We start from the raw sequence: 54,083 nt of genomic DNA, 5'->3' as shown, positions 1-54,083 counted from the left end.
AAAAACAAAATGAATAAGTAGGGTATTTTTAATGCAAAAGAAATTTAAAGTTGCGTGTTATTTGATGATGTTTACAGGCTTTGCTTTTCTTGCAGGATGCAGTAGCTCAGTAGATAAACCTAATACCGCGGTACATACTATAAGTAAAAGCAGAACCATTCCAACAACAAGTATTGATATTCCATTAAATGAATCAGCTAAAGCGACTTGTGTATTCTCTGGTGGTATACCTTCTTTAAACTATGAATTACATGGTGGGCAAACACCTGTTTGTCAATTCGCCAATGGTAAGCGTTGTAGCGAACAAGCCTTAATTGATGGTGTTTGTATTCCTGGTTAATGAAATATTTTTATTAGTTGAATTATTGATGAATAAAAAAAAGCGCCTCAGTATAAAACTAAAGGCGCTTTTTTATTTTCTATTTAATAAAAACAATCGCTATTTAGATGAGATAATGAAATATCATCAAATTAGTATTAATCGTCTTTTGATGTTGTTACTTGGCTTATTAATACTAATAAACCGACTGCAAAATAAGCAGAAAAAATAAATAACATCCACTGTGGCATTTCTAGGGATAAAAATTGCCATTGGCTAACTGAACAATCACCCGTTGCTTGGAATACGGCGGGGAACCAATCTTGTAATGCAAACCAAGAGGGTAAAGTAACGAAAAAGTCGCAGGTAGCAAAAGGTGATGGATTAAGAATAAGTTGAGTATGCTCCCAAGCTAACGCAATACCTCGATATGCAGAGTAAATCCATAAGAATCCACCTGCGATGCGCATTAATGCAAGCTTAGGATTTGCTATACCAATAAATGCAGCAGCAACGATACCTAAGACCGCAATACGTTGGTAAACGCACATAACACAAGGCATTAATTCCATTCCGTATTGAAAATACAATGCTGTAGCTTCAAGACCAATTGCTGTTAATGCCAGTAGTAGCCAAGAGAAGCGGCTTTGTGACCAGTGACGAAGAGACGCCAGCATAATAATATCCATTTAAATATTGAGATAGTTCTATTTTGCCTAAAACGTAACGGTAAAAAAAGATGAAACTTCTTATTTCACAAATATTTACATTGGAACCTGTTTTAATAAAAAAAATAGGGCTTTTATAAAATAAAAGCCCTATTAATGTAGTGATTATGTATATTCTTTGTTACGGGATCGCAATCAAACCTAGTTCATAAAGCCAGTGGGTTGTAGGAACCAGCCAGAATTCAACCGCGAGCAAACCTAGTAGCGTCATCACAATCGTATATGGCAGGGCCATAATAACCATTCGTCCATAAGATAAGCGAATGAGTGGTGATAAAGCCGAGGTTAATAAGAACAAGAATGCCGCTTGGCCATTAGGCGTTGCAACCGAAGGTAAATTGGTCCCAGTATTGATAGCAACGCCAATATGTTCATATTGTGTTTGGCTAATCAATCCATTTTGTAACGCGGTTAACGCTTCACTAATGTAAACCGTTCCTACAAATACGTTATCTGAAATGGCAGAAAGTAAACCATTAAACAAATAGAACAGTGATAACTGTGATGATTCAGAGGCCTGTAGAACGAATTGAATAATAGGCCCAAAGAGTTGTTGATCAATAATAACCGCAACAATAGAGAAAAAGACGGTTAATAAGGCAGTAAAGGGCAGTGCCTCTTCAAACGCTTTACCTAATGCATGTTCTTCTGTAACACCACAAAATGCGGTCGCTAGAATAATTACGGATAAACCGATAATACCAACTTCAGCTAAATGTAATGCTAGCGCTACAATTAACCAAACACCAATCAGTGCTTGAATAATCAGCTGCGCTTTTTCTTGAGAAGTGCGTTTTTCACTGTTTTTCTTATCATATTCAGTGAGAACTTTACGAACTAAATCGGGTAATTCAGCGCCATAACCAAATAGTTTAAAGCGCTCAACGAAATAACAAACGGCTAAACCCGCAAAAAAGACAGGAATAGTAACGGGTGACATTCTAATAAAAAATGTTACAAAGTCCCATTCTAGATGTTTTGCGATAATTAGGTTTTGTGGCTCACCAACCATTGTCATTACGCCACCTAATGCAGTACCTATCCCAGCATGCATCATTAAGCTGCGTAAGAACGCACGGAATTGTTCTAAAGTCTGTTTTTTTTCTGTGGTATCAATAAAACCATCATTATTAAGATCAGCACCAGACTGGTTTGATGCAAAATTATGATAAATAGAGTAGAACCCTAAAGAAACACTGATAACAACAGCGATGACAGTTAAGGCATCTAAGAAGGCAGATAAAAATGCACTTGCAAAGCAAAAGGCGATAGAGAGTAATCGCTTAGAGCGAATAGATAATAGCAATTTAGTAAAAGCAAAAAGCAATAATTGCTTCATAAAATAAATACCAGCAACCATAAAGACAAGTAATAAAATAACTTCAAGGTTATTGGCAATCTCATGACCAATTTGTTTTGGGCTAGTCATACCAATAATGACAGCCTCAATTGCAAGTAATCCCCCAGGTTGTAGTGGATAGCATTTTAAGGCCATGGCAAGGGTGAAGATGAATTCAATCACCAGTAGCCAGCCTGCAACAAAGGGGTCTACAAAGAAAAAGAGAAGTGGATTAATAATTAAAAAAGTAATAATAGCAAGCTTATACCAATCGGGAGAGCTACCCATAAAATTCTTTAGTAATGCCTGTCTTATACTCATATCCATTATGTTTTTTATCCTCCAAATAGAGATTTTAAGCACTAGTTTTGTGCAATCGAACCATAATACGCGTTAAGTGCTGTGAAATTAAGCGCATTTGTAATAATAAATTGATAGAACAACATCATGTTTTATGATGCCACTCACTATTTAATGATGGTTGAGCTATATCAAAATTACGCATTCTGATATTATATTTTTCATTATTAGCAGAAAAAACGCGTCGGAAGAAATAAAAATATGGTTATTAAGGCCCAAAGCCCCGCAGGTTTCGCGGAAGAATATATAGTTGAAAGCATTTGGAACAATCGTTTTCCACCCGGATCTATTCTACCAGCAGAACGCGAACTTTCCGAACTCATCGGCGTGACAAGAACGACTCTTAGAGAAGTTTTACAGCGTCTTGCTCGTGATGGTTGGTTAACTATTCAGCATGGTAAGCCTACGAAAGTAAACAACTTCTGGGAAACGTCAGGACTTAATATTCTTGAAACTGTTGCTCGCCTTGATCACGATAGAGTACCGCAACTTATTGATAATTTACTTGCTGTAAGGACGAATATTTCAGCTATTTTTATTCGTACAGCATTTAAAAATAATCCTGAAAAATGTGTTGAAGTATTAACTCATGAGCTGTCAATTGAAAACAGTGCTGATGAGTTCAGTGAATTAGATTACAACATTTTTCGTGGTTTAGCTTTTGCGTCAGGAAATCCAATCTATGGCCTGATCCTAAATGGATTAAAAGGGCTTTATACTCGAGTTGGGCGCTATTATTTTTCCAATATTCAAGCTAAAGAGCTGACATTGTCGTTTTATAAAAAACTAGCGCTATTATGCACTCAAAAAGATGTTGAGCATGTAATGGATTGTGTTCGCCAATACGGTAAAGACAGCGGAATTATCTGGCAAAGTTTGCAATCACCAGAGCCAAGTGATTTGGCAGAAATAAAACGTTAATTTATTTTTCTAAGTAAATATCTAAGTAAATAATTATTTATAAAAACTAGTTATAAAAACCAGCTAACATATCAGATGATTGTGCTGGTTTTTTTTATTTCTTTTTGCCCGATTTACTCTCCTCATTTTTGTTGTCTCTTTTTAGACTGTTCTTCTTATTGATTTTTTTTAGCAAAAAAAATAGCAAAACAGCTCTTGTTTTGAAGTTATATATCAAATTTTGTCAATTTATTAGTTTTTTATAAAAGCCTATCTTAATGTATAATTACATTTTATTGTATTTATTGCTGATAATAAAAATTGTTAGATTTATCTTGTGAATTCTTTTTTTTGTATCTATTTGATTTTTAACTGATATTAATAAGTTGAGAATTTAACTTTCTTTGCTAATGCTTATTAAATGTGATTTAACTCTAAAATTTACGTTTTTCTTGCTCTAGATGATTATTCTATGCTGGCTTTTTGTGTATAGAATATTATTCTTATGTTATATCAATGTAAATTATTGGAGTCTTGCCATGAAAGTGCTTATCTTAGGTGGCGGCGTTATCGGTGTAACCAGTGCGTGGTATCTTGTACAACAAGGTCACGAAGTTATTGTTATTGATAGACAAAATAATGTTGCAGAAGAAACGAGTGCTGGCAATGCAGGACAAATTTCACCAGGCTATGCAACGCCTTGGGGAGCGCCGGGTATTCCCCTGAAAGCGGTAAAATGGATGTTTCAAAAACATGCACCTTTAGCCATTAGACCAGATGGTTCGCTTTTTCAACTGCGTTGGATGTGGCAAATGTTGCGTAATTGTGATGCTTCACATTATGTAATGAATAAAAGCCGCATGGTGAGAATTGCTGAATATAGCCGTGATTGCATTCGCCAATTACGTCAAGATACAGGCATTAAATATGAAGGGCGGCAAGGTGGGACGCTGCAACTTTTTCGTACTCAGCAACAATTTGATAATGCAGCCAATGATATCGCGGTATTAAAACAAGAAGGTGTTGCCTATGAGTTGTTAACCTCAGAACAACTTAAATTAGCTGAACCTGCTCTTGAACATGTCAGTTACAAATTAACCGGTGGTTTGCGTTTACCTAATGATGAAACAGGGGATTGTCAAATATTCACCAAAAAATTAGCTCAAATGGCACAAGATGCGGGTGTCACTTTTTTATTTAATAAACAAATTAAACATTTACTGTTTGATGGTGATAAAGTATCGGGTGTTCAATGTCATGATGGTTTGCTAACTGCCGATCACTATGTGGTTGCAATGGGATCTTATTCAACTGAACTTCTAAAAGATAAAGTCTCTATTCCTGTTTATCCCCTTAAAGGTTATTCACTGACGATGCCGATAATTGATGCTTCCAGAGCACCAATGTCCACTATTTTAGATGAAACTTATAAAATCGCAGTGACACGTTTTGATGATCGCATTCGCGTTGGTGGCATGGCTGAAGTGGTCGGTTTTAATTTAAATGTTTTAAAATCACGCTGTGAAACGCTGAAAATGGTGGTGCAAGATTTGTATGAGGGGGGTGGTGATATTGAGCAAGCCTCGTTTTGGACAGGATTAAGACCCATGACACCGGATGGTACGCCGATAGTTGGCCCTACAGCGTATCGCAATTTATCGTTAAATACGGGGCATGGCACATTGGGGTGGACAATGGCATGTGGTTCAGGACAACTGTTAGCCGATTTAATTTCAGGAAATAAACCTGCAATTGCAGCTGATGACTTATCTGTTTTCCGTTATACCGATGGTTTTAATACCAAATTGCTTCGTCCAGGGCAAAAGCTTGACGCTGCTTATTAATTGAGGAAATTCCATGTCTAGACCCGCAAAAGTCACCATTAACCTAGATGCACTGAGCCATAACCTTGCTGTTATTAAAGCAAGGGCAACAGGCAGTAAAGTTTGGTCTGTGGTAAAAGCAGATGCTTATGGACATGGTTTATCTTGTGTATGGCCAGCGCTTAGTCATACCGATGGTTTTGCATTAATTGAATTAGACAAAGCCATTATGTTAAGAGAACAAGGTTGGGTTGGCCCCATTTTATTGTTAGAGGGGTTTTTTAAGCCTGAAGATGTCTATTTACTTGAACGTTATTCTCTTACAACCGCCGTGCATTCTGATTGGCAATTCGATGCTATTGAAAAAGCGCAGTTAGATAGACCTATCAATATCTATCTTAAGCTTAATAGTGGAATGAATAGACTGGGATATCGCCCTGAGTACTATCCGCAAGCATTGGCGCGTGCTAAAAACATAAATAATATTGGCACTGTTATTCAAATGTCACATTTTGCGAATGCTGATACAGGGCTGAATATGGATGCGCAAAAAACGGTAATCAACCAAACGATGGTAAATAGTTTACCGCGTTGTTTAGCCAATTCAGCGGCCACGTTATTTAACCCAGAAACACATCAAGATTGGATCCGTCCTGGTATTATTCTTTATGGGGTGTCACCTTCCGGTGTTTGGCAAGATATTGCCGATTTTGATTTACAACCTGTAATGACCTTTAATAGCGAAATATTAGCGGTACAAAATGTTAAACAGGGTGAGCAAATTGGATATGGTAGCCGATTTACTGCAACGCGCGATATGCGAGTAGGTGTGGTCGCATGTGGTTATGCTGATGGTTATCCAAGACATGCACCTGATGGCACCCCCATTATGGTAAATGGTCATAAAACACAATTAGTAGGGCGTATATCAATGGATATGTTAACTATTGATGTAACCGATTACCCTGATGTTGTTTACGGAAGTCAAGTAGAGCTGTGGGGGGAGCAATTACCTGTTGATGAAGTCGCAACGGCCTGCGGGACTATTGGCTACGAATTATTGTGTGCAATTGCACCAAGAGTCGCTGTTGAAGTCATGATTAATTTACCTAATTCCACTTTTTCTGATCTAAATGAAAGTTGTTGATAATCACTAAACTAGAATAAGATTAAATTTATTTTGATTTGGTGAACCTATGAGTAACGGCATTGCATTACGTGTGAAGGGCAAAGTTCAAGGGGTTGGTTTTCGTCCATTTGTTTGGCAATTAGCTCATCGCTTTGGTTTACTAGGGCAAGTGAGTAACGATAGTTTGGGTGTATTGGTCCATTTAACATTATCACCTCAAACTAAAGCTTTTATTGAAGCGCTTAACGCAGAATGCCCGCCGCTTGCACGTATCGAACGTATAGAGCAAACACCTTATCAATGGGAACAACAGCCTACCGACTTTATTATTGTAAAAAGTGGTGGGGGAGAGATGGATACACAAGTTGTGCCAGATGCAACCACTTGTACGGCGTGTATTGACGAGTTATTCGATCCTGAAAATCGTCGTTTTCACTATCCTTTTATCAACTGCACCCACTGCGGGCCGCGTTTTACTATCATCAAAAAAATGCCTTATGATAGGCCCTTTACTTCAATGTCTGATTTTCCATTTTGTCCTGAATGTAAGCATGAATATGAAGATCCTGCGGATAGACGTTTTCATGCACAGCCTAATGCATGCCCTGTTTGTGGTCCTCATATTTGGTTAACTGATCCCAAAGGGGCAAAATTAGCAATAAAAGAGTCCGCGTTAGTGCAAGCTTGTGAAGCGTTACTTGCTGGAAAAATTGTTGCAGTTAAAGGCATTGGTGGTTTTCATTTGGTTTGTGATGCGCGTAATAATGAAAGCGTTGCATTATTACGAAAACGTAAACATCGACCCGCAAAACCATTAGCAGTGATGATAACGGATATCGAGCAAATTAAAGAAGATAAACAAGATCCGAATTTTCGCTTGGCTGCAATTAAAGCATTACAAAGTACTGCTGCTCCTATTGTGCTTATTCCTAAATCGGTAGCGCCTACTTTAAGTGAATTAATTGCACCGAGATTGACGGAGATTGGTGTCATGCTTGCGGCTAATCCACTGCAACATCTTTTATCGCGTCAGACAAATATACCGCTTGTTATGACATCGGGTAATGCTTCTGGACACACACCCGCGTTATCCAATGAAGATGCGTTATCGCAATTGGGGGATATTGCTGACTTATTTCTAATGCATAACAGAGATATTATACAAAGAGCTGATGATTCATTAGTCCGTATTGAAGATAAGCAGTGTGTGATGATCCGTCGATCACGCGGTTATGTTCCTGATGCGATAGCTTTACCAGAGACCTTTACATCACAACCCTCCATTTTGGCGATGGGTGGGGATCTTAAAAATGTGTTTTGCCTGTTACGACAGCATCAGGCGATTATGGGTCCTCATTTAGGTGATCTAGATGATTTAAGTGTTCGACAACAGTTAATTAAGTCATTGGCACTTTTTCAGCAGATTTATCGTTTTACGCCGAAAGCTATTGCAATTGATGCTCACCCTAGCTATATCAGCCATCAATTGGGTAAGCAATTTGCTCAAGAGCAACATATCCCTGTAATTGAAGTTTCACATCATCATGCACATATTGTTTCTTGTTTGGCTGAGCATGGTCATACACATCAACAAGGTGCTGTTATTGGCATTGCGCTTGATGGTTTAGGATATGGACAAGATAATACATTGTGGGGCGGTGAATGCTTGCTGGTGGATTATCAAAAATCAGAACGCCTTGGTGGTTTACCTGCGGTCGCTATGCCAGGTGGTAATTTGGCATCGACTCAACCTTGGCGAAATTGGTTAGCGCATTTATCTGCGTTTACGCCAGACTGGCAACGCAGTGCAATAACTCAGTTCATTCCACTACAAGAATTACAGTTATTAAATAAAGCGATAATACGAGGGATTAATTCACCAAAAGCATCTTCTTGTGGGCGATTATTTGACGCAGTTTCAGCATCGTTGGGATTATCACCTAAAGTAATTAGTTGGGAAGGAGAGGCCGCGTGTTATTTAGAAACTGCTGCGTTACAGTGTAACGAAAATAAGCATATCGACTTAATTGAAAAATACAGTGATTTAATGCCACTGAAAAACAACGTTGTTGATTTGTCTGTTTTTTGGTCGTCGTGGGAATATTTAGAATTAAATGTAAATGAAAAAGCTTGGTTATTTCATTATTTATTAGCAGAAAGTTTAGGCAATATCGTGTTGCAGGCTGCTGATAAGCATAATATAAATACAGTTGTTCTTTCTGGCGGTGTATTTAATAATCGACTACTTAAACAGATGTTCAAGAAAAAATTAAATAATAAAAATGTATTAACATCTAGACTATTACCTATCGGCGATGGCGGCATCGCATTAGGACAAGCACTAATTGCAACTCATTTAGTTCAGAAATTAGAATAGATACAGGTAGAATATGCCATATCGTAGCTAATGCGCGTTAAAATATGGCTTTGGTTACTACTTTATTAAATACAATATGGAAAATCATCGTGAGTAAGAAGACTATTATTTCTTTAGCCATTATCGCAGGATTAAGTGCACCAACAGCATTTGCTGGTGAGTGGTCTATTGGTGGCTCAGTGTTAGCTCAAGTAACACCTTATAAAGGCGTGAAATCGAAAGATTATTTATTACCTGTCCCAATGGTTAATTATGAATCTGAGAATTTCTATTTCGCTACATTAGCCGCAGGTTACTATTTATGGAATGCACCGAAAGATAAACTTTCTGTCGATCTTCATTATTACCCACAAGCATTCAAACCGGGTGATAGCGATGATGCTCAAATGAAAAAATTAGATCGTCGCCGCGATACGTTGATGGGCGGATTTACCTATAAACATCAAGAAGATTGGGGTAGTTTAAGAGCAATCATTTCTGCCGATTTATTAGGTAAAAGTGACGGTGTTATTGCTGATGCCGCTTATTTGTATCCATTTAAAGCAGGTAATTGGTCATTACAACCAGGTTTGGGTGTTGTTTGGGATAGTAAGAAACAAAATCAATATGCTTATGGTGTCAAGCACAGTGAGTCTCAACGTAGTGGTTTAGCTGAATATAACCCAAGTGACAGCTGGAGACCTTATGTTGAGCTGTCTGCTAACTATAAAATGACTGATAGTTGGAATTTCTTTGCAATGGGACGTGTTGATCATCTATCAAGTGAAGTGAAAGATAGCCCAATGGTAAATAAATCCGTTACCGCGATAGTGTGGACTGGCGTCACTTACAAATTCTAATTGCTATCAATATTACTGTATTGCCTATATTGGTAAAAGCTTCGGATATCTACCGAAGCTTTTTTGTTTTTGATGAATCGTAATATTGATTATTTTTTATTGAATACTTGACTATATTCATATAAAAAATCTTAAATAATTTATTTCTTATATCTATCTATCCATCCTCCGCTTAATTTTGTGTGGACTATTCGTTATCATAAGCATTATTAAACTAATAAGGATGGTGTCGTGAAACAATTGTTTTTAATTTTATTATTGGGAGGGATCCCTTTTACCGTTATATCTGAAGAAAAATTCAGAACAGGATTTGAAATGGTAAATAAAATCAAAGGCAATATATGCCAAGACTCGCGCGATAAAGAACGCTGTGAAAAACGGGTCGTAATTGCAGCAAAGTTAAGCTATATGGAAGGTATAAAAAGTAAATATTGCGCTGTGAATCGCGATACAACAGAAATAAAAGATGATCCTAAGATCATCGAAAATTGTAAAAAAGCCAGTACTTTTATTGAAGATATGGAAAATACATTGAAATAGAGTGTCAAATAGTGATTTGATTTTGCATATTAAAAGCTTCGGGTATCAACCGAAGCTTTAGTTTTTTAATGAATCGTAATATTGATTATTTTTCAGCGATATTTTTACGAACACGTACAACGACAGATAAACGACCAGGGTGAACGTTGTCAGGTTTTAATGGCTGATGAATACGTGCTGTTTCTACACAGGCCATTTTGCGATAACCTCCTGCATTCATATCTTTCATTGAACTTGCTAATTCAGCGCCAGGATTCCAGCAAACAACATCACTATGGTGATAGTGGTGAACTTCAATTGTGCGATCCCAACCATCATCATGAATAAGATTGAAATCTTCAGGCTCTGTGTAAAGCCTGTCAGTGCGTCCGTTAAAGCGAAGTGAGGTTTCATCTGTGTAAACCTCTTTATCGGCAACAGTATCGATATAGTGGCCTCCTAGGCCTGTTACTGAAACATTATCGATGTCACTAACATTAAAATAAGAGTGAAGGGCAGCGGTTGCTTCATAATCACCGTAGGATTCCAACTCGACTTCACAGGTCGCACCTAATTTAAAGCGAGCGATCACTGTAAATTCATGAGGCCAATATTTTTTCGTTTGTTGGCTCTCTTTTAAGGACATGGTAATTAATACGCCATCATCTTGTTCAGAGTGAGCACTAAATTCCCAAGGCAAAATACGCGCAAAACCGTGGCTTGGTGTACCTGCTGAAGCAAACCAAGGCCAACAAATAGGAATACCACCTCGAATTGCGACACCCGGTGTAAATAAGGAATCTTCACTTAACCAAAAAACCGGATGTTCTTGCGCAGGTTGCCATGCAATAAGATGAGCCCCTTGAAGACTAATTGCAGCACGTACTTTCGGATGGGAAATAACAAGGATAGGGAGTTCGTCTAATTGCCGACGACTTAAGTAAGGTGATATCTGTTCAATAATCGGCAAAGAAAAAATTTTCTCATTCATTATCTTATAACCTTATGTCACTGACTATCTCAATACAATAAACTGACTATCTCAATACAATAAACTGACTGGGTAAAAAATAAAAGAGCCACCGAAAAGGTGGCTCTAAGAGATATCTTGACTTTCTTAAGCTCTAATTATTTAGAGATATGAGAAATCAGATCAAGAACTTTGTTTGAATAGCCCGCTTCGTTATCGTACCAAGCAACTAATTTAACAAAGTTGTCGTTCAGTGCGATACCCGCTTTAGCATCAAATACAGAAGTCAGAACTTCACCGTTGAAGTCAGTAGAAACTACTGCATCTTCAGTGTAGCCCAGAACGCCTTTCAGTTCGCCTTCAGCAGCAGCTTTGATTGCGTCACAGATTTGTGCGTAAGTTGCTGGTTTTTCCAGACGTGCTGTTAAGTCAACCACAGAAACGTTAGGAGTAGGAACACGGAAAGACATACCAGTTAGTTTGCCGTTCAGCTCTGGAATTACTTTACCTACTGCTTTAGCAGCACCAGTTGAAGATGGGATGATGTTTTGAGAAGCACCACGACCACCACGCCAGTCTTTAGCAGATGGACCATCAACAGTACGTTGAGTTGCCGTTGTTGCGTGAACTGTTGTCATCAGTGCTTCAACGATACCGAAGTTGTCGTTGATAACTTTAGCTAAAGGCGCTAAGCAGTTAGTAGTACAAGATGCGTTAGAAACGATATCTTGGCCAGCGTATGACTTATGGTTTACGCCCATAACAAACATAGGAGTGTTGTCTTTTGAAGGACCAGTCAGAACAACTTTTTTAGCGCCAGCTTGGATGTGTTTACGAGCGGTTTCGTCAGTTAAGAACAGACCAGTTGCTTCTGCAACAACGTCAGCACCGATTTCGTTCCATTTCAGATTTGCTGGATCTCTTTCTGATGTTACGCGGATGGTTTTACCATTAACAACGAGGTGGCCATCTTTTACTTCAACAGTACCGTTGAAACGACCATGAGTTGAATCGTATTTCAGCATGTATGCCATGTAGTCTGCGTCTAACAGATCGTTAATACCTACGATTTCGATATCTGAACGTTCTTGAGCAGCACGGAAAACGATGCGGCCGATACGACCAAAACCATTAATACCTACTTTGATAGTCATATGTATTCCACCAGCTTTATTAGTGAATTAAAAAGTTGCTTCTAAAGTTACCAAAACCGCGCCAATCGTCAAGCGGAATCGTGTCAATAATTGCAAAAAATCAATTAAAAAAACACTTTTTGCTTAAAGATTGGACGTTTTAGCTAAATGTTACGCTGTGTATTATCGGGAACATCGCCGATAAATGAAGTTACCTTTGCTCCGTTATGTGAAATACATCACATTTCAAAAACTAAAGATTACTAGCATTGATTTTAGACCATATTTTTCAGATTTGTTGTTAAATCTTTGTTATTATTTACTGTTGTTTTAAAAAGCTTTTTTGTGTGCATGAGGTTTTTATGTCAGATAATGAAAAGAAAGTGAATATTTCAAGTAATAACAATCACCTTGATTTATCAATGCTCAATGAAATGCAAAAATATGTTACGCAACAACATGGCACTGAACCTCCGTTTAGTGGCAAGCTGTTACATAATCGTCAAACAGGTATTTATCACTGCTTATGTTGTTCTGCACCCTTGTTTTATTCTGAAACCAAGTTTGATGCAGGATGTGGTTGGCCAAGTTTTTATCAGCCTGTTAGTGATAATGCAATTCGCTATATTGATGATTTTTCACATAATATGAAGCGAACTGAAGTGCGGTGTCAGCAATGCAATGCACACTTGGGGCATGTGTTTGATGATGGTCCAGCGCCAACAGGACAACGTTATTGCATCAATTCTGCTTCACTGGCTTTTATGAACAGTGAAACGCAAGAAGTGCAGAAAGGCTAGTGTTTAACCGTGTTTGTTAACAATGTTGAAACAAAAGAAAAAACGATTCAGCCATTAAAATAAATATTTGACTTATGTGGAGCGATTAATGGAAGTTAATGAGCTAATTTCGATGGTAACACCTGAAATTTATCAACGTCTTTCGACCGCTGTTGAGTTGGGCAAGTGGCCAGACGGTGTCGCATTAACCGATGAGCAGAAAGCGCATTGTATGCAGATAGTTTTATTATGGCAGGCAAAAAATAATCACTCTCCTGAGCATATGACTGTCGGCACTAATGGGCAAATCACGATGAAAAGTAAACAAGAACTTAAAGCCCAATTTCAGTCTGAACGATTAGCAACATTGACGCCAATGGATGATGACTAAGCTATTTTAAAATTAAATTATCTATAAAATTAAATTAGCTATATAAGAGGTGGCAATCTATTAATTATAACGATTAATGGATTGCCCTTTTTTGTATAAGAAATTTAAATCGCTAGCTTATTTATTGATATTATTAAGAAAATTTATTGAATTAATTAATTCAGCCCCTTTGTCCTGCATTTCAGCTAAAGCTTGTTTACTATCATCAGGCTGAATATTCACACCGCGACAGCCATCCGTGATAACCGACACCTGATAACCTAATAATAATGCATCTAATGCTGTAAATTTCACGCAATAGTCTGTAGCAATACCTAAAATATAAAGGTGCTTTATATTCAGAGTTTGCAAAAGAGTATGTAAGCCAGTTTGGTATTCATGGTCATTATCAAAAAAGGCGCTGTAGCTGTCGATTAAACGATTTTGCCCTTTATAAATAATATGATTGATAGCCTCATAATCTAACTCAGGGTGAAATTCTGCACCATGACTTTGCTGTACACAGTGTATAGGCCACCAAACTTGGGGTAATCCATTAAGCTTACCTATTTCGCCAATCACAGTACCTGAGTTCTCAGCGAAGCTTAGGTGATTGGCTGGGTGCCAATCTTTGCTAGCGATAATTGGATTTTTGGTGTGTTTAAAATAAGCGATGAGTTGATTTGCTATTTGAACAACAGCATCGCTCTCGTTGACGGCAAGTGCACCATCAGTGCAAAAATCATTTTGGATATCAACCAGTAACAATGCTGAGTTTTTCACTATCTCACCTTTAATTAATATTAATCGTTATCATCCAGTGTCATTTCACCACGAAGATTTTGCTGCATAAGATGGCAAATTTGACTATAACTATATTGCTGACTCAATAAATAATGCAACTTAGTTAATGTTGCCTCAAAAGTCATATCATAGCCACTTATCACACCCGCCTCAGCCAAGGCTTGCCCTGTTGCATATCCTTCCATATTAACGCGCCCTGAAATACATTGAGTCAGATTAATAACTATAATGCCTCGTTCTGTGGCATTACGTAACGTTGATAGTAACGCGGGATGCGAAGGTGCATTACCTACTCCATAAGATCGAAGGATTAATGCTTTAACGGGCTGCATAAGAATATTATTAACAATCTCATCCGAGAGCCCCGGGTAAATAGTCACAACCCCAATAGGTTGCGGGGTAATACTGTGAGCAATAAATTCGCCTTTTGTTTTGGGAAATGGATTAATTTTAAATGATTTTATATTAATTCCCGCTTCTAGAAGAGGCGCGCTATTGGGGGAAACAAACGCATTAAAGCCATCAGCGTGAGCTTTAATTGTTCTATTGCCGCGATAAAGGGTGTTATTAAAAAAAAGAGCGACTTCGTTAATAGGATGATGTGCAGCTAAATAGAGTGCATTTAGCAAATTAGTTTGCCCATCAGAACGTAGCGCTTCTAATGGGATCTGAGAACCCGTAACGATAATTGGCTTGCTCAGGTTCTCAAACATAAATGAGAGTGCTGAGGCAGTAAATGCCATTGTGTCTGTGCCATGAAGAATAACAAAACCATCATAATTGTTATAGTTTTCGCTAATATCATCAGCAATAGATTGCCAATCTTCCGGCGTAATATTAGAAGAGTCAATAAGCGGTAGATGCTCTTTAATCGTAAAATCAGGCATCTCTTCACGATGGAATTCAGGCATTTTAGCTAGCTGACGTTGTAGATGTCCTGATACAGGAATATAGCCATGATCAGAATGTTGCATACCAATAGTTCCACCAGTATAGACAACGTAGATTGATTTCTTTTGCATCAGTCCAAGTACTCTTATTAAGCTGTGAGAAATAACTGATTATAGGGAGTTTGCAGAATAAAAAAAGGAAAGGGTACTAAAAAATAGAAAATAGAGAATAAGTAATTAATGCTTTAAATCATTGTGTTAAAAAAGTATCAACAAAAATGAGCTTAAAAAGTGTAATAGCAGATAATCTGGTTAAAACTATGGATTATTAGAAGTATGTACCTGTTGTTATTAAATGGTATTCAACAGGTACATACAGAATTAAACGATTACTGAATATCACCGCAAGATAAGCAGTATGAATAACGATTTAGTGGATCATTCATATTGCGATAAAACTCAGTTTGCGCTTTAACTTCTTTGATAACTGGTGCGGGTAAATAAGCTTGTAGTGGATCTGGAATAATCGCTTTTGCGTTGGAAGATAAACTCATTAATATTTGTTCAGATAAACTTAACTCAGGTTTCATCCAATCGATAACAGGCTCTTTAATTTTTGCCATTTTCGCAGCGGCATCAATAGCGTCATCAAAATCACCAAATTCATCAACTAAGCCTACTTTTTTTGCATCAATTCCAACCCAAACTCGGCCTTGTGCAATACGGTCAATTTGTTCTGGCGTTTTTTTACGAGATTCAGCAACTAAATTAAGGAAAGTTTTATAGCCACTTTCAATATTTAGTTGTAATAACTCAGCAAACTCTTCAGGTAACTTATTAGTGACAGATAATCCTGCTAGTGGTGAAGTACTTACGCCATCAGAATAAACACCAATAGATTCTAAGCTATTTTCAAAGGTATTAATCACGCCAAAAATACCAATAGAACCCGTTAACGTCGAAGGACTAGCAATAATCTTATTCGCAGGTGTTGAGATCCAATAACCACCTGAAGCAGCCATTCCTCCCATAGAAACAACTACATGGCGTTTTTGTTGTTTAAATGCCGCTATTTCACTGCGAATTTGTTCTGAAGCGGAAACACTACCACCAGGGCTATTTACGCGTAAAACCAGTGCTCGAATATTAGGATTTAAACGCGCTTCACGAATTTGGCTAGCAATGGTTGTACCACCGGCAGAACCGGGAATACTTTCACCATCAATAATGGCACCTTGAACAATAACAACTGCAATATTACCTTCATCATTTGATGGAATATCAGCAGTTAAATTAGCCGCGTAATCATAAATACTAATATTTTTAAATTGGTTAGTTTCGTTATTCCATTGAAATGTTTCTGTCATATCCATTTCAAATTGGCTATAAGAACTTACAGTATCAACTAATTTACGATTTAAGGCGTAAGTTGCATTATCGCCATCAGCTTTGCGTAATTGCTCGATCATCTCTTTAGCGCCAGGGAAGATATCTTCGGTGGTGACACTTCGATTCTCAGCAACTTGCGTTAAATAAGTAGACCATAACGAATTAACTAAGCGTAAAGATGCTTCTCGGGCCTCTGGTGACATATCGCTACGCATTAATGGTTCAACCGCAGATTTATAAGTACCTACACGGAAAATATGTGTGCTGACTTTTAGTTTTTCTAACAATGTTTTGTAATAAAGATTTTGAAAACCAAAGCCATAAATACCCACAGCACCTTGTGGTGTTAAATAAATTTTGTCCGCATAAGAGGCAAGATAATATTGCGGCTGGCTATAATAACCACTCACTGCGTAAATAAGTTTACCCGTTTTCTTAAATTCAGTTAAGGCTTTACCGATGTAATTTAAAGAGGGTTGGTCTGCGCCCGCAAACTCATCAAGTTTTAATACCATCCCCTTAATCTTAGGATCACTGGCTGCTTCACGAAGTGTATCAACAACTTCAAATAATGAGTTTTCTTGTAACTGGCTGCTTGATACGCCAAGAAGCTCTTTACTCATTTGTCCTAATGGATTTTGATTAGTTGTTTGATCAACAATAACACCTTTAAGATCAACCAGTAATGCCCCTTCATAATTAACCGGTTTTTGTGCTTCATTGGCAACAAGATAGATGCCTATTACAGCAAAAAAAAGGAAGAAGAAAACAATGTTTAGAATTAGCTTCCTGATAAAGTTAATGGCTTGCCAACTAAAACGGAAGATTGCACCTATTAACTCCATAATTTTACTCATATTATCTCCACATCATGTAAAGCTAAAAATTAATTCTAAACAGTCATGCTAGAATTATTTGTGAAAAGGCAGGTTAACGTAAATGGATGGCATACAGATATTGAAGTGAACAATTGCAATAAGAATAGATATTCTGATGCTAAATAGTTTAATGCCATACAGGTGAATAACAATTATTTTAGGCATTTTTCCTACGCTTTATTACTCGCTAATCGTGAATCTGAATAGCTAAATTTCACAGCAATAATCTTATGTCGTTTTATGTTTAATACTAAGCCTTTAAACGACTTGAAAGTGACAATTACGAATATTCTAATATAGGCGCTACCGAATGTCTGTCATTGATTTATAACTAGCCTATTATTGCAGCACACTATTAAGCCAATATTAATAATCTATCTTTAAGTCGATAAGTATCTTAAACGAAAAGAATAGCGTTCATTGCAAAGAATAAAAGAAATAACTTGGTCGTTCTGGCAGAAAACTTATTTTAGTTGTACGAAATGTTGAACCTAGATAACGCAATGTATGACATAAAATAAAAAAGCATTCATTTTATGAGCAAAAAGCGCATTGTGATAGGAAATGAACTGTTTTTTCGTTAAAAATCCCCGCCTTCATTTGCGGATGATGGTAATATAACAGTTTGTTATACTGAGAATTGATAAGAACTGTTCATCCCTAAAAAAGTAGCAATTTGCTAAAATCAAACGCTGACAGGAGAATAAAAAATGGATGCATTAACACTGCTTTTAAATCGTCGCTCAGCTTCTAGACTCACCACTCCCGCCCCTGATAGTAAAGCACTTGATACTATTTTACAGGCGGGGATGCGGGCACCTGATCATGGCGCATTAAAACCTTGGCATTTTGTTGTTATGCAAAATGAAGGTATTGAGCGCTTTAGCCAGCTGCTACATAAAGCCGCAGTTGTGAACAAACTTGGTGCTGATGTTGAAGAAAAAGCAAAGAATGCGCCTTTTCGAGCTCCTTTAATTATTGCTGTTATCGCTAAAGTGAAATCACACCCAAAAGTACCTGAATGGGAGCAAGTTGTTGCCGCTGGTTGTTGTGTTCAGGCTATGCAAATGGCGGCACTTGCTCAAGGATTTGGTGGTATTTGGCGTTCCGGCTCATGGACTCATGATGCAGTGGTAAGAAAGGGTCTTGGTTGTGGTGAGCATGATCAAATTGTGGGTTTTTTATATTTAGGAACGCCGACATTAAAAGCGCCAGCAACCGTATCTCCTGCTGACTTAACTGATTTTGTGACCTATTTTTAATAAAGGATACGTTTTATGTCTGAAGCTATTCGTCTAACACAATATAGTCATGGTGCAGGTTGTGGCTGTAAAATTTCACCAAAGGTACTTGAAACTATTTTACATAGTGAGCAAGCCAAATTTCATGATCCTCATTTATTGGTTGGTAACGAAACCAAAGATGATGCTGCAGTTTATGATTTAGGTAATGGCACCGGTATTATCAGTACTACCGACTTTTTTATGCCTATCGTTGATAATCCTTACGATTTTGGTCGTATTGCCGCGACAAATGCGATCAGTGATATTTTTGCCATGGGGGGAAAACCTATTATGGCGATAGCTATTTTAGGTTGGCCAATTGATAAATTGGCACCTGAAATTGCGCGAGAAGTGATTGAAGGCGGTCGTGCTGCATGCCAAGAGGCGGGGATTTCTCTGGCTGGTGGCCATTCTATTGATGCGCCTGAACCTATTTTTGGTCTTGCGGTAACCGGTGTGGTTCCTGTTAGTAAAGTTAAGAAAAATAGCGCGGCTAAAGCAGGTTGTCAGCTGTTTTTAACTAAACCTTTAGGGATTGGTGTGTTAACTACTGCTGAGAAAAAAGGATTGTTAAAGCCTGAGCATCAGGGTCTAGCAACAGAAATCATGTGTCGTATGAATAAAGCTGGCGCTGATTTTTCTGATATCGAAGGCGTAACGGCAATGACTGACGTTACAGGCTTTGGATTATTAGGGCATTTAAGTGAAATTTGTGAAGGCTCTGATGTACAAGCCACTGTGCATTTCTCACAAGTTCCTAAATTACCAGAAATTGAATCTTATATTGAACAAGGTTGTGTGCCAGGCGGAACGGGACGTAACTTTGAAAGCTATGGCCATTTAATTGGTGAAATTAGCGAAATGCAACGTAAATTATTGTGCGATCCTCAAACTTCGGGTGGTTTATTATTAGCTGTATCACCAGAAGCAATTGAGCAAGTAAAAGAAGTCGCAGCACGTTTTGATATTGAGTTAACTTCTATTGGTGAGTTAACCGCGCCGGTATCAAACAGAGCGTTAATTGAAGTGATAAACTAACGTAATGAGATTATTTATTGCAGAAAAACCCAGCCTTGCTCGAGCTATTGCTGATGTGTTGCCTAAACCTCATAAACGAGGTGATGGATTTATACTTTGTGGTGATAACCAGTATGTGACATGGTGTGTCGGTCACTTACTTGAGCAGGCTGAGCCGGATGCATACGACCCGCGATATGCTCGCTGGTCGTTAGATGATTTGCCGATAATTCCTGAACAATGGCAACTCAAGCCACGAGCTGATGTCAAAAAACAGTTAGAGACAATTAAAACATTACTTAAGCAAGCTGATGAAGTTATTCATGCCGGAGACCCCGACCGTGAAGGTCAGCTATTAGTTGATGAAGTTCTTAACTATCTAAATATTAGCGCAAAGCAAAAAAAAGAAGCCCGCCGTTGTTTAATTAATGATTTAAACCCCGCGGCGGTGACGCGAGCTATTGATAAGTTACGCTACAACCATGAATTTATTCCGCTATGCGTCTCTGCTTTAGCAAGGGCCAGAGCGGATTGGCTTTATGGTATCAATATGACAAGAGCCTATACCTTATTAGGCCAAAGAAATGGTTATCAAGGTGTTTTATCCGTAGGGCGAGTTCAAACACCAGTGCTAGGATTAGTGGTTCGTCGCGATGAAGAAATAGAAAACTTTATTCCTAAGGATTTTTTTGAAGTTAAAGCGCATATCGTTACGCCAGCGGATGAACGCTTTATGGCGACTTGGCAACCAAGTGAGCATTGTGAAGCCTGGCAAGATGAAGAAGGGCGATTATTAAATCGCAAGCTTGCTGAACATGTTGTTGAAAGAATAAAAAATAAACCCGCGAATGTAACGGATTATCAAGATAAGCAAGAATCTGAAATAGCGCCATTGCCTTTTTCATTATCGGCTTTACAGATTGAGGCCGCAAAACGCTTTGGATTAAGTGCGCAACAAGTGCTTGATACATGTCAGCGTTTATATGAAACCCACAAACTTATTACTTATCCTCGTTCTGATAGTCGTTATCTCCCACAAGAACATTTTGCAGGGCGTCACGCGGTTGTTAACGCTATTAGTGTGCACGATAACAGCTTATTACCGCAAGATGCATTAGATATCGATAAAAAGAATCGGTGCTGGGATGATAAAAAAGTTGATGCTCACCATGCAATTATTCCTACAGCCAAAACTGGCAATATTTCGTTAAATGAAAACGAAAAAAATATCTATTATTTAGTGGCTCGCCAATATTTAATGCAATTTATGCCTGATGCGGTGTATCGCAAATGTGTTATTGAACTTGATATCGAAAATGGTAAGTTCATTGCCAAAGCAAGATTTTTAGCACAAGCAGGTTGGCGATTATTATTAGGCAGTAAAGAACAAGATGCTGAAAATGATGGTTTACCTTTGCCTGTGGTAGCAAAAGGCGATGAGTTGCTATGTGAAAAGGGTGAGATTGTTGAAAAACAAACTCAGCCCCCAAGGCCTTTTACTGATGCGACGTTGCTGTCAGCAATGACTGGGATAGCTAGGTTTGTGCAAGATAAAGATCTTAAGAAAATCCTAAGAGCAACAGATGGATTAGGAACGGAAGCAACGCGAGCAGGAATTATTGAATTGCTGTTTAAGCGTGGATTCTTGCAAAAGAAAGGACGAGCAATTACGTCTACACCAGCGGGTAGAGCACTAATTAATGTTTTGCCTGAATTGGCCACATTACCAGATATGACTGCACATTGGGAATCGATATTAACGCAAATAAGTGAAAAGCAATTTAAATATCAAGATTTTATGTTGCCATTGAATAATACGCTTATTGAATTGATAACTCAGGCTAAGCGTCGGCCTAATATTCAGGCCTTTAGAAATTTACCTACGCCGGCAAATTATAAAAAACGCAAATCAGCAACTAAAAAGCAAAGTGAAACGAAAAGTAGCAAGACTAAAAGTGGCGTAAAAAATAAAGACGAAAAAATAGAGCATTAATTAGTGTGTTTTAATTATCCCCTGTATTTTTCAGGGGATATAATTTCAATATATTCTTAAACCGTCATTACAGTTTAAATTCAGCCCAAACAGGGGCATGATCAGATGGCTTTTCCATTCCACGAATATCATAATCAATACCCGTTGCAATACAATTATCGGCTAAACAGCGGCTTGCTAATAATAAATCGATACGTAAGCCTCTGTTATCATCAAACCCTTTAGAGCGATAATCAAACCACGAAAATTTATCTTCAATTTCAGGATGTTTTTCACGAAATGTATCGGTCAAACCCCAGCCCATTAATGTAGCGAGCCATTCACGTTCTTCAGGCAAAAATGAACATTTTCCTGTTTTTAGCCAACGCTTCATATTATTTTCGCCAATACCAATATCTTTATCGGTTGGGCTAATATTTAAATCCCCCATAATCAGTACTGGAGATGTAGGTTTTAGGTTTGTCGTAAGATAATTTTGCAGATCAGCATAGAACTTTTCTTTGGCTGGGAATTTAGTTTCATGATCACGGCTTTCACCTTGTGGGAAATAACCATTCATTACAGTAAGTAATCCTGCTGGTGTTTCGATATCAGCCATAATCATACGACGCTGGGCGTCATCATCGTCACCAGGAAAGCCTTTACGTACAGCAACAGGTTTTGCTTTAGTTAATAAGGCAACGCCATAATGACCTTTCTGTCCATGATAAAAAACGTGATAGCCCAAAGATCCGACTGATTCTAATGGAAACATATCATCATGAACTTTTGTTTCTTGGAGTCCGATAACATCGGGTTGGTGTTTTTCTATAATAGCTTCAAGTTGGTGAGGGCGAGCACGTAGGCCATTAATATTGAAAGAGACAAATTTCATGTGAATGTTAACCATTTATAAATTGAATAATAGAATTACTTATACTAACAGGAAGCTAGCGCTAATGTAAGTAAATATGATGCCAATAACAGGACTTATCAATGATTAAATAAGAGCAATTTATAGAATATTAAATAACAAATAAAATAATGATGTGATAATTTAATAAAAACAAGCATTCATGTAACAAAAAATATTAACTGAATAAAGTAGAAACATAAACTAATCTTTGATAGAAGAATGTAAGTATTGTCATTCTTTATATATAAAGAAATGTGAAAGAATGAATATAAACTTTCAAGTAATGATCATTTTTATTAGGGGGTGAAAATAAAAAGAATAAATTAACATTCATTTTTTATAAGAATATTTTTTTAAATTAATTAATTGGATTGTTTTCTTCAATATAGCAAAGGAATGGTGAAATATGTTTTTCTCTCGTAAATTAGAAGCCTTTATGGCAGTAGTAGAAAATGGATCTTTAAGCAAAGCAGCTCGTGTGATGAATCGTACTACACCGCCTGTTGCTAAGTCTATCAAGGACTTTGAAGCAGTACTGGGTAAGCGCCTATTTAAACGTGAAAAATTTGGTATGAGCTTAACTCAGGATGGGCTAGAGCTATACAATGATCTTAAATCACTTTATTTACAGGAAAAAGAGATTACTAAAAAACATACATTAGGGGTTATTAATAATAGTATTCATGTGTATTACGATTGGGGGAAAAGTTGTTATTTAACGGAGTTATATAAAGCGGCTAATAAAAATCAATCACATATAAATATAATGAGATTTTCAAAGGAAAATTTTGATGAAATATCTGATTATGATGGTAATACATTAATATTAAGTTCAGATAAAATTATTAGTGAAAAATTTAGTATGGTACATAAGATAGAAAATAAATATTTAGGTATCTGTTGTCGCCAAGATATGGCTTCAAAATTTGAAGGAAATATAAATAGCTTATTGAGTGATAATATTTGGTTATGTGATCCTGCTCTTTATAAAACATCAAAAATAAAAAATTTGGAGAATGAAATTGCACAAAAAACTAAAGCGGTCAGTATTAGGATGATGGATGATTTAAATTGCTGTTTAAATTTTATACAAACACACGATTCTATTTTATTAACAGATGAAAATCCGCTTAAGTATGATAATGATCAGTCACTGTGCTTTTTGGCGTTAACTCAAACAGAATTACGATACAGTTGTTACATTTATAAATCTAAATATCATTCAAGTGTACTAAATAGGTTTGTTGATTTAATTAAAAATATGCAGTGATAAGAGGTAAAACGTGGAGAAGAGATGGTGGTGGGAGAAGGATTCGAACCTTCGAAGTCTGTGACGGCAGATTTACAGTCTGCTCCCTTTGGCCGCTTGGGTATCCCACCAACATTTAATTTTGCTGCTGTCCGTGACAGCGGGCGCAATAATACCAAATACCGGAGATGTGTAAAGCGCTATTTTATCAAAAATAGATCAATCGCTGTAAAAATGTTCGCTTTGTTTAAGTTTCGTTCGCTATTGTGTTGATTTTAGACTAAATATTTAAATAGCAAAGTAATTAAATCAGTCTTAGATAAAAATAAAAAGCGGTATAACATTATACCGCTTATCTTTATTACCTAATCAAGGTGTTTAGATTAATTACCTAATCAAGGTGTTTAGATTATAAAATGATGGTTCTGTTGCCATAAACAAAAACGCGCTGTGATAAAACCCAATACAGCGCATGGCTTAATACATTTTTTTCAACATCACGGCCGGCTCTCATCATATCTTCAGCAGAGAATGTGTGGTCAACATTAATGACATTCTGAGTGATGATAGGGCCTTCATCTAAGTTATCATTCACATAGTGCGCTGTTGCACCAATAATTTTCACTCCACGCTCATAAGCTTGGTGATAAGGACGAGCACCAATAAATGCAGGTAAAAAAGAATGGTGAATATTGATAATTTGATTAGGATAGTTTTGAACAAATGCGGGGGTTAAAACACGCATGTATTTTGCTAATACAACATAATCAGGTTTGTATTGGTTAATTTGAGTTATCAGCTTCTCATCGTGTTGATCACGGGTTAGTCCTTCATGACTAACCAAATGAAAAGGAATACCGAATTGTTCTACGAGATGTTTTAATGTGTCGTGATTACCAATCACTGCGGCAATTTCAACATCCAAATCACCAAACGCGCTTTTCATGAGTAAATCACCCAAACAGTGCGCTTCTTTTGTCACCATAACAACAATGCGGCGGCGACCTGATGTATTAAGCTCACGCTGAGAGCCTTGTGGTAGTGCATCGTCTAAATCAGCAAGGAATGTCTCATCATTAAAGATACCTTCAAGTTCTGTACGCATAAAAAAGCGCCCAGTGCGGTGATCGACAAATTCACTATTTTGCACGATATTTAATTGATGTTTGTAGCAAATATTCGTGATTTTTGCGATAAGTCCTTTCGCATCAGGACAAATAGTTCTTAGTATTTTCTTTTGTGTATTTTGGTGTTGCATGTACGGATAAATCCTTTAATGATGTCTGTTTGCAATTATTTGTTGTTATTGTTCACAACATTTTTTGTATTTACGTCCTGAGCCACAAGGGCATGGATCGTTTCGACCTACTTTAGGTTTTACACCATCGATATAAAACCAACTATCATCTATTTTTGTAAAACGAGAACGCTCGTGTAGATATTGTTTATCATCGGTATTTATTTCAATAAAGCAAGCCGAGAATTCGACATAAGCTTCATTGTCTTTAGGGGATCCTTGTGAGGAAATAACATTTAGCCCTAGCCATTGTGTATTTGGAAATCCTGCAATTAACTCGTCGCGTAATGATTCTACACGACAAGAAGGGTGCCATGTTTTTATTAGGTAATCCGCATTATGAAAGACAAAAGCACAATAACGTGAACGCATTAATGCTTGTGCCGTGGGGGCGTTTTTATTGCCGAGCAGATAAGGTTCGCAGCATTCACTATAAGGTAACTGACTATTACAGGGGCATAGAATTGACAAAATGGTGTCCTAAATCACGTTTCACTTGACGAAATTCCGACGAAAGAGAAAAAAGTAACCTTTGGGAATAATTAACGTCGATGTTGAACTAAACTGATACTAATAATGTAACGCTAATTACACAGCAAGTGAAATGTTAGTTGCGGGAGCCGCCGATGAACAAGGCATTAGTGGGCAAAAAGATCTTAATAATTGATGATGAAGTTGTTTTTCGCACAATGCTGACGGAATACTTCTCACATGAAAAAGCCTGTGTTTATATGACTGATAATGGTAGTCAGGCACTCTCTTTGCTGGATGAAGGTTTAAAACCTGATCTTATTTTATGTGATATTAAAATGCCGATTATGGATGGCCCCACTTTTTTAACTCAGCTTGAACAACGTAAATGGTCTTTTCCGGTTATCGCTATTTCGTGTACTGATAATATGGCTGAAATTGATGAAATGTTGCGTTTAGGAGCTCAAGAAATATTTCTTAAGCCAGTAACAAATTTAAATAAGCTTAGGCAAAAAGTAATCGAAGTATTGTGTCCCGGTTTTTTTGAATCTGTATTAATTGAAGGCGTTCACTTAGCGCCACTTTGGAATAGCTTACGCCAAGATACTCATTATATTCAGTCATTCGTCAAACAGATGCAGCCCCAAGTAAAGCAAGTGGTCGCCGGTTATAGCGTTAATTATCGGCAATTAAATGATGCGCAACGAATGGGTTTATTATTTGATATTGCGCCACTCTCTAATAATCAAATTGTTTTTTATTGTGTTGATATTTCTCATGATGATGAACATGGGTTACTTGTCGCATTACTCTTACGAGTTGTATTTAATGATATATTAAAATCATCAGAAAAACATCGCACATTACCAAGCATGTATAATATGCTGAATAAACTCAATAAAATGCTACACGAGATAGGAGTGAAAGGGCCATTTCCCATTATGTTAGGTTATTATCATACTGAGAAAAAAAATATATTATTGGCATCTGCGGGATTACGAGCTGAAAATAAACGACTAGAGTTAAATAGTGGAATGCCATTAGGGACATTACAAGTTTTGTATATTAATCAAATAAAAAGTGAAGGAACAAATTGGCAATGCCGTGTTTGGGATAGCAAAAATCAGATTAAGTTAATGTTTTCTCCTATTCGTGAAAGTTAAATTTAGATTAAATAAAATGGTTTATTGCGCATATATTAAACATATATGAAGAACTATCTCAATTAAGTGTGAGGGCTCTGTTTATCCACAGATATTAACTGATATACTCTGGCGATTATTTTAAAAATGGCGTCATATCATAACAGAAAATATTTATGGCGCTTAACAGTAAGCTGTAGGAGAGTGTAATGTCATCAACTGTACGTAAAGTCAGAAAAGCGGTGATCCCTGTTGCTGGATTAGGAACAAGAATGTTACCCGCAACCAAGGCTATCCCGAAAGAGATGCTGCCAGTGGTTGACAAACCCCTTATCCAATATGTTGTTAATGAATGTATTGCTGCAGGTATTAATGAAATTGTACTTGTTACTCATTCATCTAAAAATTCAATTGAAAACCACTTTGATACTAGTTTTGAACTTGAAGCTATTCTAGAAAAAAGGGTTAAACGTCAATTGTTGGAAGAAGTACAAGGGATTTGTCCTAGTCACGTAACGATAATGCAAACTCGTCAGGGAATAGCAAAAGGATTAGGCCATGCTATTTTGTGTGCCAAACCTTTAGTCGGCGATGAACCTTTCGCTGTTATCCTGCCAGATGTTATTTTAGATAGATACAGTGCTGATTTATCCAAGGTTAATTTAAAAGAGATGCTTTCTCATTTTGAACAAACCGGTGCTAGTCAAATTCTTGTAGAGCCAGTGCCAGAAGATGAAGTCTCTAATTACGGTATCGTAGATTGCATGGGTGCTACATTACAACCAGGCGATAGTAAACCTATTACTCGCGTTGTAGAAAAACCAAAGAAAGAAGAAGCACCTTCTAACTTATCTATAGTTGGGCGTTATGTGTTATCTGAAAATATTTGGCCTTTATTAGCCAAAACGGCACCAGGTGCAGGTGATGAAATCCAGCTAACAGATGCAATTGCTATGCTAATAGAGAAAGAGCCTGTAGAAGCCTATCATTTACAAGGCAAAAGCCATGATTGTGGTAATAAATTAGGCTATATGAAAGCGTTTGTTGAATACGGTGTACAGCATGAAGAGTTTGGTGAAGACTTTGCTCAATGGATCAAATCATTGAAGATATAAGGTTTCCTGCTGTTCTAGAGATACACTCAAGCAGATAAATTTTATCGCATCATAATTTTCGTAGATAATTGATGCGATAATTTTTTATTTTTGCTAGAACTCTGGAAAATTAACGTGCGAGCGATTAAGGTATTGACCGCATTCTCTTTGATGTGCGTTAAGCGTTATGATGTTTATGAAGATGATATTAAACATGATAACGTTGAACGTATGAAAATCATTAATCAGGTTCTTTGAGTGGTAATATGAAAATATTGGTAACAGGTGCCGCTGGTTTTATCGGCTCTCATTTAAGTCAGCGATTGGTAAATATGGGTTATCATGTCGTTGGGATAGATAATCTAAATGATTATTATGATGTTCGATTAAAAGAAGCGCGTTTAGCTAAATTGAATGCTCTTGAAAACTTTCAATTTGAGAAAGTTGACCTTGTAGATTCACAAGAAATAGCACAATTATTTGCGGCATATAAATTTGATCGCGTTATTCATCTCGCCGCTCAGCCTGGTGTTCGTTATTCTATTGAGAATCCGATGGCATATATTGATGCTAATATTATCGGGCACATTAATATATTAGAAGGGTGTCGTCATAGTAAAGTTGAGCATCTTATTTACTCATCTTCCAGTTCTGTATATGGCTTAAATCAAAAACAACCATTTTCAACTGAAGATTCTGTTGATCATCCAGTTTCATTATATGCGGCAACTAAAAAAGCTAATGAGTTAATGTCTCATAGCTATTCACACCTTTATCAATTACCTACAACGGGATTACGTTTTTTCACTGTTTATGGTCCGTGGGGTCGCCCTGATATGGCATTATTTAAGTTTACAAAAGCGATGATCGCGGGTGAACCTATTGATGTTTATAACGGTGGAAATATGACGCGAGATTTTACTTACGTTGATGATATTGTCGAATCAGTTGTTCGTCTTATTAATATTATTCCGCAAAAAGACGATAAGTGGACAGTTGAAAAAGGGGAAACATCCTCAAGTTCTGCACCTTATAAAATATATAATGTTGGGAATGGTCAGCCAACTAAGTTAATGGATTTTATTAAGGCGATAGAGAAATCATTAGGTATTAAAGCCAAATTAAATTTAATGCCAATGCAAGATGGTGATGTACTTTCTACTTGTGCTGATTGCGAAGATTTATCTAATAAAACGGGTTTTTCTCCTAATACATCTGTTGAATACGGTGTGAGTCAGTTCGTTGATTGGTATCTAAGTTATTATCATAACAAAAACTAATATACTTTTTGTTATATAAAATAAAAAGGAGCTTTAAAAGCTCCTTTTTCATTATAGATAAATATTTATAACGCATTCATCTATTCTCTATTTTCCTGACTATATCTATTAAGAAATAACATCAGCACATATTAAAATTAAACACTTGTTTAATAGGAAATAGCCAACAATAAAATACCCTTTTAAATTTTTAAAAGGGTATTTCAAATAGAGAATTGACTTAAATTAGATAAGGAAATCGTCTAATGATTTGCCTTCTTCATCAATAGCACGTTTGATTACAGCTGGTGTACGACCTTGGCCAGTCCAAGTTTTAGTTTCACCATTTTCATCAACGTAAGAATATTTAGCAGGGCGAGCAGCGCGTTTAGCACGGCCAGTCTTATTAACTGCATTTGCTTCTAAAAGATCAGTTGGATCAATTCCAGCTTCTTCTAACATTTCACGGTATTTTTGTAATTTCTGTACGCGCTCTTCTTCAGCTGCTTTTTCTAATGAGAATTCTTCACGACGCTCATTAACGACAACTTCGAGTTTTTCCAGCATTTCTTCTAAAGTTTCTAAAGAAGTTTCTCTTGCCTGTGCGCGGAGAGTACGGATGTTATTTAATATTTTTAAAGATTCGCTCATTTTCCTGGTCTCAAATAAATGTTGTTGGCTGATGTAATACTAATAATAGATTGCTATTTAAATTTCTGCAATAGCTAAATACAAACCTAACGTAAAATTTCTTTTTTCTAAAGTAATATCTTTACAAAAAAAATATTAAAAGTTGAGGCATCTTTAGTCAATAAAGGAAATATTAGTAAGGAAATGCATCTTTTAACTGATGATAACGCTAATGTAAAAGAATAGAAAGCTTTGTTCATTTTTTTATAATAATGGACTTTTTTCTATAAATGCATTAAGACTAACTTTCATACTTTAATAAGCGTATATCAAGGATTGTTTTAATATGTTAAGTACTTATTAAGGCTATTTATTTTTTATACAAAGATTAGGGCTATCTACTATCTACATCTTTTTAAGGTATATTGAAAATACAAATAAAGGTAATAAATAGTTGTTATTGAAAATTTGCAGTTTGTTTATGTTAAACTGTCGCTCGCCATAATAAACACTATTTAGGGAGAGAGCTGATGGCTCAGCTTTACTTTTATTATTCAGCTATGAATGCTGGAAAATCAACATCTTTATTGCAATCTTCTTATAACTATAATGAACGAGGAATGCGGACACTGATTTTCACAGCAGCTATTGATACACGCTTTGCAAAGGGAAAAATCAGCTCAAGAATAGGATTAAGTGCGGATGCACGGCTATTTAGCGATGATATGAATATTAGGGATGTTATTGTTGCGGAGAATAACAAAGAGGCTATTCATTGTGTATTGATTGATGAATGCCAATTCTTAAGTAAGGCACACGTAGAACAGCTTTGTGAAATAACAGATAGCTATGATATTCCTGTGCTCACTTATGGCTTAAGAACTGATTTCAGAGGTGAGCTTTTCACAGGAAGTGCTTATTTATTAGCATGGGCTGATAAGCTTGTAGAACTAAAAACAGTCTGCTATTGCGGGCGAAAAGCAAATAAAGTATTGCGTTTAGATAATGAAGGGAATGTACTTTCAGATGGTGACCAAGTTGAAATTGGTGGAAATGAAAAATATGTTTCAGTATGTCGTAAACATTATACGCAAGCAACGCTAAAGGGGAGCATCGAACAAGAGTAGCCTACTTATTTCCCCCTCTTTTGCTAAATAATAATGACACGAGAGGGGAATAAAAATAACTAATAACTAATAAATAAAAATCTTACTTTATCAGAGCTAAAAATAGTTTATCTATTACTTTATTTTAGTTGTTTTATTGCTTCTTTTTATATCAAGTTTATTCAGCAATAATTTCTGGGTGTAAAAAAATGTTAGTTTTTACCTAGAAATGTTTATTTGCTTAAGAAATTTCATTATCTTTAATCAAGAAAAAGATAATCAAATCGATTTATGCTGTTTGTTTTGTGATGCTGATATTGTTTTTTACAAATGATACTAATGATATACATTTGATGTATTCATATTATTCATAGTTTAATGAAATTGGATAAAGATAACTATATACACAAATTTCTTGTTTTTCCCTTACGCTTAATGGTGTGAAATTTTTATATCATTACCTACGTATTCGTTAAATGAATTATTTGAAATGATCAGTTTTTAAATAAATTTACAAATGTGATAAACATATCTGCTCAAACGCCGCTATCTCCACTACTACTAAAGTAGTATTTAGTGGTAAGGATTGAACAAATAACCTTGTATATTGGTGATGATAAACTTTAAATATAGAGAGAAATTTTTTCGCTAATATATTATTGAAATGTTGTTATTGATGAGAATATGCCACAGCTCATTCCTGAAATTTTTTCGTTAAATTTATTGTTTACTTTATTTGATTGTACATGCTCGTTTTAAAAGATCTTTTTTTGGTGCTAACGTCCTTTTTCGTGGTTTTAGTGTCGATATTGCCATAAGTCAAATATTAAGCCTTATATTGCATGGGTTATGCTCTTGGCTTTATTTTTATAGATAAAATAGGGAATGAATTTGATGAAACAAGAAAGTAACAAATAAGTATGGCCATAAAATTAAGACCGCAAGTTGATAGCTTAAAGAACTAATCACCGTTAACACATTTTTCATCTGACAGGGTATAAACAAGTATTATAAAAATAACGGCTATCTAATTACGATGTAAAAAGAATAAAAATTGAATAGTAAATGCAAAATACGACGAGCGAGGAAAGGCAACAACTTACTGTAATCGATTCTATGGCAATTGTTGTCATTATCTAGGGCAAAACTATGACTTACTTAATAAAGCGTTTAACATTAATTACAACGCTTTTTATCACTAGTGAATTATAGAGTGGTAATTATCAACAGATAAAATGCAATTTACATACGTATAAACACTTACTTTTAGGCAGCTATGTAAGATGCCATGCTCGCGATAACTTATTTAGATATAAAAGAAAACCCAGCCTTTAAGCTGGGTTTTTATTAATCAAAAATATGAGGGGTATTCTGAACACAGAATCTTTCGATTATTTCTTATTACTTTTTTTCGTAACTTTAGCTTCTTCTTTTACTTCTACTTCTAAATGTTCGCTAAATTCACGGCCATAGTAAGTATCAAGTAATAATTGTTTTAATTCAGAAATCAGCGGATAACGTGGGTTAGCGCCAGTACATTGGTCATCGAATGCATCTTCAGATAACTTATCTACTTTCGCTAAGAAATCACTTTCTTGAACGCCCGCTTCACGAATAGAAGATGGAATACCTAATGAAGATTTCATCTCTTCTAACCATGCTAATAATTTTTCAATTTTAGCTGCGGTGCGATCTCCTGGTGCTGATAGCTCTAAGTGGTCGGCAATTTCAGCATAACGACGACGCGCTTGAGGGCGGTCATATTGGCTAAATGCAGTCTGTTTAGTTGGATTATCATTAGCGTTATAACGAATAACGTTAGAGATAAGTAGGGCATTTGCTAAACCGTGTGGAATATGGAACTCTGAGCCCAATTTGTGCGCCATTGAGTGACAAACCCCAAGGAATGCGTTCGCAAATGCAATACCTGCAATCGTTGCCGCATTATGAACACGCTCACGAGCAACTGGGTTTTTAGCTCCTTCATGGTAGCTTGCTGGCAGATATTCTTTCAGCAATTTCAGTGCTTGCAACGCTTGTCCATCAGAATATTCATTCGCTAATACAGAAACATAAGCTTCTAATGCGTGAGTTACTGCATCTAAACCACCAAATGCACACAGTGATTTAGGCATATTCATCACCAAGTTAGCATCTACAATCGCCATATCTGGTGTTAATGCGTAGTCTGCTAATGGATATTTTTGGCCTGTTTCATCATCAGTAACAACCGCAAACGGAGTAACTTCAGAACCAGTACCCGAAGTGGTTGTGATTGCAACCATTTGTGCTTTTACGCCCATTTTAGGGAATTTATAGATACGTTTACGGATATCCATAAAGCGTAACGCTAATTCTTCAAAATGAGTTTCTGGATGCTCATACATAACCCACATGATTTTAGCCGCATCCATTGGTGAACCACCACCTAATGCGATAATCACATCGGGCTTGAAGCTATGCATTTGCTCAGCACCTTTACGTACAACACTTAAGGTTGGATCTGCTTCAACTTCAAAGAAAATTTCAGTTTCAACACCAAATTTTTTCAGTACACGCGTTACTTCATCAACATAACCATTATTAAATAAGAAACTATCGGTTACGATGAAAGCACGTTTTTTACCGTCACTTGCGATTTCTTCCAGCGCGATAGGTAAACAACCACGGCGGAAATAGATAGATTTAGGAAGTTTATGCCACAACATATTCTCTGCTCTTTTCGCCACGGTTTTAGTGTTGATAAGGTGTTTAGGCCCTACGTTTTCAGAAATGGAGTTGCCACCCCATGAACCACAGCCTAGCGTCAGAGAAGGTGCAAGTTTAAAGTTATACAAGTCACCGATACCGCCTTGAGAAGCAGGGGTATTAATTAGAATACGTGAAGTCTTCATTTTGTCGCCAAAATAGGCAACATGTTCAGGTTGGTTATCTTGGTCTGTATATAAACAAGAAGTATGGCCAATACCGCCCATCTCAACTAATTTTTCAGCAATGTGTACCGCACTTTCAAATGTTTCAGCATGATACATCGCTAATAGTGGCGATAATTTTTCGTGAGCAAAAGGTTCTGCTGGCGTTGTTTCTTTCACTTCACCAATCAGAATTTTGGTATTTGCCGGTACAGTGATGCCCGCCATTTCTGCAATTTTTGTTGCCGGTTGACCTACGATAGCGGCGTTTAAGTTACCGTCTTTTAAGATGATATCTTGAACTGCTTTTAAGTCTTTACCCGTTAAAATGTAACCGCCATGAGTAGAGAAGCGTTCACGAACTTGTTTATAAACGCTGTCTACCACGATAACAGATTGTTCTGACGCACAAATAACACCATTATCAAAGGTTTTAGACATGAGAATGGAGGCGACAGCACGTTTGACATCCGCAGAATCATCAATAACAACAGGTGTATTACCTGCACCTACACCAATGGCTGGTTTACCTGAGCTATAAGCCGCTTTTACCATACCAGGACCACCTGTCGCTAAGATCAGGTTTATATCGTCATGGTGCATTAATGCGTTAGAAAGAGCGACTGAAGGTTCATCGATCCAGCCAATAATATCTTTTGGTGCACCCGCTGCGATAGCTGCTTTTAATACGATTTCAGCTGCGCGGTTAGTGGCTAATTTTGCACGTGGATGTGGCGAGAAAATAATACCATTACGCGTTTTTAAGCTGATAAGTGCTTTAAAAATCGCGGTAGAAGTTGGATTGGTTGTTGGGACAATACCACAAATAATACCGATAGGTTCAGCAATGGTCATTGTGCCATAAGTTAAATCTTCAGATAAAATCCCGCAGGTTTTTTCATCTTTATAAGCATTGTAGATATACTCAGAAGCAAAGTGGTTTTTAATCACTTTATCTTCGATAATACCCATGCCAGACTCTTCAACAGCCAATTTTGCAAGAGGGATACGAGCATCAGCAGCGGCTAGTGCAGCGGCACGGAAAATCGCATCAACTTGTTCTTGCGAGAAGTTAGCAAATTCAAGCTGAGCTTTTTTTACACGAGCAACCAAATCATTGAGTTCAGTAACGTTAGTTACAGACATAAAGAGACTCCTGATAAAATGTTAAACTTTTTAAGCAAATTAGCTGTTTAAATCAACACTAATAAGAATAGCCCAGATAAGGGGCAATGTACTTATTTATGTAATAATAATTAGCCGCCCTAATTTGCTTAAAAAGCTCAGAAAAAACAATAACCAACGCAAATATATTTTCAAATTGGATTTCTTTTTCCTATTGATAACAGCTTACCATCTTTCTAATTAATTAACGTGATTTAAGTCACAAAAAACACAAGCTGACACCTTTCAGCAGGGCTTTTTATGATAATGATTATCATTTTCTTATAAAGTTAAACTATTTTTTTGTAGTAAGCTTTATTTGAATATAAAATTAAATCACTACAATGAGATCTGTTTACCAGAGAAAATCTTAGGTAAAAACTTGTTAACTAATAGAATTAACTGGTTTATTGATTTAAAGTAACGCGCATTTTTGTAGTTATTTTATCGTGAGTAGAATAATTCGCATGTTTATTAGCCAAGAAGGGGCTTTTCATGGGGTCACTGCTGGATTTATCCGGTTATATAAAATTTTTTGTTGGTCTTTTTGCTATTGTAAACCCAGTTGGGATCTTGCCTGTCTTTATTAGTATGACAAGTTATCAAACTGATGCAGGACGTAATAAAACTAATTTGATTGCAAATGGCTCCGTTGCCATCATTTTAGTTACCTCTCTTTTAGTCGGGGACTCTATCCTGAATATTTTTGGTATTTCTATCGATTCATTTAGGATAGCAGGAGGAATGCTCATTGTTACTATCGCAATGACTATGATTAATGGGCGTTTAGGAGAAGATAAACAAAATAATCAAGAACGGAATGAATCAGCGGTGCGTAGTAGTGTTGCTGTTGTTCCTCTAGCATTACCCTTGATGGCGGGGCCTGGGGCTATTAGTTCTTGTATTGTTTGGAGCTCTCGCTGGGAAGGTTTTACTAACTTTTTAGGATTAGCCGCAACCAGTATTTTTTTCGCATTCTGTTGTTGGTTACTTTTCCGCAGTGCGACGTTATTAGTAAAATATTTAGGACAAACGGGCATTAACGTAGTGACTCGTATAATGGGCTTATTATTAATGTCTTTAGGTATTGAATTTATTGTTACCGGTTTACGTTCTATTTTTCCGGGATTATTAGTCTAAACACAGTGTAGTTGCATTAAAAAGAGCAGTATAAATCCCACCCATACTGCTCTTGTTTTTTCTTTTATTTACTTTTCTTTAATGACTATCAAGGCGATGGATCCCTTGTGACAACGCCTCTCTATCATAATGTCGTGTTAATTCACCATTCTCCATTAATGCGGCTCTATCAGACATATGAGCAATAACATCAGCATCATGGCTTACGAGTAAATAGGTCATATTATGCTGTTTTTTTAGTTCATTAAGCAGATTGAGTATTTCTGCTTGAACAGACATATCCAACGCCGATGTTGGCTCATCCAGTAACAATAATTGCGGCTGCAATAATAAAGCCCTTGCTATTGCAACGCGTTGACGTTGACCACCAGAAAGTTGATGTGGATAACGACTAACGATATCTGCTGGCAAACCAACTTGCTCTAATGCATGACTAATTGTTGAATGATCAAATGGAATTTGATGGATTTTTAATGGCTCTGAAAATGCGCGTTCAATACGATGTTGTGGATGCAACGAAGCATAAGGATCTTGAAACACCATTTGCACATTACGTCGTAATCTACCCTGAAAACGTTGGTGAGGCTGAATAGATTGCCCTAATAGCGATATGTCCCCTTGCCATTGGCGCAATAGCCCAGCAATAACCCGTAAAACCGTTGATTTACCACAACCAGAGCGGCCAATAAGGCTAAAAGTTTCACCTTGTTTTACTTGCAAATTAATATTATTAACAACTTGCTTAATTTGTCTTCCCTGTTCAAAGCGGATCTGTAAGTTATGAATATCAATCAGCATGATAGAGCCCCTTGAAATTAAGCGTTCTATCTAATACAGGTAACTCAGTACCATAGGTTTTTGCACTGGGTCTGCATGTCCAGAGTGTACGCGTGTAGGGATGCGTTGCTTCTGGTAATGTTTTTGCGCTGAGTTCATCAACTTGCTCACCTTGATACATCACCATTACGCGTTCGCAATATTCTGATACCAGCGGTAAATCATGGCTGATTAACAACAATCCCATTTTACGTTGTTCGCACTGTGTAATGATTAATTCAAGAATTTGGTGGCGTAACTGTGCATCTAGCGCTGAAGTCGGTTCATCAGCAATCAAAATGGTGGGATTATTAATTAGCGCGATAGCAATCATCGCTCGTTGTCCCATACCGCCCGATAATTCACCCGGATAACGATAAATATTTTGCTCAGGTAATCCCACCGCTAACAGTGTTTCGATGATTAATTGATGTCTATCTTGATGAGAGAGCGTTTGATGTAGTTTGACTGATTCATCGATTTGCTGATAGATGGTTTTTACAGGATTAAGTGCGTAACGAGGATCTTGCAATATCATTGAGATTGTTTTGCCGCGCACGTTATTCCATTGTCGAGGAGAATAATTCAGTAAATTCTCACCTGCTAACATTAATTTATTTGCGCTAACTTTTCCCGGTTTGCGCACTAATCCCATTAGGGATCGTGCTGTCATTGATTTTCCTGAGCCAGATTCACCAACAAGAGCTAAGCGTTCTTGCCCTAATGAAAATGAAACATTATTTACCACTCTTGCGCTTGGATAATCAATACAGAGTTTGTCTACCTCAATTAAAGGCGTATTACTCATTAGCATCTCCTAATAAATCACGTAAGCCATCACCCAACAGATTAAAAGCAAGGCTACTGATTAAAATCGCCGCGCCGGGGATTGCAGCAACCCACCATTGATCAAAAATAACCGGCATACCTTCTGCAATCATGGCTCCCCATTCAGCCATAGGCGGGCGAGCGCCTAACCCAAGAAAACCTAATCCAGCCGCCGCAAGAATAATAACCGCAAGATTTAACGCCAAACGGACTATTGCCGAAGGAAGGCATAGGGGTAATATGTGCCCCCAAAGTAACCGAAAACCCTTAATTCCCATCATTTCAGCAGCGGCTAAATAATCACTATTGCGCAAGTGTTGAATTTCACTGCGCGCTTGTCTGGCATAAGCCGGCCATGCCGTAAGTGCTAAAGCAAGCGCGCCATTAAGCAGACCTGGGCCAAGCATTGCGACAAAAGCAAACGCTAAAATAAGCGAGGGCATCGACATTACAATATCGGTAAAACGCATCAAAATACGTTCTGTCCAACCACCATAATAACCAGACAAAATACCAATCAATAAACCCAATGGTAGGGTGATAAGCGCAACAAGTCCCACTAGACCTAACATAGGACGAGTACCGTAAATCACACGAGAAAGAATATCGCGACCATAGTTATCAGTGCCCAACCAATGTTGAGCATTAGGAGCAAGTAATCGCTGAGCTGCATTTTGCCAATTGGGATCTTGTGGTGCCAACCAAGGTGCAAATAATGCAATAGCAAATAATAAAATCAGCAGTAATAAACCGATTAAGGCTGAAGGAGATCGCGCTATTTTAGTTAGAAATCGAGTTAACATTAGCGAAGCCTCGGATCAGTTAAACGAATAAGCATATCCGTCATATTATTAATAAAAACAAAGCAAAGCCCGATCACCAATGTTCCACCCATAATCGCAGTAGCATCGCCAGCAAATAGCGCTGTTGTGAGATATCGACCAATACCCGGCCAAGAAAATACTGTTTCTGTTAATACCGCACCTTCTAGCATGCTAGTGTAAGAAAGGGCAATAATAGTCATTAATACCCCGCGGATATTAGGTAAAACATGAGTAAAAAGAATACGTAATTCACTCACACCTTTTGCTCTAGCTAAAGTGACATACTCTTTATCCATCTCATTTAGACAGGCAGATCGAGTTAATCGCGTAATAGAAGCTAATGCAAAATAGGCAAGCAAAGAAACAGGTAAAATAAGGTGTGAGATAGCATTAAAAAAAGCATCTTTATCGCCCGCAAGCAAAGTATCTATTAATGCAAATCCAGTTACAGGCTCGATAGTGAACTGATAAATATCATCTAATCGACCGGGGCCGGCTGTCCACTGTAGTGTGGCATAAAAAATAAGTAGTAAAATAAGACCTAACCAAAATACAGGAACTGAACTGCCTAATAACGTAAAAATACGTAAGATGAAATCGAGTGGAGTACCGACAAAACGCGCGCACAACACACCAAATAAAATGCCTAAACTCGCCCCAATAAGCAAAGCTACCGTGGCTAATTCAAGCGTCGCTGGAAATGTGGTCAATAGATCGTCGATAACCGGTTGTCCAGTTGAGGTTGCTGTTCCTAACTGCCCCTCTAATAATGCGGCAACATAATGAAAAAATTGGCTGTAAATCGGTAAGTCTAACCCTAATTCGTGTTTTACCTGATTGTATGTCTCGATACTGGCGTGATCGCCAACAATTTGCAGCACAGGATCAACAGGAGAAAATGACGAAAGGGTAAAGGTGATGATAAGTAACCCTAATAGGGTTAGTATCAGAGTTAATAATCCTTGAGCAAAGGTTATCAACTGGCTTTTTAGGCGAGAAGGTAAAGCAATAGCAGTATTCATACAGCAATAGCCTAATTAAATAACAGAATAAATGACAAAAATAACCACTCGAAATATCACTATAACGAGTGGCTGAGAAAATATTATTTAGTTACTTTGTCATAATAGACCATATCTGCATTAAGACCTTGAGCGTAGCCTTTTATGTTATCACGTAAAACAATCTGGTTTTTACCTTGGTCAATAAACACATAAGGTGAGCTGCGTTGTAGTTCTTTTTGCATTTCAGTGTATAAATTCTGGCGCTTAGTTTTATCTGCTTCATTTAATGCAGCCAGCGTCTGTTTGCTTAATTCAGGAATTTGCCAGCCATTTAACCAAGCAACAGTATTGGATTGCCCATCGTTATAAGCAAAGGCACTCGCGTTTGAATGCGCATCAAAATAATCTGGGATCCAAAAACGGATCGCGGCTTGATGCTGTTTAGCACGAACACGAGTATAAACTTGGCTACCCGCGGCAGGTAACAAATCAACCTGTACGCCAGCTTGAGCAAAACTTGCCTGTATAGATTGCGCCACCGTAATATAAGGCACTTTATTTTCAACATCTAAGGTAAAGCGAGCGTTTGTAATTCCGGCTTGCGCCAAAATTGCTTTTGCTTTTTCAGGATCAAAAGTAAAAGGATTATCTTCTAATGCGCCCGGTAAACCGACAGGTAAAAAACTTTGGTGGATAAAATATTGTCCACGCATTAAATCTTCGGTAATACCTTTATAATCGACAAGATAACGTGCTGCCTGCCAAAATGCGGGTTGATTTAAGACCGAATTGCCGCTAGCAGTATTAAACGCCATATAAACTTGTTCAGCTGAAGGGATATTAACAATTTGGATCCCCGCTTTACCCGCTAATGCTGCGGTTTGGTCAGTGCCTAAATCACGTGCAATATCAGCATCACCTTTTTCTATTAATAAACGTCTTGATGCCGGATCAGGCACATTTTTAATAATGATATTGGCTGTTTTAGGTGCACCCGTTGGTGAAAGTGGATTTGCTTCTAATACAATAGCTTGGCGTGGTTGATAAGCGCGCATTTTATAAGCGCCACTGCCAGCTGAATGCATTTTCAGCCAACTATTACCAAAATCATTATTTTTGATATGTGCAGCAATAAGTTTTTCATCAACGATAGAAGCTATCGGAGTAGAGAGGATATTTAACACTACATCAGGGCTAACATCTGCTGTCCAACGTACTTCAAATTCGTTATCACTGATTTTTTTAAGTTGCGAAGCAATATTATCTGCCTTCCAACCTAATACATTTAAAATAAATGCAGGTGATTTATTCATGGTAATTGCACGCTGGTAAGAGAATAAAATATCCTCAGGACGCACAGGATTACCCGAAGCAAATTTCGCCTCCGGCTTTATTTTAAACACGATAGATTTCTGTTGCGGATTTGCTTGCCAGCTTTCAACTAAAATAGGTTCATTTATTTCAGGGTTATCACGATTGGGTTGCACAATACGCTGATATAAGCTGGGTATCGTTTGAATACTCGAAAGCTCGTTACTTTCTGCGGGATCAAGACTGACAAGATCATCTAACCCTTGTACAACAATTAATGTATTTGCGGGTGTTGCTGCAAACGCAGGTGCTGAAAGTGCACCAACAACCAATAGCGACAGTAATTTTGCTTTCATAAGACACTCCCTGAGACGGTATAGCTAAAATCGTTATGCGAATAACTTCTTAGTTATTACTTTGTGAAGTCAACTTAGGTAAAACGTGATTAATTCGCAAAGTTTTAATTACGCTTATATATAACGTAAAGGTATAAGAGAACATTATTCATAATAGTTGAGGAATAATTATTAGGAAAAAAAGAAAGTCAGATACTACTTTGGTGGTATTTTTTTAATGCTAATTGACTATTAAGTTGTAGTAGCTGAATTGATTAAGCTGCATTTGATATCCATCAATATATCTTATGAGTAGGCTCGTATTTTAGCTTTAGATATCTTTAAATTTGAGGCGAAAATGAGCAAGAAAACACTCGCGGTTATCGGTAACGGAATGGTTGGCCATCGTTATATCGAAGAGCTAATTGATAAAGGTGGAAGTGAAGAATATCACATCGTTGTTTTTTGCGAAGAACCGCGAGTTGCTTATGATAGGGTTCATCTCTCCTCTTATTTTTCTCATCATACGGCCGAAGAACTCTCTTTAGTAAAAGAGGGATATTATGAAAAGCATCAGGTCGAAGTATTGATAGGTGAGCGTGTTATCACTATCAATCGTGAAGAGAAGCTTGTTCATACTAATACGGGGCGTTGTGTTAGCTATGATAAATTAGTCATGGCAACAGGCTCTTATCCGTGGATCCCCACCATTAAAGGCAATAACTCACCAGATTGTTTTGTTTATCGGACTATTGAAGATCTTAATGCAATTGAATCCTGTGCGCGTATCAGCCGTAAAGGTGCGGTGATAGGCGGCGGGCTATTAGGGTTAGAAGCGGCTGGCGCATTAAAAAGTTTAGGCGTTGAAACCCATGTTATTGAGTTTGCTCCTACTTTAATGGCCGAACAGTTAGATACATTAGGTGGTGAGCAACTTAAACGAAAAATAGAACGAATGGGAGTAAAAGTTCACACAGCTAAAAACACCCAAGAAATCTTATCAACGGGCACACAAGCACGTAAAACGTTACAATTTGCTGATGGCTCCTCCCTTGAAGTCGATTTTATTGTTTTCTCTACAGGTATTCGGCCGAAAGATAAACTCGCTCGCCAATGCCGTTTAGATATTGCCCCAAGAGGGGGCATCACCATAAATGATTACTGCCAGACTTCAGATCCTGACATCTATGCGATAGGTGAATGTGCTTCGTGGCACAATAAAACTTTTGGTTTAGTTGCACCCGGTTATAAGATGGCGCAAGTTGCCGTTGATCATCTGCTAGGTCATAACACAAAGTTCCAAGGTGCTGATTTAAGTGCGAAATTGAAATTATTGGGCGTTGATGTGGGGGGGATTGGTGATGCTCATGGTCGTCAAGCAGGGTGCCGCAGTTATATTTATTTAGATGAAGGTAAAGAAATTTATAAACGCCTGATTGTGAGTGAGGATAACAAATACTTATTAGGCGCTGTGTTGGTCGGTGATACCGAAGACTATGGCAACCTGTTGCAATTATCGTTAAATAGTATCGAATTGCCTGATCATCCTGACACCTTAATTTTACCGGCTCATGCTGGGAGTAAGCCCGCGATAGGTGTTGATTCTCTACCGGAAAGTGCTCAAATTTGCTCTTGTTTTGATGTAACCAAAGGCGACATTATTCAAGCTATTGAACATGGATGCCACACTGTTGCAGCCATTAAATCAGAAACGAAAGCGGGCACAGGTTGTGGTGGTTGCATTCCTCTTATTACACAAGTATTAAATGCTGAATTAGCCAAGCAAGGTATTGAAGTTAATCATCATCTTTGTGAGCATTTTCACTATTCTCGTCAAGAACTCTATCATCTTATCCGTGTTGAAGGGCTGAAAAGCTTTGATGAATTATTAGAAAAGCATGGGCAAGGTTATGGTTGCGAAGTTTGTAAACCAACAGTCGGCTCTTTGTTAGCATCTTGCTGGAATGACTATATTTTACGTGATGACCTTGTTCCCCTACAAGATACGAATGACAACTTCCTTGCCAATATGCAAAAAGATGGAACTTATTCCATTATTCCTCGCTCTCTAGGGGGCGAAATTACACCCGCTGGTATTATCGCCATTGGCCAAATTGCACAAGAATACAATCTTTACACCAAAATCACGGGCTCACAACGTATGGCTATGTTTGGTGCTCATAAACAAGATCTACCTGCGATTTGGCAAAAACTAATTGCTGCGGGATTTGAAACGGGACATGCCTATGCCAAAGCATTACGCATGGTAAAAACCTGTGTAGGTAGCAGTTGGTGCCGTTTTGGGGTTGGCGATAGTATCGGCTTAGGTGTTGCTTTAGAGCATCGCTACAAAGGTATAAGAGCGCCTCACAAAATAAAATTTGGTGTTTCAGGCTGTACTCGGGAATGTTCTGAAGCACAAGGAAAAGATGTCGGTATCATTGCCACAGATAAAGGTTGGAACCTCTATTTCGGCGGTAATGGTGGTATGAAACCTCGTCATGGTGATCTATTTGCAGCTGATCTTGATGAAGAAACGCTAGTTCATTATATCGACCGCTTTTTGATGTTTTATATTCGTACAGCCGATAAATTACAACGCACTTCTGTTTGGTTAGAAAACTTAGAAGGTGGTATTGAATATTTACGTGATGTCATTATTCACGACAAATTGGGTTTAAATACACAACTCGAGAAAGAGCTAAAATCCTTACAAGAGCGGGTTGCTTGTGAATGGAAAGAAACGGTTGATTCACCTAATGCATTGAAACGTTTTGCTCACTTTATTAACAACCCAATGCCTGATCCGACTGTTCAAATGGTAAAAGAGCGTTTTCAACATCGCCCAGCGCGTTTAGATGAACGAATTGATATCAAAATGGTAACAGAGGAGGAGCAATCATGAGTCAATGGATAGCAGTTTGCCAATTAGACGATATTACACCGGGAACAGGTATTTGTGCGCTGGTGGAACAAGATCATGTAGCGATATTTCGTCCTTATCATGATGAACAACTATATGCATTAAGTAATATTGATCCCTTTGCGCATTCTAGTGTGTTATCGCGAGGATTAATTGCTGAACATGACAATGAGTTGTATATCGTCAGCCCATTAAAAAAACAGCATTTTCGTTTAACGGATGGTCATTGCCTTGAAGATGAAAACTTCTCGATCAGACAGTTTGATGTCAAAGTCGAAGGCAATATAGTCAGTGTCCGCACAGGTAAATAGTCCCAACTAATAAAGAAGGGGAAACGAATATGGATTATTTTCCAATATTCTGCCAGCTAAAAGATAAACCTTGTTTATTAGTCGGTGGCGGTGAAATTGCTGAACGTAAAGCAAGATTACTGATAGATGCAGGAGCCATACTCTCAGTTGTTGCACCTAGCTTTACGCCGCAATTTATACAGTGGCAAACAGAGCAAAAACTCACTTGCATCAAGGCATCATTTAGTGTTGATTATTTACTTGGTAAATGGCTTGTAATTGCAGCAACAGACAATGAACAAGTCAATCAACAGGTTTTTCAAACCGCGAGTGAAAAACAAATCTTTTGTAATGTGGTTGATTCACCAGAGCAAGCAAGTTTTATTATGCCTTCTGTGATTGATCGTTCGCCTATTATGGTGGCGATTTCATCGGGCGGAAAAGCGCCTGTATTAGCCCGTATTTTACGAGAAAAAGTCGAACAATTATTACCTACATCATTAGGTGTTGTTGCTGATATAGCCGGAAAATTAAGATCCAAAGTTAAACAACATTTTAAGTCAATAACGGCCAGACGTTATTTTTGGGAGCAATTTTTTGCCGACAAAGCATTACAAGCAGAAATAGAAGCGAAAAGAGATAACGGTATTGAGCAACGTATTAATCAGCTTTTTTCTGCCACATTACCACCTCAGGGCAGTGTGGCGTTAGTTGGGGCTGGGCCGGGAGATGCGGGCTTAATGACTATCAAAGGACTACAACAATGTCAGCAAGCAGATGTCGTGGTTTATGATAGGCTGGTTTCTGATGAAGTGATGGCATTAGTGCGTAGAGATGCGCAGCGTATTTATGTTGGTAAACAAGCGGGTTTTCATTGCGTAGCGCAAGATGAAATCAACCAAATATTGATCAACGAAGCGACAGCAGGAAAACGTGTTGTGAGATTAAAAGGAGGAGATCCTTTTATTTTCGGCCGAGGTAGCGAAGAACTAGAAGCGTTAATAGATAGCCAAATTCCTTTTTCTGTCGTACCCGGAATAACTGCTGCATCAGGGTGTACAACTTATGCGGGTATTCCTTTAACGCATCGTGATTATGCTCAAAGCGTTCGATTTATTACCGGGCATGGTAAAGGGCTTAATGACGCACAATGGCAATGTATTGCACAGAAAAATCAAACATTAGTATTTTATATGGGACTGGCTAAAGCGGCATTTATTCAAGAAAAGCTATTAAGCCAAAATATGAGTTCAACAACACCAGTGGCTATCATTGAAAAAGGAACGTTAGCTTGTCAGAAAATGATAGCTGGACAGTTACATCAATTGAGTGAAATGGCCAAAACAATGGAAAGTCCATCTTTAATTATTGTGGGTGATGTGGTGACTTTAAATGAAAAGCTGCAATGGTTTCAGTCAAAAAAATAAAACAGTAGCTAAGTTGTAATAAGCTCAATTGTTATGTTGTTATATTAGAACACCCCAACATTAAAACACCTCAATGCTAAATATTAACATTGAGGTGTTTTTATTTAAATCAAAGAGATATTGTAGATAAAAAGATTTAGTATCACGGTCATTTCAATTAATAGATTAAATTTTAAAAATAAATAATAAAAGTGATTCTTTATTAATCATAAATATGTGCTGATTTGATTTGTTTTTTATTCTAAAGAACGATTTAACTATGTTTAAAATTAATTTCATTATGAAATTTCTTACAAATGGAACATAACAAAGTTCTGCATCTAGGGTAAAAGGCGCATTTATTATATTAATTCTGTGAGCTATGTAGGTTTTCTATCTATAAAAGTTGCGCAATGTTAATTAAATGTTTATATGTTGTTTTATCTATTTGGATAGTATTTTTTTATTTCGATAAGATAGAATATGTCGGGGCTAAATAAAGTTAAGTGGGAAGAATATCGCATTAATTGACAATTTTTACGATAAGTGTAAAAAATGGGCGTATAGCTATCTATTTTATCTGGCCATTATCTGATGTGTTCTATAAAAACGATACTTTTATGTTGCAATAGCAAGACTATTTGCGCTGTTTCAAGAGTGACCCCGCTATAAATATTAATTTATTAGGAGAGGTGCCAGTGAAAAATAACATGATTACTAAAATGACGCTTTCAGCAAGTCTTGTTTCACTTGCGTTAATGTCCTCTTTTTCTTATGCCGCAACCCCTCCTGAGGGTACAGTACTTTCTAAACAGCAGCATATTGTTATTAATAATGGCACTGAAGTTTCTTCGCTTGATCCTCATAAAGTAGAGGGTGCACCTGAAAGTAATATCATTTTAAACCTTCTTGAAGGCTTGGTTTATGTTGGCCCTAATGGTGAAAATATACCGGGTGTTGCTCAACGTTGGGAAACAGAAGATAACAAAATATGGACATTTTATTTGCGTGATGATGCTAAATGGAGTGATGGCACACCTGTTAGTGCAGAAGATTTTGTTTATAGCTGGCGTCGATTGGCCGATCCTAAAACCGGCTCTCCTTATGCCAGCTATCTAGAATATGCCTATGTTGAAAATATTGCAGATATTCTTAATGGCAAAAAAAAACCTGAAACACTGGGGATAAAGGCAATAGATGAACATACATTACGCGTGACGTTAACTCAGCCTATTCCTTATTTAGTGGATATGCTTAATCACACATCATTAAAACCAGTTAAAAAAGACATTGTAGAAAAGTATGGTGTGAATTGGACTCGTCCCGAGAATTTTGTTGGCAATGGCGCTTATTTACTCGATAACTGGGTAGTAAATGAAAAGATGACGCTAAAACGTAACCCACTCTATTGGGATAATAAAAACACCATTATTGAACAAGCCATCTTCTTGCCATTAAGCTCAGAAACCAGCGATATTAATCGTTATCGCAGCGGTGAAATACAGATTACCAATAGCGCAATTCCTCCTGTTTTATATAAAAAAATGAAACAAGAACAGCCACAAAATTTGCATATTACACCTTATTTATGCACTTTTTTTTATGAATTAAATAATAAGCGCGCTCCTTTCGATGATGTACGTGTTCGTGAAGCGGTTAAATTAAGTATTGATCGCCAAATTATTGCAGAGCAAATTATGGGGCAAGGGCAGATACCCGCTTACACTTTTACTCCCTCTTTTATTGGTAACGGTAATTTTAAAGCACCTAAATGGTCTAGTTGGACACAACAACAACGTAATGAAAGGGCGAGAGAGTTATTAAAAGAAGCCGGTTTTGATAGTCAGCATCCATTATCTTTTACGCTGCTCTACAACACATCAGACCAAAATAAACAACAAGCCATTGCTGCGGCGTCAATGTATAAGAAAAATATTGGCGCTAATGTCACTTTACAAAATCAAGAATGGAAAACAGCATTAGAAAGTCGCAACCAAGGTAATTACCAAGTGGCAAGGGCAACATGGTGCGCCGATTACAACGAACCAACCTCATTCTTAAACTCATTTATCTCAACAAGCAGCTTAAATACTATTTTTTATGAAAATAAAGAATATGACCAAGCATTAGAGAATGCATTACTTGCTGTCGATAATGGCGCCCGACATCAACTCTATCAACGAGCTGAAGCCTTGTTAGACAAGGACTCAGCAATAGTTCCTATTTATTATCGTGTGAGTGTTAGATTGGTTAGTCCAACCGTTGGCGGATTTACAGGTAAAGACCCCTTTGATTATACGGACTTAAAGCGCTATTTTATAACAGTTGATGACTAAAACTGATAAGTCATAAAGGTTCTATAGCAATATCTGATTTTATTTATCAAAAAGTGGTTTGCAGTTTAGATATTTAAATAAAGTACAGAATAAAAACTACTACACAAAAAATATAACGGCACAAAAATTATAATTACATCATGCGATAACGCATAGATGACAACGTAATAAAATTGAAATATTTATTGTAAAACAACAAGTTGTGTAAAACGTTCTAAAAGCACAACAGTAACATCACAGATAAGGTTGTTGAACAACCAACTCACTAACTGGGAGTATTTTATAAAATGATAAGTTTAAATAAAAAGAGTGCACTGGCGATAGCGATAGGCGCAGTTTTTGGTTTGGCTGCAATCAGTGCTAATGCGGCGATTGTTCCTAATGGTGTAAAACTTGCTGAAAAGCAAGTGCTTGTACGTAATAACGGTTCTGAACCTCAATCACTTGACCCACATAAAATTGAAGGTGTGCCAGAGTCTGCATTAGCTCGCGATTTATTTGAAGGGATCACTATTGTTGGGCCTGATGGGGAAATTTTACCGGGCTCTGCAACAAGTTGGGAAAACAAAGACTTTACGGTTTGGACTTTCAAAATTCGTGAAGGTGCAAAATGGTCTAATGGTGAGCCCGTTACTGCACAAGATTTCGTTTATAGCTGGCAACGTTTAGCTGATCCTAATACCGCATCACCTTATGAAAGCTACCTACAATATGCACATATCGTTAATATTGATGATATTATTGCAGGCAAAAAGAAGGCCTCAGAGTTAGGTGTAAAAGCGTTAGATAACAATACATTAGAAATTACGCTATCAGAAGCGGTTCCTTACTTACCAAAATTACTTGCTCACTCATCCATGTCGCCAGTAAACCAAAAAGTTATCGAAAAATTTGGTGAAAAATGGACGCAACCTGCTAATTTTGTCGGGAATGGTGCCTTTGCACTGAAAGATTGGACAGTTAATGAACGTATTGTATTAGAGCGCAGCCCAACGTATTGGGACAATAAAAATACCGTTATTGATAAAGTCACCTTCTTACCTATCTCTTCTGAAGTTACCGATGTAAACCGCTATCGTGCGGGTGAAATCGATATGACACATAGCAATCTGCCGATAGAATTTTTCCAGAAACTGAAAAAAGAGATCCCCGATGAGCTGCGTGTAAGCCCTTATTTATGTACTTATTATTATGAAATTAATAATGAGAAAGCACCATTTAACGATCCTCGTGTCCGTGAAGCGCTAAAACTCTCTATGGATAGAGATATCATTACTTACAAAGTGAAAAATCAAGGTGATATCCCAGCTTATGGCTTTACACCACCATTTACTGATGGCATTAAAGAGAAAAAACCAGAATGGTTTGCTTCTTGGACACAAGAACAGCGTAATGAAAGAGCACGCCAATTGTTAGAAGAAGCGGGTTACAACAAGGCTAACCCACTGAAATTTAAATTGCTCTACAACACCTCTGATTTACATAAGAAAGTAGCTATCGCTGCCTCTTCTATTTGGAAGAAAAACTTAGGTGCTGATGTCTCATTAGAAAATCAAGAGTGGAAAACATTCTTAGATACCCGTCACCAAGGGACTTATGATGTTGCGCGTGCAGGTTGGTGTGCAGATTATAACGAACCTTCATCATTCTTAAATATGATGTTGTCTTACAGCAGTAATAATACCGTTCATTATAAAAACACAGAATTTGATGCATTGATTAAAGAGTCATTGCGTGTGAAATCCGATGATGAACGTGCTGATATTTACCAAAAAGCAGAAGGTGTATTGGATAAAGATTCAGCCATCGTTCCACTTTACTACTATGTTAACACTCGCTTAGTTAAGCCTTATGTGGGTGGCTATTCAGGTAAAGATCCATTAGATAACGTACATACTAAAGATTTGTACATTATTGCTAAGTAATCGGGCGAGACCTTGCTTATTAATTAGGTAAGGTCTTTTTATCGTCACGCCTGAATAGGTTTGTGTTATAGGAACGGGCAATGCTCAAATTTATTTTTCGTCGCTTTTTAGAAGCGATACCGACTTTATTTATTCTAATAACAATTTCGTTTTTTATGATGCGTTTAGCACCCGGCAGCCCTTTTACCGGTGAACGAAAACTGCCGCCAGAAGTGATGGCAAATATTGAAGCAAAATATCACTTAAATGATCCCATTTATAAGCAATACTTCGATTATCTGATTCAGTTATCGAAAGGGGATTTAGGGCCTTCTTTTAAATATAAAGACTACAGTGTAAACACCTTAGTCGGTAAAGCATTCCCTGTTTCAGCAAAATTGGGGCTTTCGGCATTTATCTTTGCGGTAATTTTGGGTGTGGGGGCAGGCGTGATAGCCGCACTGAATCAAAATACCAAATGGGATTATACCGTTATGAGCTTTGCCATGACGGGGGTGGTAATACCGAGCTTTGTTGTCGCGCCATTGTTAGTACTTGTTTTTGCGATCACGTTACGCTGGCTACCTGCTGGTGGTTGGAATGGTGGTCAAATTCAATATATGTTACTGCCAATGATTGCGTTATCACTTTCTTATATCGCCAGTATTTCACGTATTACCCGTAGTTCAATGATAGAAATTCTACATTCAAACTTTATCAGAACGGCAAAAGCGAAAGGTTTGCCGATGAGAAGAATTGTGCTGCGTCATGCATTAAAACCTGCATTACTGCCAGTTATCTCTTATATGGGTCCTGCATTTGTTGGGATTATTACGGGTTCTATGGTAATTGAAACTATTTTCGGGCTTCCGGGTATTGGACAATTATTTGTTAATGGAGCGCTAAACCGTGACTATTCATTGGTATTAAGCTTAACCATTATCGTTGGTGCATTAACGATTTTCTTTAATGCCATAGTCGATATTTTATATGCTGTTATTGACCCGAAAATTCGTTATTAAGAGACACTGGAGCACGTTATGTTATCACTGAAGGAAAACAGCGAAGCTCTGGGAAATTTCTCTGAGCAGCTAGATATTGAAGGCCGTAGTTTATGGCAAGACGCTCGTCGTCGCTTTATGCACAATAAAGCCGCAATCACGAGCTTAGTACTACTTTTTTGTATTCTATTATTTGTGATATTTGCTCCCATGCTATCGCCTTTTGTTTACGACGATACTGATTGGGATATGATGTCGATGGCTCCTGATTTTGCTTCATCGCACTATTTTGGCACTGACTCATCAGGTCGCGATTTACTTGTTCGTGTTGCTATTGGTGGTCGTATTTCATTGATGGTAGGTATCGCGGCAGCATTTGTTGCTGTTATTGTGGGCACACTCTACGGTGCAATGGCGGGTTATATTGGTGGGCGTACAGACTCCATTATGATGCGTTTACTGGAAATCTTGAATTCATTCCCATTTATGTTTTTTGTTATCCTACTCGTGACCTTCTTTGGACAAAATATCTTACTGATATTTGTCGCTATTGGTATGGTTTCTTGGTTGGATATGGCGCGTATCGTAAGGGGACAAACACTTAGCTTAAAACGCAAAGAGTTTATTGAAGCTGCGCTGGTTTGTGGGGTTTCATCACGCAATATTGTATTAAAACATATTGTTCCTAACGTATTGGGTGTTGTAGTTGTTTACGCTTCATTATTAGTGCCAAGTATGATTTTGTTTGAATCATTCTTAAGCTTTTTAGGTTTAGGAACACAAGAACCATTAAGTAGTTGGGGCGCATTATTAAGCGATGGTGCAAACTCAATGGAAGTTTCTCCTTGGTTATTGCTTTTCCCTGCTGTGTTTTTAGTTATCACGCTATTTTGCTTTAACTTTATCGGTGATGGCTTACGTGACGCATTAGACCCGAAAGATCGTTAAGGAGAACAATATGACAACGACAAATAAGTCACTATTAAGCGTTAAAGATCTTTGCGTTACTTTTGGTACACCCGATGGTGATGTGACCGCAGTTAATAAACTTAATTTTGAATTAGCTGCGGGTGAAACACTGGGTATTGTGGGTGAATCAGGTTCGGGTAAATCACAAACCGCCTTCGCCTTAATGGGATTGCTGGCTAAAAATGGTCGAACAGCAGGCAGTGCGAGCTTTAATGGTCGTGAAATTTTAAATTTACGCCAAAGTGAATTAAATAAGATGCGTGCTGAAGAGATATCAATGATATTTCAAGATCCTATGACATCACTAAACCCTTATATGAAAGTAGGTTCACAACTGATTGAAGTACTTATGCTTCACAAAGGGATGAGCAAAAACGATGCTTATGCTGAATCAGTCAGAATGTTAGATGCAGTAAAAATGCCAGAAGCACATAAACGTATGAATATGTATCCTCATGAATTTTCAGGAGGAATGCGCCAACGTGTGATGATTGCTATGGCACTATTATGTAAGCCTAAATTACTGATAGCCGATGAACCAACGACTGCGCTAGATGTGACTGTGCAAGCGCAAATAATGACACTGCTTAACGAACTAAAAACAGACCTCAATACTGCCATTATCATGATCACTCATGACCTTGGTGTTGTTGCGGGTATCTGCGATAAAGTTTTAGTTATGTATGCAGGGCGTACTATGGAATATGGCAGTGCTCGCAATATCTTTTACGAGCCGACGCATCCTTACTCTATTGGGTTATTACAAGCGGTTCCTCGATTAGACGGCGAAGATGATCGCTTAGCGACTATCCCTGGTAATCCACCCAACTTATTACGTTTACCTAAAGGATGTCCATTCCAACCTCGTTGCCAATATGCAGTAGAGAAATGTTTAAATAGCGAGCCACAATTAGACCAATTTGCACAAGGACGACTGCGAGCCTGCTTTAAAACGGTGGAGGAATTAGTATGACCCAGACCACATTACAAGATAGAAGAGTCATTCTTGAAGTAAATGATTTAAAAGTTTATTTCGATGTACAAGATAATAAACAGTGGTTCTGGAAACCTAAAAAAAGCCTTAAAGCCGTTGATGGTGTCACTTTGCGTTTATATGAAGGTGAAACATTAGGTGTTGTCGGTGAATCAGGTTGCGGTAAATCCACATTTGCTCGCGCTATTATTGGCCTAGTTAAAGCTTCTGGCGGTACAGTTTCTTGGCTGGGCAATGATTTACTGGGTATGGGAAATAAACAATGGCGTGATATTCGCCAAGATATTCAAATGATTTTCCAAGATCCTTTGGCCTCATTAAATCCAAGAATGACCATTGGCGATATTATCGCAGAGCCACTTAAAACGTATCAGCCTAAAATGAAACAAACAGAAGTGGTTGAGAAAGTGAAAGCAATGATGATGCGAGTCGGATTATTGCCAAACTTAATTAACCGCTATCCTCATGAGTTCTCAGGGGGACAATGTCAGCGTATTGGTATTGCGCGCGCATTAATTTTAGAACCTAAATTGGTTATTTGTGATGAGCCTGTTTCTGCGCTGGATGTTTCTATTCAAGCTCAAGTTGTTAACTTGCTTAAAGATATCCAAAAAGAGATGGGATTATCGCTAATCTTTATTGCTCATGATCTTGCCGTGGTAAAACATATTTCAGACCGCGTATTAGTCATGTATTTAGGTCATGCAGTTGAACTGGGTACTTATGATGAGGTTTATCATCATCCACTACACCCTTATACGAAAGCATTAATGTCAGCGGTGCCTATTCCAGATCCAGATAAAGAACGTAATAAGCATATTGATTTATTAGAAGGTGAATTACCGTCACCAATTAATCCACCGTCAGGATGCATCTTCCGTACACGTTGTCCGCTAGCAGATGAAGAGTGTGCTAAAACGCGGCCGCTATTAGAAGGAAGCTTC

Annotated in this window: 45 protein-coding genes and 1 tRNA gene (1 of these 46 cut by a window edge); 28 read left to right on the top strand and 18 right to left on the bottom strand. The window is 37.5% G+C overall.

The genetic code is table 11. From position 1 onward, the window contains the following. Positions 1-31: 31 nt before the first annotated feature. Positions 32-340 carry a putative hemolysin gene (locus M997_RS11025; protein WP_064720166.1) on the top strand — a complete coding sequence of 103 codons (309 nt, stop codon included), beginning with the start codon at positions 32-34 and terminating at the stop codon, positions 338-340. A 137-nt stretch (positions 341-477) separates the two neighbouring features. On the opposite strand, the gene dsbB is transcribed toward M997_RS11025, so the two are convergent. Further along, positions 478-996 carry a disulfide bond formation protein DsbB gene (gene dsbB / locus M997_RS11020; RefSeq protein ID WP_064720179.1) on the bottom strand — a complete coding sequence of 173 codons (519 nt, stop codon included), beginning with the start codon at positions 994-996 and terminating at the stop codon, positions 478-480. Positions 997-1,168: 172 nt separating this feature from the next. Continuing rightward, on the bottom strand, positions 1,169-2,713 hold the full coding sequence (gene nhaB / locus M997_RS11015; protein ID WP_064720165.1) for a sodium/proton antiporter NhaB: 1,545 nt from the start codon (positions 2,711-2,713) through the stop codon (positions 1,169-1,171). 234 nt (positions 2,714-2,947) lie between these two features. Between nhaB and fadR the strand changes: the two genes are divergently transcribed. From fadR to M997_RS10985, 6 genes are all read left to right on the top strand, one after another. Next, on the top strand, positions 2,948-3,667 hold the full coding sequence (gene fadR, locus M997_RS11010; RefSeq protein ID WP_064720164.1) for a fatty acid metabolism transcriptional regulator FadR: 720 nt from the start codon (positions 2,948-2,950) through the stop codon (positions 3,665-3,667). 518 nt (positions 3,668-4,185) lie between these two features. Beyond that, positions 4,186-5,490 carry a D-amino acid dehydrogenase gene (locus M997_RS11005; protein ID WP_064720163.1) on the top strand — a complete coding sequence of 435 codons (1,305 nt, stop codon included), beginning with the start codon at positions 4,186-4,188 and terminating at the stop codon, positions 5,488-5,490. A gap of 13 nt (positions 5,491-5,503) precedes the next feature. Next, a complete protein-coding gene (gene alr / locus M997_RS11000; protein ID WP_064720162.1) occupies positions 5,504-6,616 on the top strand; it encodes an alanine racemase in 1,113 nt (370 codons plus the stop codon). 49 nt (positions 6,617-6,665) lie between these two features. Continuing rightward, complete coding sequence (gene hypF, locus M997_RS10995; RefSeq protein ID WP_064720161.1) at positions 6,666-8,975, top strand: carbamoyltransferase HypF; 2,310 nt, start codon at positions 6,666-6,668, stop codon at positions 8,973-8,975. 44 nt (positions 8,976-9,019) lie between these two features. Next, on the top strand, positions 9,020-9,814 hold the full coding sequence (locus M997_RS10990; RefSeq protein WP_064720160.1) for a MipA/OmpV family protein: 795 nt from the start codon (positions 9,020-9,022) through the stop codon (positions 9,812-9,814). A gap of 231 nt (positions 9,815-10,045) precedes the next feature. Continuing rightward, the gene (locus tag M997_RS10985; RefSeq protein ID WP_064720159.1) at positions 10,046-10,354 is read left to right on the top strand and encodes a hypothetical protein; all 309 of its coding nucleotides are present in this window, start codon (positions 10,046-10,048) and stop codon (positions 10,352-10,354) included. Between the two features lie 85 nt (positions 10,355-10,439). On the opposite strand, the gene M997_RS10980 is transcribed toward M997_RS10985, so the two are convergent. Beyond that, positions 10,440-11,324, bottom strand: a complete 885-nt coding sequence (locus tag M997_RS10980; protein ID WP_064720158.1) for a D-hexose-6-phosphate mutarotase — start codon at positions 11,322-11,324, stop codon at positions 10,440-10,442. A gap of 137 nt (positions 11,325-11,461) precedes the next feature. Further along, complete coding sequence (gapA, locus tag M997_RS10975) at positions 11,462-12,457, bottom strand: glyceraldehyde-3-phosphate dehydrogenase (RefSeq protein ID WP_064720157.1); 996 nt, start codon at positions 12,455-12,457, stop codon at positions 11,462-11,464. 341 nt (positions 12,458-12,798) lie between these two features. On the opposite strand from gapA, the gene msrB reads away from it, so the two are divergent. After that, complete coding sequence (gene msrB, locus M997_RS10970; protein ID WP_064720156.1) at positions 12,799-13,236, top strand: peptide-methionine (R)-S-oxide reductase MsrB; 438 nt, start codon at positions 12,799-12,801, stop codon at positions 13,234-13,236. Positions 13,237-13,324: 88 nt separating this feature from the next. Then, the gene (locus M997_RS10965; protein ID WP_064720155.1) at positions 13,325-13,606 is read left to right on the top strand and encodes a YeaC family protein; all 282 of its coding nucleotides are present in this window, start codon (positions 13,325-13,327) and stop codon (positions 13,604-13,606) included. A gap of 117 nt (positions 13,607-13,723) precedes the next feature. Here M997_RS10965 and pncA read toward each other — a convergent pair whose 3' ends face one another. The 3 genes from pncA to sppA form a co-directional block, all read right to left on the bottom strand. After that, positions 13,724-14,368 carry a bifunctional nicotinamidase/pyrazinamidase gene (gene pncA / locus M997_RS10960; protein WP_064720154.1) on the bottom strand — a complete coding sequence of 215 codons (645 nt, stop codon included), beginning with the start codon at positions 14,366-14,368 and terminating at the stop codon, positions 13,724-13,726. Positions 14,369-14,388: 20 nt separating this feature from the next. Further along, on the bottom strand, positions 14,389-15,411 hold the full coding sequence (gene ansA, locus M997_RS10955; protein ID WP_064720153.1) for an asparaginase: 1,023 nt from the start codon (positions 15,409-15,411) through the stop codon (positions 14,389-14,391). 257 nt (positions 15,412-15,668) lie between these two features. Beyond that, on the bottom strand, positions 15,669-17,525 hold the full coding sequence (gene sppA, locus M997_RS10950; protein WP_064720152.1) for a signal peptide peptidase SppA: 1,857 nt from the start codon (positions 17,523-17,525) through the stop codon (positions 15,669-15,671). A 731-nt stretch (positions 17,526-18,256) separates the two neighbouring features. Between sppA and M997_RS10945 the strand changes: the two genes are divergently transcribed. Genes M997_RS10945 through M997_RS10935 form a run of 3 tightly spaced genes read left to right on the top strand, consistent with a single transcriptional unit; the run spans position 18,257 to position 21,839 of the window. Beyond that, positions 18,257-18,808, top strand: coding sequence for an NAD(P)H nitroreductase (locus M997_RS10945; RefSeq protein ID WP_064720151.1), 552 nt, complete (start codon positions 18,257-18,259; stop codon positions 18,806-18,808). Positions 18,809-18,823: 15 nt separating this feature from the next. Further along, positions 18,824-19,867 carry a selenide, water dikinase SelD gene (gene selD / locus M997_RS10940; protein ID WP_064720150.1) on the top strand — a complete coding sequence of 348 codons (1,044 nt, stop codon included), beginning with the start codon at positions 18,824-18,826 and terminating at the stop codon, positions 19,865-19,867. Between the two features lie 4 nt (positions 19,868-19,871). Then, positions 19,872-21,839 carry a DNA topoisomerase III gene (locus M997_RS10935; RefSeq protein ID WP_064720149.1) on the top strand — a complete coding sequence of 656 codons (1,968 nt, stop codon included), beginning with the start codon at positions 19,872-19,874 and terminating at the stop codon, positions 21,837-21,839. A gap of 67 nt (positions 21,840-21,906) precedes the next feature. Here the strand turns inward: M997_RS10935 and xthA are convergent, their stop codons facing one another. Beyond that, positions 21,907-22,713 carry an exodeoxyribonuclease III gene (gene xthA, locus M997_RS10930; RefSeq protein WP_064720148.1) on the bottom strand — a complete coding sequence of 269 codons (807 nt, stop codon included), beginning with the start codon at positions 22,711-22,713 and terminating at the stop codon, positions 21,907-21,909. Between the two features lie 427 nt (positions 22,714-23,140). On the opposite strand from xthA, the gene M997_RS10925 reads away from it, so the two are divergent. Further along, positions 23,141-24,004: a LysR family transcriptional regulator gene (locus M997_RS10925; RefSeq protein WP_064720147.1), complete on the top strand. Its 864-nt coding sequence runs from the start codon at positions 23,141-23,143 to the stop codon at positions 24,002-24,004. A gap of 25 nt (positions 24,005-24,029) precedes the next feature. Here the strand turns inward: M997_RS10925 and M997_RS10920 are convergent. The 3 genes from M997_RS10920 to M997_RS10910 all read right to left on the bottom strand — a co-directional run bounded on the left by M997_RS10920 (position 24,030) and on the right by M997_RS10910 (position 25,751). Further along, positions 24,030-24,114, bottom strand: a tRNA-Tyr gene (locus M997_RS10920). A gap of 278 nt (positions 24,115-24,392) precedes the next feature. Beyond that, positions 24,393-25,241 (bottom strand): formyltetrahydrofolate deformylase, encoded by an 849-nt coding sequence (gene purU / locus M997_RS10915; protein ID WP_064720146.1) that lies wholly within the window; start codon positions 25,239-25,241, stop codon positions 24,393-24,395. A 45-nt stretch (positions 25,242-25,286) separates the two neighbouring features. Then, entirely contained in the window at positions 25,287-25,751 is a 465-nt protein-coding gene (locus tag M997_RS10910) for a YchJ family protein (RefSeq protein WP_064720145.1), read from the bottom strand. 155 nt (positions 25,752-25,906) lie between these two features. On the opposite strand from M997_RS10910, the gene rssB reads away from it, so the two are divergent. The 4 genes from rssB (at position 25,907) to M997_RS10895 (ending at position 29,267) form a co-directional block, all read left to right on the top strand. Next, complete coding sequence (gene rssB, locus M997_RS10905; RefSeq protein WP_064720144.1) at positions 25,907-26,914, top strand: two-component system response regulator RssB; 1,008 nt, start codon at positions 25,907-25,909, stop codon at positions 26,912-26,914. A gap of 188 nt (positions 26,915-27,102) precedes the next feature. Next, positions 27,103-28,008, top strand: a complete 906-nt coding sequence (galU, locus tag M997_RS10900; RefSeq protein ID WP_064720142.1) for a UTP--glucose-1-phosphate uridylyltransferase GalU — start codon at positions 27,103-27,105, stop codon at positions 28,006-28,008. A 114-nt stretch (positions 28,009-28,122) separates the two neighbouring features. Beyond that, entirely contained in the window at positions 28,123-28,245 is a 123-nt protein-coding gene (locus M997_RS17860) for a hypothetical protein (protein ID WP_275658103.1), read from the top strand. An 8-nt stretch (positions 28,246-28,253) separates the two neighbouring features. Next, the gene (locus tag M997_RS10895; protein WP_064720140.1) at positions 28,254-29,267 is read left to right on the top strand and encodes an NAD-dependent epimerase; all 1,014 of its coding nucleotides are present in this window, start codon (positions 28,254-28,256) and stop codon (positions 29,265-29,267) included. 225 nt (positions 29,268-29,492) lie between these two features. Here the strand turns inward: M997_RS10895 and hns are convergent, their stop codons facing one another. Beyond that, complete coding sequence (gene hns, locus M997_RS10890; RefSeq protein WP_064720138.1) at positions 29,493-29,897, bottom strand: histone-like nucleoid-structuring protein H-NS; 405 nt, start codon at positions 29,895-29,897, stop codon at positions 29,493-29,495. Between the two features lie 509 nt (positions 29,898-30,406). On the opposite strand from hns, the gene M997_RS10885 reads away from it, so the two are divergent. Next, positions 30,407-31,003 (top strand): thymidine kinase, encoded by a 597-nt coding sequence (locus tag M997_RS10885; protein WP_064720137.1) that lies wholly within the window; start codon positions 30,407-30,409, stop codon positions 31,001-31,003. Between the two features lie 1,370 nt (positions 31,004-32,373). Here M997_RS10885 and adhE read toward each other — a convergent pair. Beyond that, positions 32,374-35,040 carry a bifunctional acetaldehyde-CoA/alcohol dehydrogenase gene (gene adhE, locus M997_RS10880; protein WP_064720136.1) on the bottom strand — a complete coding sequence of 889 codons (2,667 nt, stop codon included), beginning with the start codon at positions 35,038-35,040 and terminating at the stop codon, positions 32,374-32,376. A 513-nt stretch (positions 35,041-35,553) separates the two neighbouring features. Here adhE and M997_RS10875 point away from each other — a divergent pair. Further along, positions 35,554-36,198, top strand: coding sequence for a YchE family NAAT transporter (locus M997_RS10875; protein ID WP_064720135.1), 645 nt, complete (start codon positions 35,554-35,556; stop codon positions 36,196-36,198). Between the two features lie 78 nt (positions 36,199-36,276). Here the strand turns inward: M997_RS10875 and M997_RS10870 are convergent, their stop codons facing one another. From M997_RS10870 to M997_RS10850, 5 genes are all read right to left on the bottom strand, one after another. Further along, positions 36,277-36,999, bottom strand: coding sequence for an ABC transporter ATP-binding protein (locus tag M997_RS10870; RefSeq protein WP_192876360.1), 723 nt, complete (start codon positions 36,997-36,999; stop codon positions 36,277-36,279). Continuing rightward, on the bottom strand, positions 36,986-37,822 hold the full coding sequence (locus M997_RS10865; RefSeq protein WP_064720133.1) for an ABC transporter ATP-binding protein: 837 nt from the start codon (positions 37,820-37,822) through the stop codon (positions 36,986-36,988). Before M997_RS10865 ends, M997_RS10870 begins: the two co-directional genes overlap by 14 nt. Then, positions 37,815-38,645: an ABC transporter permease gene (locus M997_RS10860; protein WP_064720132.1), complete on the bottom strand. Its 831-nt coding sequence runs from the start codon at positions 38,643-38,645 to the stop codon at positions 37,815-37,817. Before M997_RS10860 ends, M997_RS10865 begins: the two co-directional genes overlap by 8 nt. Beyond that, positions 38,645-39,688 (bottom strand): ABC transporter permease, encoded by a 1,044-nt coding sequence (locus M997_RS10855; protein ID WP_064720131.1) that lies wholly within the window; start codon positions 39,686-39,688, stop codon positions 38,645-38,647. The genes M997_RS10860 and M997_RS10855 overlap by 1 nt, the downstream gene beginning before the upstream one ends. Before the next feature lie 83 nt (positions 39,689-39,771). After that, the gene (locus M997_RS10850; protein WP_064720130.1) at positions 39,772-41,337 is read right to left on the bottom strand and encodes an ABC transporter substrate-binding protein; all 1,566 of its coding nucleotides are present in this window, start codon (positions 41,335-41,337) and stop codon (positions 39,772-39,774) included. Between the two features lie 337 nt (positions 41,338-41,674). Here M997_RS10850 and nirB point away from each other — a divergent pair, with 337 nt between their 5' ends. The 9 genes from nirB to oppF form a co-directional block, all read left to right on the top strand. After that, a complete protein-coding gene (nirB, locus tag M997_RS10845) occupies positions 41,675-44,221 on the top strand; it encodes a nitrite reductase large subunit NirB (protein WP_064720129.1) in 2,547 nt (848 codons plus the stop codon). Further along, positions 44,218-44,550 carry a nitrite reductase small subunit NirD gene (gene nirD / locus M997_RS10840; protein ID WP_064720128.1) on the top strand — a complete coding sequence of 111 codons (333 nt, stop codon included), beginning with the start codon at positions 44,218-44,220 and terminating at the stop codon, positions 44,548-44,550. The genes nirB and nirD overlap by 4 nt, the downstream gene beginning before the upstream one ends. Before the next feature lie 29 nt (positions 44,551-44,579). Next, positions 44,580-45,956: a siroheme synthase CysG gene (cysG, locus tag M997_RS10835; RefSeq protein WP_064720127.1), complete on the top strand. Its 1,377-nt coding sequence runs from the start codon at positions 44,580-44,582 to the stop codon at positions 45,954-45,956. 689 nt (positions 45,957-46,645) lie between these two features. Then, positions 46,646-48,271 carry an ABC transporter substrate-binding protein gene (locus M997_RS10830; RefSeq protein ID WP_064720178.1) on the top strand — a complete coding sequence of 542 codons (1,626 nt, stop codon included), beginning with the start codon at positions 46,646-46,648 and terminating at the stop codon, positions 48,269-48,271. Between the two features lie 287 nt (positions 48,272-48,558). Then, positions 48,559-50,196 (top strand): oligopeptide ABC transporter substrate-binding protein OppA, encoded by a 1,638-nt coding sequence (oppA, locus tag M997_RS10825; RefSeq protein WP_064720126.1) that lies wholly within the window; start codon positions 48,559-48,561, stop codon positions 50,194-50,196. Positions 50,197-50,276: 80 nt separating this feature from the next. Next, entirely contained in the window at positions 50,277-51,197 is a 921-nt protein-coding gene (oppB, locus tag M997_RS10820; protein WP_064720125.1) for an oligopeptide ABC transporter permease OppB, read from the top strand. 18 nt (positions 51,198-51,215) lie between these two features. Beyond that, positions 51,216-52,124: an oligopeptide ABC transporter permease OppC gene (gene oppC / locus M997_RS10815; protein WP_064720124.1), complete on the top strand. Its 909-nt coding sequence runs from the start codon at positions 51,216-51,218 to the stop codon at positions 52,122-52,124. A gap of 10 nt (positions 52,125-52,134) precedes the next feature. Then, positions 52,135-53,118, top strand: coding sequence for an ABC transporter ATP-binding protein (gene oppD, locus M997_RS10810; protein ID WP_064720123.1), 984 nt, complete (start codon positions 52,135-52,137; stop codon positions 53,116-53,118). Then, a protein-coding gene (gene oppF / locus M997_RS10805; RefSeq protein WP_064720122.1) for a murein tripeptide/oligopeptide ABC transporter ATP binding protein OppF crosses the window boundary here: on the top strand, positions 53,115-54,083 show its 5' portion. The gene runs 39 nt beyond the window's last position; the window shows 969 of its 1,008 coding nt (coding positions 1-969); the start codon lies at positions 53,115-53,117; its stop codon lies off the right edge, out of view. The genes oppD and oppF overlap by 4 nt, the downstream gene beginning before the upstream one ends.

Source organism: Proteus hauseri ATCC 700826 (genome assembly GCF_001654965.1).
GTDB classification, from domain to species: Bacteria; Pseudomonadota; Gammaproteobacteria; order Enterobacterales; family Enterobacteriaceae; genus Proteus; species Proteus hauseri.
Note: the sequence above shows the minus strand (reverse complement) of the source record. Positions and strands in the feature narration are given on the sequence as shown.

Bases quoted from the DNA above. Each gene is read 5' to 3' on its own strand.
- M997_RS10965 (WP_064720155.1), top strand. From the start codon at position 13,325: ATGGAAGTTAATGAGCTAATTTCGATGGTAACACCTGAAATTTATCAA.
- hns (WP_064720138.1), bottom strand. From the start codon at position 29,897: ATGAGCGAATCTTTAAAAATATTAAATAACATCCGTACTCTCCGCGCA.
- M997_RS10925 (WP_064720147.1), top strand. From the start codon at position 23,141: ATGTTTTTCTCTCGTAAATTAGAAGCCTTTATGGCAGTAGTAGAAAAT.
- oppA (WP_064720126.1), top strand. From the start codon at position 48,559: ATGATAAGTTTAAATAAAAAGAGTGCACTGGCGATAGCGATAGGCGCA.
- alr (WP_064720162.1), top strand. From the start codon at position 5,504: ATGTCTAGACCCGCAAAAGTCACCATTAACCTAGATGCACTGAGCCAT.
- M997_RS10855 (WP_064720131.1), bottom strand. From the start codon at position 39,688: ATGAATACTGCTATTGCTTTACCTTCTCGCCTAAAAAGCCAGTTGATA.
- sppA (WP_064720152.1), bottom strand. From the start codon at position 17,525: ATGAGTAAAATTATGGAGTTAATAGGTGCAATCTTCCGTTTTAGTTGG.
- purU (WP_064720146.1), bottom strand. From the start codon at position 25,241: ATGCAACACCAAAATACACAAAAGAAAATACTAAGAACTATTTGTCCT.
- cysG (WP_064720127.1), top strand. From the start codon at position 44,580: ATGGATTATTTTCCAATATTCTGCCAGCTAAAAGATAAACCTTGTTTA.
- oppC (WP_064720124.1), top strand. From the start codon at position 51,216: ATGTTATCACTGAAGGAAAACAGCGAAGCTCTGGGAAATTTCTCTGAG.
- nhaB (WP_064720165.1), bottom strand. From the start codon at position 2,713: ATGGATATGAGTATAAGACAGGCATTACTAAAGAATTTTATGGGTAGC.
- rssB (WP_064720144.1), top strand. From the start codon at position 25,907: ATGAACAAGGCATTAGTGGGCAAAAAGATCTTAATAATTGATGATGAA.
- oppD (WP_064720123.1), top strand. From the start codon at position 52,135: ATGACAACGACAAATAAGTCACTATTAAGCGTTAAAGATCTTTGCGTT.
- ansA (WP_064720153.1), bottom strand. From the start codon at position 15,411: ATGCAAAAGAAATCAATCTACGTTGTCTATACTGGTGGAACTATTGGT.
- adhE (WP_064720136.1), bottom strand. From the start codon at position 35,040: ATGTCTGTAACTAACGTTACTGAACTCAATGATTTGGTTGCTCGTGTA.
- M997_RS10885 (WP_064720137.1), top strand. From the start codon at position 30,407: ATGGCTCAGCTTTACTTTTATTATTCAGCTATGAATGCTGGAAAATCA.
- selD (WP_064720150.1), top strand. From the start codon at position 18,824: ATGTCTGAAGCTATTCGTCTAACACAATATAGTCATGGTGCAGGTTGT.
- M997_RS10865 (WP_064720133.1), bottom strand. From the start codon at position 37,822: ATGAGTAATACGCCTTTAATTGAGGTAGACAAACTCTGTATTGATTAT.
- M997_RS10935 (WP_064720149.1), top strand. From the start codon at position 19,872: ATGAGATTATTTATTGCAGAAAAACCCAGCCTTGCTCGAGCTATTGCT.
- dsbB (WP_064720179.1), bottom strand. From the start codon at position 996: ATGCTGGCGTCTCTTCGTCACTGGTCACAAAGCCGCTTCTCTTGGCTA.
- xthA (WP_064720148.1), bottom strand. From the start codon at position 22,713: ATGAAATTTGTCTCTTTCAATATTAATGGCCTACGTGCTCGCCCTCAC.
- M997_RS10980 (WP_064720158.1), bottom strand. From the start codon at position 11,324: ATGAATGAGAAAATTTTTTCTTTGCCGATTATTGAACAGATATCACCT.
- oppB (WP_064720125.1), top strand. From the start codon at position 50,277: ATGCTCAAATTTATTTTTCGTCGCTTTTTAGAAGCGATACCGACTTTA.
- gapA (WP_064720157.1), bottom strand. From the start codon at position 12,457: ATGACTATCAAAGTAGGTATTAATGGTTTTGGTCGTATCGGCCGCATC.
- M997_RS10990 (WP_064720160.1), top strand. From the start codon at position 9,020: ATGGCTTTGGTTACTACTTTATTAAATACAATATGGAAAATCATCGTG.
- M997_RS10895 (WP_064720140.1), top strand. From the start codon at position 28,254: ATGAAAATATTGGTAACAGGTGCCGCTGGTTTTATCGGCTCTCATTTA.
- galU (WP_064720142.1), top strand. From the start codon at position 27,103: ATGTCATCAACTGTACGTAAAGTCAGAAAAGCGGTGATCCCTGTTGCT.
- hypF (WP_064720161.1), top strand. From the start codon at position 6,666: ATGAGTAACGGCATTGCATTACGTGTGAAGGGCAAAGTTCAAGGGGTT.
- msrB (WP_064720156.1), top strand. From the start codon at position 12,799: ATGTCAGATAATGAAAAGAAAGTGAATATTTCAAGTAATAACAATCAC.
- nirD (WP_064720128.1), top strand. From the start codon at position 44,218: ATGAGTCAATGGATAGCAGTTTGCCAATTAGACGATATTACACCGGGA.
- nirB (WP_064720129.1), top strand. From the start codon at position 41,675: ATGAGCAAGAAAACACTCGCGGTTATCGGTAACGGAATGGTTGGCCAT.
- M997_RS10945 (WP_064720151.1), top strand. From the start codon at position 18,257: ATGGATGCATTAACACTGCTTTTAAATCGTCGCTCAGCTTCTAGACTC.
- M997_RS11025 (WP_064720166.1), top strand. From the start codon at position 32: ATGCAAAAGAAATTTAAAGTTGCGTGTTATTTGATGATGTTTACAGGC.
- M997_RS10850 (WP_064720130.1), bottom strand. From the start codon at position 41,337: ATGAAAGCAAAATTACTGTCGCTATTGGTTGTTGGTGCACTTTCAGCA.
- M997_RS10875 (WP_064720135.1), top strand. From the start codon at position 35,554: ATGGGGTCACTGCTGGATTTATCCGGTTATATAAAATTTTTTGTTGGT.
- M997_RS10860 (WP_064720132.1), bottom strand. From the start codon at position 38,645: ATGTTAACTCGATTTCTAACTAAAATAGCGCGATCTCCTTCAGCCTTA.
- M997_RS10830 (WP_064720178.1), top strand. From the start codon at position 46,646: ATGATTACTAAAATGACGCTTTCAGCAAGTCTTGTTTCACTTGCGTTA.
- M997_RS11005 (WP_064720163.1), top strand. From the start codon at position 4,186: ATGAAAGTGCTTATCTTAGGTGGCGGCGTTATCGGTGTAACCAGTGCG.
- fadR (WP_064720164.1), top strand. From the start codon at position 2,948: ATGGTTATTAAGGCCCAAAGCCCCGCAGGTTTCGCGGAAGAATATATA.